This window comes from Pectobacterium brasiliense, assembly GCF_013449685.1.
Classification (GTDB): Bacteria; Pseudomonadota; Gammaproteobacteria; order Enterobacterales; family Enterobacteriaceae; genus Pectobacterium; species Pectobacterium brasiliense_A.
This window is the reverse complement of record NZ_JACDSF010000066.1, coordinates 1-57341: the sequence shown is the minus strand read 5'-3', so window position 1 is coordinate 57341 and position 57341 is coordinate 1. Positions and strand designations below refer to the sequence as shown.

Below are 57341 nucleotides of genomic sequence, written 5' to 3'. Positions count from 1 at the left end.
AGAGGTGAACTCGCCAGTGATTTCACTCAGGGACTGCTGCGCCAGCCGCAGTTCTTCTGCCAGCAATTCGCCCGCGTAGGCGCTCACCAGCTGTTCTTTCCCCTGAATCAGATGCTGTGCAGCCAGTTCCAGTGCTTGCAGGTGGCGACGTCGAGCCAGAAAACCGCCTTCCGTGTTGCTGGTGAATCCCATGCTTTGCTTGAGATGGTCGCGAAGCGTATCGATGCCTTCACCTGTACGGGCGGACAGTCGGATAAGTGAGTGAGTATTCACCTCTTCGATACCAAGCATTTCGCCAGTCACGTCGGCTTTGTTGCGTACCACGGTAATCGGCAGCGTTTTTGGCAGGCGTGCCATAAATTCCGGCCAGATTTGCTCAGGCTCAGTCGCCTGCGTGGTGGTGCCGTCTACCATGAACAGCACGCGATCGGCCTGTTCGATTTCCTGCCAGGCGCGCTCAATACCAATGCGTTCGACTTCATCGCTGGCATCGCGTAACCCGGCGGTGTCGATGACATGTAGCGGCATGCCGTCGATATGGATGTGTTCACGTAGTACGTCGCGTGTCGTTCCGGCGATATCCGTCACAATGGCGGCTTCGCGACCGGCTAACGCATTGAGTAAGCTGGATTTACCGGCATTAGGACGACCTGCAATTACGACCTTCATCCCTTCACGCAGCAGACTCCCCTGATGCGCTTCGGCTCTGACGGCATCCAGATCGGCCATCACACCATTTAACTGTGCTTCAATTTTGCCATCGGAGAGAAAGTCGATCTCTTCATCTGGGAAGTCGATGGCAGCTTCGACGTAGATTCGCAGGTGAGTGAGTGCTTCCACTAACTGATTTATACGGGTGGAAAATACGCCTTGCAGAGAGTTCAGCGCTGAGCGGGCGGCCTGTTCTGAACTGGCGTCAATCAGATCGGCGATGGCTTCCGCCTGCGCGAGATCGAGTTTGTCATTCAGGAAGGCGCGTTCAGAGAATTCGCCAGGGCGTGCAATGCGCACGGTAGATAGCGTCAGGATACGTTGCAGGAGCAAATCAAGAATAACTGGGCCACCGTGACCCTGAAGCTCCAATACGTCTTCACCGGTAAAGGAGTTCGGGCCGGGAAACCAGAGTGCGATACCCTGATCGAGCGTGGTGCCGTTGGCATCACGGAACGGCAGATAATCGGCGTGGCGTGGCTTGGGAAGTTTACCCAGAACGGCATGCGCCACGTCTGCGGCCGCCTGTCCTGAAATGCGTAAAATACCCACGCCTCCGCGTCCCGGTGGAGTGGCTTGGGCGACGATGGTGTCGGTATTACTCATGATGTTCTCTCTGCATTGATGCCTGTCTGGCAGGCTATTTTACGTATCGTTGGCTGATAAAACAGCCATTAAAAAAATAAGGCGGTCAATGACCGCCTTACGCTTTCTATCGGTTAGCCATCAACCGGATTATTTTTTCTCGCGGCTATGTAAGCCACGTTTTTCCAGACCGCGGTAGATCAACTGCTGCTGGAGAATGGTAACCAGGTTGCTGACGATGTAGTACATAACCAGACCTGACGGGAACCACAGGAAGAAGACCGTAAAGATGACCGGCATGTAGGTCATGATCTTCTGCTGCATTGGGTCGGTCACGGTGGTTGGTGACATCTTCTGGATGAAGAACATCGTCACGCCCATCAGGATCGGCAGAATGTAGTACGGGTCTTGTGCAGACAGGTCATGAATCCACAGCGCGAACGGCGCGTGACGCAGTTCAACGGAGCCCATCAGCATGTAATACAGCGCCAAGAAGATTGGCATCTGAATCAGCAGTGGGAAGCAGCCGCCCAGCGGGTTCACTTTCTCTGATTTGTACAGCGCCATCATTTCCTGACTCATGCGCTGTTTGTCATCACCAATACGCTCACGCATAGCCTGCAGCTTAGGCTGCAGCAAGCGCATTTTCGCCATAGAGGTGTATTGCGCTTTCGTCAGCGGGTACATGATACCGCGCACGATAAAGGTAATGGCAATGATGGAGAAGCCCCAGTTGCCGATAAAGCTGTGCAGGAATTTCAGCAGCTTAAACAGCGGCTGAGAAATAAACCACAGCCAGCCGTAATCGACAGTCAGATCCAGATGCGGTGCGACAGCAGCCATCTTGTCCTGAATTTCTGGGCCGACCCACAGAGTGGTCTTCAGATCCTGCTGGCTACCTGCGGCAACTACAACCGGAGCGGATTTGAAACCAATAGCGGCCTGACCGTTCCCCAGCTTGCTGGTATAGAAGGTGTTAGCGCCTGCCGTAGTTGGGATCCACGCGGTTGCGAAGTACTGTTGCAGAATCGCTACCCAGCCACCATTGGTGGTGATGTTCAGGTTTTCGTCCATGTCGCTGAAGCTGTACTTTTTGTACTTGTCTTCACTGGAAGAGAACGCCGCGCCACGATAAGTGTGCAGTGCAAAGTTGCTGCTGCCGGTATCGCGGTGCTTAGGTAATTCGATAGATTGCTTTAACTGACCGAACAACGTAAGTTCCAGAGGCTGAGCGCTGGTGTTGTTGACGCTATAGTCAACGTTCAGTGCATAGTCGCCACGTTTCAGAACGAACGTTTTGGTGTAGGTTACGCCGTCAGCCGCAGTGTATGTCATCGGGATACGCAGTTCGCTCTGACCATCCGCCAGCTCGAAGCTATCTTGCGTGGTGGTAAACAGCGGACGTGGGCCGTTAGCCGGGTTGTCTGGGCCGTTTTTGCCAGTCAAACCGCTCTGAGCCTGATAGACAAACTCGGATGTGGTTTCCAGCAGGTGGAAAGGTTTATCTGAACCCAATGTGTCCGGGTAAGCCAGCAGATGCGCTTGCTCGATGTCACCGCCACGCGTGTTGATTGTCAGCGACAGCACATCGGTTTTCACCGTGATCAGTTTGCCTTGACCGCTGGCGGGTACGCCCTGGTTGGTAGCATCACCGGTCACTGCGTTCGTCGCCTGCTGTATGGTCTGCGTGGTTGCTGGCGGATTTTTATCCGTCTCCCAAGCCTGCCAAAGCATAAAGGTTACGAATAGCAGAGCGATGAGAAGAAGATTGCGTTGCGAATCCATCGTTAATGTTCTCTGTTATTGTCGGTTTTTGGCGGTACGGGATCATCACCACCAGGGTTCAAAGGATGGCATTTTAATACGCGTTTAAGCGTCAACCAACAGCCTTTTATCATGCCGAACCTGCGTATTGCTTCAATACCGTATTGCGAGCACGTTGGCCGGAACCGACAATGCGGTCCGAGCAACGGGCTGATAACGAGTTGATAACCGCGTATCAACCCGATCAGGAGTCGGGAGCCAAACGACAATGCCGACGCCATAGTTTTTCCAATGCTTCCGTCAAAGTACGGTTATCCAGTTCAGACACCCCTTTTTTCACGAGTACCACAAAGTCCATTGAAGGCAATGAATGTTGGTGCAGGCGAAAGCTTTCGCGCGTCAGGCGTTTAATCCGATTGCGTTCATGAGCACGTTTTACATGCTTTTTGGCGACGGTAAGACCGATGCGGGGATGCCCCAGCGAGTTCAGGCGGCCGAGAATGGTGATGTGCGGCGTGCCAGCCCGTTGCGGTTGCTGGAAGACGAAAGTGAAATGACTGGGAGTTAACAAACGTAACTCCCTGGGAAATGCTAGCTTAACCACTCGGTGGGTTAGCTTTTATTACTTAGAAACAGACAGACGAGTACGGCCTTTCGCACGACGGCGGGCCAGAACTTGACGACCATTTTTGGTGGCCATACGAGCACGGAAACCATGGCTACGGTTACGCTTCAATACGGACGGTTGGAAAGTGCGTTTCATGGCGATTTCTACCTAAACTTGGAAAATTATAACTTCACAGTAAACGCGTTTGGCTGTTCGGCGTGAAAAAATGACCGACGCCTCAATCGCATATCACAGCTATATAACGGAAAGAGGCAGGATTGTAATAATTGTACAGTCCTGAGTCAATTAACATCACACTTAACACGCCAGCCATTCCGATTATTTTTGGAATTTCTGCCTGCCAGAGCACAGAAAAGGCGTAGACGCGCGGGCAGGGAATTATACGGACTCTGCTGCAAAGCGCAAGGATCCTCCAACGATCTGTCCGACAAGATCATGATCGATGTCACCGCAACGATCTTGCCTCCGAAGGTATGCTTGGGGTGCGCTTCATCGCAGGCGGATAAAATGTGTGCTAGCCGCTCCTCTGCCGTGTTGTGGGGTGTTGCGATAAGAATAGCCTGTGGATAAAAAGGATCGAAACTGTGCAGAAGGGGAAGATCTCTTCGGCAGATTAGGTTATGATCCGCGGTTCCGTTAGCGATCCTTTTGACGGGATCGTCGGAGTAAACCGCCGCGCTACGCGGTGTGTCTGCTGTCTGTATTGTGAATGAAACAATCGTGGATGACGCAGGCGCCAAAAAATCATGAGTCACATAAATAACGTCTTATTCTTTTCTTTTTGATCGTTCTTGTTCGAGTGGAGTCCGCCGTGTCACTTTCGCTTTGGCAGCAGTGTCTTGCCCGTTTGCAGGATGAGTTACCTGCCACAGAATTCAGTATGTGGATACGCCCGTTGCAGGCGGAGTTGAGTGATAACACTCTGGCGCTCTATGCCCCCAATCGCTTTGTGCTGGATTGGGTTCGTGATAAATATTTAAATAATATCAATGTCCTGCTGAATGATTTCTGCGGGATGGATGCCCCTTTACTGCGTTTCGAGGTGGGGAGCAAACCGTTGGTTCAGGCAGTAAGCCAGCCGGCGCAGCCGCACCACAATCCTGTCAGCGTTGCGCGGCAACAGCCGGTGCGTTCAGCTCCGGTACGACCAAGTTGGGATAACTCGCCGGTACAGGCAGAGCATACCTACCGTTCGAATGTGAACCCCAAGCATACGTTTGATAACTTCGTTGAGGGTAAATCGAACCAATTGGCCCGCGCAGCGGCACGTCAGGTGGCTGATAACCCCGGTGGTGCCTATAACCCGCTGTTTCTGTATGGCGGCACCGGCTTAGGTAAAACGCACTTATTGCATGCGGTGGGGAATGGCATCATTGCCCGCAAACCCAATGCGAAAGTGGTTTACATGCACTCCGAGCGTTTCGTGCAGGATATGGTTAAAGCGTTGCAGAACAATGCGATTGAGGAATTCAAACGCTACTACCGTTCTGTTGATGCGCTGCTGATCGATGATATCCAATTCTTTGCTAATAAAGAACGTTCGCAAGAAGAGTTCTTTCATACCTTTAATGCGTTGCTGGAAGGCAACCAGCAAATCATCCTGACGTCTGACCGCTATCCGAAAGAGATCAATGGCGTGGAAGATCGCCTGAAATCCCGCTTTGGTTGGGGGTTAACCGTTGCGATTGAACCGCCAGAGCTGGAAACCCGCGTGGCGATTCTGATGAAGAAAGCGGATGAAAATGACATCCGTCTGCCTGGTGAAGTGGCGTTCTTTATTGCCAAACGCCTGCGTTCTAATGTGCGCGAGCTGGAAGGCGCACTGAACCGCGTTATCGCGAATGCCAATTTTACCGGCCGCTCGATCACCATTGATTTTGTGCGTGAGGCGCTGCGCGATCTGCTGGCGTTGCAGGAAAAACTGGTTACTATCGACAATATTCAAAAGACCGTGGCGGAATACTATAAAATCAAGGTAGCCGACCTGCTGTCTAAACGTCGTTCCCGCTCGGTGGCGCGTCCGCGCCAGATGGCGATGGCGTTGGCGAAAGAACTGACGAATCACAGCCTGCCGGAAATCGGCGATGCCTTTGGCGGGCGTGACCATACGACGGTGTTGCATGCCTGCCGTAAGATTGAGCAGTTGCGTGAAGAAAGCCACGACATCAAAGAAGATTTTTCCAATTTAATCAGAACTCTATCGTCATAACACTATGAAATTTATTGTTGAACGCGAACGTCTGTTAAAGCCATTACAACAGGTCAGCAGCCCGCTGGGTGGCCGGCCGACTTTACCGATTCTGGGCAACCTGCTGATTCAGGTGACGGAAGGCGCGCTGTCGCTGACCGGTACCGATCTGGAAATGGAAATGGTGGCGAAGGTTGCGCTGACGCAGCCGCATGAACCGGGCGCCACGACCGTCCCTGCTCGCAAACTGTTTGATATTTGTCGGGGTCTGCCAGAAGGCGCGGAAATCACGATTATGCTGGATGGCGATCGCATGCTGGTGCGCTCTGGCCGCAGCCGTTTCTCGCTGTCCACGCTGCCTGCAGCGGATTTCCCTAATCTGGATGACTGGCAGAGTGAGGTTGAATTCTCGCTGCCGCAGGCGACGATGAAGCGTTTGATCGAAGCGACACAGTTTTCGATGGCGCATCAGGACGTTCGTTACTACCTCAATGGTATGCTGTTTGAAACCGAAGGCGAAGAGCTGCGCACGGTCGCAACCGATGGTCACCGTTTGGCGGTTTGCTCCATGCCGGTTGGGCAATCTTTACCGTCACATTCGGTGATCGTGCCGCGTAAAGGCGTGATGGAGTTGGTGCGTCTGCTGGATGGCGGTGATACCCCGCTGCAACTGCAAATCGGCAGCAACAATATTCGCGCGCATGTCGGCGACTTCATTTTCACGTCGAAGCTGGTCGATGGTCGTTTCCCAGATTATCGCCGCGTATTGCCGAAGAACCCGGATAAAACGCTGGAAGCCAGCTGCGATCTGCTCAAGCAGGCCTTCTCCCGTGCAGCGATTTTATCGAATGAAAAATTCCGCGGTGTGCGTCTGCATCTGATTCAGAATCAGCTCAAAATTACGGCTAACAACCCAGAGCAGGAAGAAGCGGAAGAGATTCTGGATGTACAGTACGACGGCACCGAGATGGAAATTGGCTTTAACGTGAGCTACGTGCTGGATGTGCTGAACGCGCTGAAGTGCGAAGGGGTGCGTTTACTGCTGACCGATTCCGTTTCCAGCGTGCAAATCGAAGATAGCGCCAGCCGGGCGGCGGCCTATGTCGTCATGCCAATGCGGTTGTAGAATTATCGGGCAAGGTTGCTTGCCCTTTCATCATTAAGATAACTGCAACATGGCTCTTACTCGTCTTCTCATCAAAGATTTCCGTAACATCGAGGCGGCCGATCTGGCGCTGGTTCCCGGCTTTAATTTTTTAGTGGGTGCCAATGGCAGCGGTAAAACCAGCGTGCTGGAAGCGATTTATACGCTAGGGCACGGGCGGGCGTTTCGTAGCATTCAGGCAGGGCGCGTGATTCGTCACGATCAGCCAGAATTTGTACTGCATGGTCGTATTGATGGTACGGAAACGGAGCGATCCGTTGGGTTAAGCAAAAACCGTCAGGGCGACAGCAAGGTACGGATTGACGGCAGCGACGGCCATAAAGTCGCGGAACTGGCGCAATTGCTACCGATACAGCTGATTACCCCGGAAGGATTTACCCTGCTCAACGGCGGCCCGAAATTTCGTCGTGCCTTTCTCGACTGGGGCTGTTTCCATAATGAGCCCGGCTTTTTTGCGGTCTGGAGCAACATGAAGCGTTTGTTGCGCCAGCGTAATGCGGCGCTGCGTCAAGTGAGTCACTATGGGCAGCTTAGAGCCTGGGATCAGGAACTGGTGCCGCTGGCGGAACGTATCAGCGAATGGCGTGCGCAATACGCTGAGGCGATTGCCAATGATATCGCCACGACCTGTACGCAATTTTTGCCTGAATTTTCTCTCAGTTTCTCTTTCCAGCGCGGCTGGGATAAAGAAAGTGAGTATGCAGAACTGCTGGAACGGCAGTTCGAACGCGACCGTATGTTAGGTTATACGGCGCTGGGGCCGCATAAAGCCGACTTCCGCATCCGCGCCAGCGGCGTGGCCGTCGAGGACATGCTGTCCCGTGGTCAGCTCAAGCTGCTGATGTGTGCGCTGAGGCTGGCTCAGGGTGAATTTCTCACCCGTCAGAACGGACTGCGCTGTCTGTATCTGATCGATGATTTTGCTTCCGAACTGGATAGTACCCGCCGCCGTTTGCTAGCCGAACGGTTAAAAGCCACCCATGCACAGGTTTTTGTTAGCGCCGTCAGCGCTGAACAGATAGAGGACATGGTTGGTGAAAAGGGCAAGATGTTCCGCGTAGAACAGGGTAAAATAACGGTTCAATCACAGGACTAAAATGAGCGAGAAACGTTGATGTCGAATTCTTATGACTCCTCAAGTATCAAGGTATTGAAAGGGCTGGATGCGGTACGTAAACGCCCAGGTATGTATATCGGCGATACGGACGACGGTACCGGCCTGCATCACATGGTATTCGAGGTTGTGGACAACGCTATCGACGAGGCACTCGCTGGCTATTGTAAAGACATTATCATCACCATCCATGCTGATAATTCGGTATCGGTGCAGGATGATGGCCGTGGTATTCCGACCGGCATTCACGAAGAAGAAGGTATCTCCGCGGCTGAAGTCATCATGACCGTGCTGCACGCAGGAGGTAAGTTCGATGATAACTCGTATAAAGTTTCTGGCGGCCTGCACGGCGTAGGCGTTTCCGTGGTTAACGCCCTGTCGGAAAAACTGAAACTGGTTATCCACCGCGACGGGAAACTTCACGAGCAGACCTATAAACACGGCGTGGCACAGGCACCGCTGGCTGTTACGGGTGAAACCAACAGGACGGGTACGACGGTGCGCTTCTGGCCGAGCCATGAGACGTTCACCAACGTGGTGGAATTCGAATATGAGATTCTGGCTAAGCGTCTGCGCGAGCTGTCGTTCCTGAACTCTGGTGTCTCCATCCGCTTGATCGACGAGCGTGAGAAAGATAAAGCCGATCATTACCATTATGACGGCGGCATCAAGGCGTTTGTTGATTACCTGAACCGTAACAAGACGCCAATTCACCCGAATGTGTTTTATTTCTCGACGGTGAAAGATGACATCGGCGTGGAAGTGGCATTGCAGTGGAACGACGGTTTCCAGGAAAACATTTACTGCTTTACCAACAACATTCCACAGCGCGACGGGGGTACGCACCTGGCCGGTTTCCGTGCTGCCATGACCCGCACGCTGAATACCTACATGGATAAAGAAGGCTACAGTAAGAAATCCAAAATCAGCGCGACCGGTGATGATGCCCGTGAAGGGCTGATTGCCGTCGTTTCCGTGAAAGTGCCTGATCCGAAGTTCTCCTCGCAGACCAAAGACAAGTTGGTTTCTTCTGAAGTGAAAACCGCTGTCGAATCGCTGGTGAACGAAAAGCTGGTGGATTATCTGATGGAAAATCCGTCAGACGCCAAAATCGTGGTCGGTAAAATTATTGATGCCGCACGTGCCCGTGAAGCGGCGCGTAAAGCGCGTGACATGACGCGCCGTAAAGGTGCGCTCGATCTGGCTGGCCTGCCGGGCAAACTGGCTGACTGTCAGGAACGTGACCCCGCGCTGTCTGAACTGTACCTGGTGGAAGGGGACTCAGCGGGCGGCTCTGCCAAGCAGGGGCGTAACCGTAAGAACCAGGCGATTCTGCCGCTGAAGGGTAAAATCCTGAACGTTGAGAAAGCCCGTTTTGACAAGATGCTTTCCTCACAGGAAGTCGCGACGCTGATCACCGCGCTGGGCTGCGGCATTGGCCGTGACGAATATAACCCGGATAAACTGCGCTATCACAGCATCATCATCATGACTGATGCTGACGTCGATGGTTCGCACATCCGTACTCTGTTGTTGACCTTCTTCTATCGTCAACTGCCTGAAATCGTTGAGCGTGGTCACGTATATATTGCGCAGCCGCCGCTGTACAAGGTGAAAAAAGGCAAGCAAGAACAGTACATCAAAGATGATGAAGCGATGGATCAGTACCAGATCGCACTGGCGCTAGACGGCGCGACGCTGCACACCAATGCACAGGCTCCTGCGCTGGCGGGTGAACCGCTGGAGAAACTGGTTTCTGAACATTACGCCGTACAGAAGATGATTGGCCGTATGGAGCGTCGCTTCCCGCGTGCGTTCTTGAACCGCTTGATCTATCAACCAACGTTGGCTGAAGCCGATTTAGGCGAGCGTGAAAAAGTACAGGCGTGGGCGGAATCGCTGGTTAGCAGCCTGAACGAAAACGAGATTCACGGCAGCACATATAGCTTTGTCATTCATCATGATGAAGAGCGCAGCGTATTTGAACCGGCGCTGCGCGTGCGTACGCACGGTGTGGATACCGATTATCCGCTGGGCGCAGGCTTCGTTGCGGGTAGCGAATACCGCAAGTTGAATCAGCTGGGTGAAAAACTGCGCGGCCTGATTGAAGAAGATGCGTACATCGAACGTGGCGAACGTCGTCAGCCCGTTGCCAGCTTTGAACAGGCGCTGGAGTGGTTGGTGAAAGAATCCCGCCGTGGTCTGACCATACAGCGTTATAAAGGTCTGGGTGAAATGAACCCAGATCAGCTGTGGGAAACCACGATGGATCCGACCAGCCGCCGCATGCTGCGTGTAACAGTGAAAGATGCCATTGCTGCCGATGAGCTGTTCACGACCCTGATGGGTGATGCGGTTGAACCGCGTCGTGCGTTTATCGAAGAGAACGCCTTGAAGGCAATGAATATCGATATCTGATTTAGATAGATTCTGACCGCTCGATCGGTTTATCAGCAACCTGAGCCAGTTCCCTACGGAGCTGGCTTTTTTATATCTTTTTATCAGGCTAGCGCACGTCGTTTAGCGCTGCGCATTTCCTGTAGCAGGGTGATGAAAGACGTGATCAGCATAAAGATAACGGCAGACCAGAAAATGGCGTGAGGATGGCCGTGATCCAGCAGCCAGCCGAACAGAACCGGTCCTGCGGCACCGCCAATGTTGAAACCGGTGGAGACAATCCCAAATACTCGTCCTTCCGCGCCCGGCGGAGAGGCGGCGCGCACCAGCATATCCCGAGAAGGGGCGATCATGCCGGAGAGGAAACCAGCGGCGGCCAACAACGGCACGAGCACAACGGTGGATAAAGAATACATGGCAACGATACTGACCAGCACGGCGGTGACGGCTAACGCCGCCGTCGCCACCAGCCCGTGGCGTTTAGTTTTATCTGCCAATGATCCGCCAGCCAATACGCCAAAGGCGCTGGCGAACAGGAATGCGGTCAGCGCCACGTTAGCCTGTGACAGCGACAAATCGTAGCCCGTGACTAACGCCGTCACCGAGAAGTTCTGGATTGAACCCGTACTTAAATTCAGCAGCAGGAACAGAATGAGCAGCGCCAGAATCGGCAGCGTGAAAACGGGTGCGCGCGATTTGCTCGGCTGGGTGCCTGTTGCTGCCGCAGGTTTCACTCGGATGGGCTCATCGCGATCGGTCAGAAGCAGCGGTATCGTCAGCAAGCCGAGAACGCCGGAAACGATGAATGCGCTACTGATGCCGGAAAAGGCGGCAACGGACAGCAAAATACCGGGCGCAATGGCCGTGCCCAGAAAGCCGGAAAACGTATGCACCGAGAACGCGCGGCCCATGCGTTTCTCATCAATCCCGCGCGACAGCAAGGCGTAATCCGCCGGATGGTAAACTGCGTTCGCTATCCCAGCGAGTCCCATCGCGGCGACCAGCCAAACGTAGCTGCCTGAAAAACCGAGCGAGAGAAAACAGAGGCTTCCGAGCGTGATCCCGGCGGTTAACGTACGGCGTGCGCCGATACGGTCCACCATAAAACCAATCGGTGTCTGCACGCAGGCGGAGACAATGTTGAATACGCTGAGCGCAAAACCGAGCTCGACAAAGCTAATATCACGCTGGGCTGACAGCAGCGGAATGAGCGCGGGCAGCACCATCATATGGAAGTGACTCACCAGATGCGCTGATGAGATTTGCGCTAGTAGCGGTAGTTTTATGAATTTCATGTTGTTTTTGCAGCTTACAGGTCTGTAGATTTTATTATCGTGAGAGCTGGCGCAGGAACAGGGCGTCACTCCCTGGCAAATGGATCATAAGGTTAGCCTATTACTTATATCATCTATGGCGAATATTGATACCCGCCTTTTCGGCAGAATAGGGAGAGAATGGCATTGACGAGTAAATCGTATTTGGGGGGTATTTGGTCAGATTCGTTCGAGGATTGCTGTCCACGCTGGGAATAACGCACAGGCCGTTTCCGGCCCGTGCGGGTGAGTTGGTGAAGGAAGAAATGGTGATTACGAGAGCTTAAATACCAGCACCGTTTGCGCGAGCTGTCTGGCCTGTTCTTCCAGTGACGCTGCCGCCGCCGTGGCTTCCTGCACCAGCGCGGCGTTCTGTTGGGTGACACCATCCATCTCGTGAACGGCCTGTGTCACCTGACTGATCCCGCGCGATTGTTCATCCGACGCTGAGACGATCTCATCCATGATGTCTTTTACCGACGTGACGGCACTCAGCATTTCTTGCATGGTCTCACCGGCGTTCTGCACCAGCGTGACACCACTGTCGACGCGGCTGGCGGATTCTGTAATCAGCGCGGTGATATCTTTTACGGCACTGGCGCTGCGCTGCGCGAGATTACGTACCTCGTTGGCAACAACGGCAAAACCGCGCCCTTGTTCGCCCGCTCTGGCCGCTTCCACCGCCGCGTTGAGTGCCAGAATATTGGTCTGGAACGCGATGCCGTTGATGATACTGGTAATGTCGGCAATTTTCTTCGAACTGTCGTCGATCTCATTCATTATATGAACAACCTGACCGACAATCTTGTCGCCTTTCTGGGCAATGTGGGCCGCGTTCTGCGCCAGAGTTGTGGCGTTATGGGCGTTATCCGCATTCTGTTTCACCGTCGCCGTAATCTGTTCCATGCTGGCGGCGGTTTCTTCCAACGCCGCTGCCTGCTGCTCGGTGCGCGAAGCAAGATCGATGTTGCCTGCCGCAATTTCCGTCGCACCGTGGCTGACGGATTCGCTGGTGCTAATTAGCTGCTCGGCGATATCTCTCAACTGTGCCTGCATGGTGTGCATTGCGTAAAAAATACTGCCGTCGTCCTTTGGCTGCACGGGGATAATTTGCGTTAAATCCCCTTGTGCCACGGATAGCGCGATCTGCGCGGCCTGAGCGGGTTCCCCGCCGATAGGACGGGCAACCTTGTGGTTAAAGATGATGCCCAGTACGCCGGAAACGACCACGATACTCAGCACCATAAGCAGTAGCGCCATGTTGCGCTGCTGCACCGTTTCCGCCATCACCACATTAACGGGAGCAGACAGGCCGAGCATCCAAGGCGTACCGGTATCGCCGATTTTTACTGGCACATACACGTTAAACGCCGGCGTGTTCAGCACGGCACTGTTACGTTCGATCTGATAAGGCTGACCGGTGGTGGCATGTTCAAGCAGCGTTGGGTCATTTTCAATTTTTTTGGTCACCCGAGCGTTGTCGGGATGAGAAATATAGGCACCCGTGTGGGACAGCAGCTGTGCATAGCCTGAGCCTTTATAGGGTTTGATGTCATTAGCGAGCCGTTGCAGTGTATCCAGCGAAAAGTCTGCGGTGACGGAGCCGTAAAATTTGTTGTTGATGATAATAGGCACGGCAATGGAGGTCAGCAGGACATCGACGCCGTTGTAGGGGTAGCTATACGGTTCCAGAATCACTTCTTTCTGGAGCTTTTTCGGTAGCAGATAGTAGTCGCCGCTGCCGGGCGTTTCATAATCCACCAGATTATGCAGAGCAACGTTGCCTGCGGTATCGCGATCGACATAGCGGACGAAGCGGCCTTGCGGGTCCTGATCGGGTTGACTGGCGAACTCCCGATCTTTGCCGTCAAACGCATCGGGTTCCCACGCCAGCGACATCGAAAGGAAGTCGGGATGACTCTTCAGCGCATTCTTCAGCAGTGTCTCCGCAGTTTTTCGATCGGCGTTACCTGCTTCTTGCAGGCTGACCACGCTCTGCACCAAATTACGTGCCGCATGGAGTGCGACATCCAGTTTTTGCTGAATCAGGTAGCTGTTGGTATACGCCGTTTGCTCAAGATACTGCTGTGCGATGGTCTTTTGCTGCTGGCCAGATTGCCAAATCAGCAGGCCGATGGTGAGAATAAAACCGAGTGCGATGGTGGTGACGCCCGCCAGGAGCATCAGCATCCGTGTGCTGAGTTTTCTTCTTAACGCGGTTGGCGAGGAATGAATGGGTAGATTGCTGTGATTAACCGGTAACAGTGTTGTAGACATATGCGTAATATCCTCGAGGATATAAGCGCCTGTAGGCACCTTGTTTCATAAAAGAATCAATCGATTGTCTTCCTTTCTGTTTTGGCGTCATTCCCTTGCGCGACTCGTCATTATTTGTGATGTAAGTCACAAATAAATTATCGGCGAGAAACACTATGTCTTTAGATTATTCACGAAAATGTCACAAATCAGGTGGTACTTAAATCAAGATAGCAGTGAGGCAGGACGCCTCACTGCGTGAGCGAGGATTAGGCGGCAGGGCCTTTGTTGACGGAATCGCGGATAATCAATTCGCCTTTGAAGGCTGGCGTAGGCGCGATGGTTTCACCTTCCAGTCGGCACAGCAGTTTCTCAAGGGTATAGCTGATCATCTCGGCGACGGGCACATGCACGGTAGTGAGGGGCGGGTAGAACCATGATGCCATCGGTAAATCATCGAACCCCAGTAGCGAGACATCCTGCGGAATCGCGAGGCCGTGTTCGCGTAGCGCTTTGGCCGCGCCAATCGCCATATCGTCATTGCTGGCGACGAGCGCACTGAAGGTGGCAGACCGCTGAAGCAGGATTTGTGCCGCCGTATAGCCGCTGTCATGGGTCCAGTCACCTGGTGCAACCAGCCCGTCATTATAGGGAATCCCGTTTTCCTCCAGCGCCTGCCGGTAGCCCGCCAGTCGGCTTGTACCCGTGGGGGAGTTCGCCGATCCACAGACAAAGGCGATATCACGGTGGCCCTGTGCTATCAGGTAATTGACGGCATCATGGCAGTGCTGCTGGTGATTGGCGCAGATGCCATTATCGCCGTGCTGATGCAGTGTGCGGTTCACCACCATGATCGGCTGATCGTGCTGTTCGATAATCTCTTCCAGTTCATTCGTAGAGAGAAAACGCGGATAGATAATGACGGCATCGCAGCGTAAATCGAGCAGGAACTGGATCGCTTCGCGCTCTTCTTCCGCGCTGTGCTTGCCATCTGCCATGATGAGCTGCCGCCCGTATTTCTCCGTCATGGTTGCCGTTTGGAACAGCAATTCGCTGAAATAGGGGCCGCTGTACAGCGTGTTGGTCACAACCAAACCAATAATTTGCGATTTGCTCGTGGCGAGCTGGCGCGCCAGCAGGTTGGGCCGGTAGCCAATCTCTTCAATCGCCTGGAATACCCGATCCCGCGTGGTTTTACTGACGTAGTTATTCCCTGTCAGCACGCGTGATACGGTGGCTTTGGATACACCGGCTTTTTTCGCTACATCGAGCATGGTTACCATCGTACTTTCTCGTTCTCCTGTACTGCCTGATGTCGTCATTATAGGGAAAAATCCTCCTTTTTTATCACCAATAACAAGTGTAGGGATAAAAATATTCCCCGATTGCGCTATTTATGATCGCCTTCAAAAAATAGTAAAAACAATATGAAACCGGTTGCATATTATTTTGTGTCTTGCTTGAATAATAAAAAAACGGACGGTGAGGTGCAGTATGAATAAGATTTTACTCTGTTGCGCAGCAGGAATGTCTACCAGCATGCTGGTACAGCGGATGGAAAAGGTCGCCGAGAAAAATGCGATCGCTGTTGAGATAAAAGCCGTGGGTTTTGAAGAGTTTAATGAGCTAATTGATGAATATGATTGCTGCCTTCTGGGGCCGCAGATTAAGTATAAATTTCCTGAATTCAAGGCGATAGCTGACGAGAAAGCGAAGCCGATCGCGGTCATTAATATGGTCGATTACGGCATGATGAATGGGGAAAAAGTCCTTAACGATGCCCTGGCGATGATCGCGTAATATAACGGGAGGAATAATGAGTAAATTAAGCGAGTCATTATTCAGCGTTATCGAAAACCGTATTAGCCCCATTGCGGCTAAACTTTCCAGCCAGCGCCATGTTGTAGCAATTAAAGATGGCTTCATTGCCTCGATGCCGTTTTTAATTGTTGGCTCTTTTATGATGTTATTCGCTCATCCACCTTTTAGCCCGAATAGTGAATGGGCTTTTGCGCAGTGGTGGCTGGGGATGGTGGAACGCCACGGCGAACAAATCATGATGCCCTATAACATGACGATGGGCATTATGGCGGTGTATATCACCAGCGCCATCGCTTATAACCTGGCACAGAGCTATAAAATGAACGGCTTTATGGCGGCCAGTCTGGCGCTGATGTCGTTTATGGTCGTTGCGGCGCCGCAAATCGACAAAAGCCTGCCGGTCGGGTCGCTGGGCGGCGAGGGAATTTTCACCGCGATTATCGTGGCGATCTATTCGACGGAACTGATGCACTTTTTGCAGAAGCACAATATTGGTATCCGCCTGCCTGAACAGGTACCGCCGAAAATCCGCCAGTCTTTCGATCTGCTGATCCCGATTCTTGCTATCTTCCTGACGCTTTTCCCGCTTAGCCTGTTTATGCAGAGCCAGTTCGGCATGTTGTTACCGCAGGCGATTATGGCCGTCTTCGCGCCGATTATCTCGGCATCCGACTCGCTCCCCGCCATCCTGATCGCGGTGCTGCTCTGCCATCTGCTGTGGTTTGCTGGGATTCACGGGGCGGTTATCGTCGGCGGCATTTTGCAGGCGTTCTGGCTGACTAACTTAGGGATCAATCAGGAAGCGTTTAACACGGGCGCACCGATCACCAAAATTTTTATTGAGCCCTTCTGGCAGTTCTTCATTACGGTGGGCGGCTCGGGAGCGACCATGGGGCTGGTCTTTCTCTACTTGCGTAGCCGTTCTGCTCACCTGCGCTCCATCGGCAAGTTGGCCGTGGTGCCAAGCATGTTCAACATCAACGAACCGGTGATTTTTGGTTCACCTATCGTGATGAACCCGCTGTTGTTCATCCCATTTATTACCGCGCCGCTGGTGAACGCCATCCTTGCTTATATCGCATTAAAAACCGATTTGGTACACCGCGTCATTTCTCTTGCACCCTGGACAACGCCGGGCCCGATTGGCGCAGCCTGGTCTACGGGGTGGGACTGGCGTGCGGTGGTGCTGGTGGGGGTACTGATTGTCGTTTCGTCCTTAATCTATTACCCCTTCTTCAAAATGTATGAACGTCAGCTGGTCGCACAAGAAGTGGGGACGGCAGAGGAGGCAGTGAGTGATGCGCGATGAAACCATTCTTGATGAAACGACAGTAATGGAACTGATTATCTATGCGGGAGAGGCACGTTCCAGCTCGATGGAAGCGCTGATCGCCGCCAGAAAATACGACTGGGACAGGGCTGAGGAACTGCTGAACACGGCTTCTGTGGCGGCGCGTAAAGCCCATCAAATCCAGACTGCCCTGATTGGTGCCGATGAGGGCAGCGGAAAAATCCCGGTCAACCTGATTCTGGTTCACGCGCAAGATCACCTGATGAACGCGATGCTATGCCGTGAGCTGGTGGAGGAGCTGATTCAACTGCATCGGGAAATCTCCACCCTGAAACAATCTATCCATTAAACCGATTGTAAATGAACAACATGTAAATCTGAACTAACGAAAAGGAAACAAGATGTCTGCTGAACAATTACCGAAAGACTTTCTGTGGGGCGGCGCGGTAGCGGCGCATCAAGTTGAAGGTGGTTGGGATCAAGGCGGCAAAGGCGTCAGCATCTGCGATGTCCTGTCCGGCGGTGCTCACGGCGTTGACCGTGTGATTACCGATGGCGTACAGCCTGGTGTCAGTTATCCAAACCATCAGGCGGTGGAGTTTTATTCCCACTATAAGCAGGATGTTGCCCTGTTCGCCGAAATGGGCTTCAAATGCTTCCGCACCTCGATTGCCTGGACGCGTATTTTCCCCAATGGCGATGAGCTGGAGCCGAATGAAGCCGGTCTGCAATTCTATGACGACCTGTTTGATGAGCTGTTGAAATACAACATCGAGCCAGTGATTACGCTGTCTCACTTCGAGATGCCACATCATCTGGTTAAGCAATACGGCGGCTGGCTGAACCGTAAAGTGGTGGATTTCTTTGTCCGCTACAGCGAAGTGGTTATGAAGCGTTATCAGTCTAAAGTGAAATACTGGATGACCTTCAATGAGATCAATAACCAGCGTAACTGGCAGTATCCGCTGTTTGGCTACTGCTGTTCCGGCGTGATTTTTACCGATCACGACAAGCCAGAGCAGGCGATGTACCAAACGCTGCACCACCAGTTTGTCGCCAGTGCGAAAGTGGTGAAGCTGGGTCATGAAATTAACCCGAATTTCAAAATTGGCTGCATGCTGGCGCTGGTGCCGATCTATCCGTGGTCATGCCATCCAGATGACGTGATGTTTGCCCAGGAAGCGATGCGCGAACGCCACCTGTTCGGTGATGTGCAACTGCGTGGTTACTACCCGTCTTACATCCTGAAAGAGTGGGCGCGCAAAGGCTATCAGATTGATATGCAGCCGGAAGACGAACAGACGCTGCGCGAAGGTTGCACGGACTATCTGGGCTTCAGCTACTACATGAGCAGCGCGGTGCAGTTGGCGGCAAAAGGCCAGAAAAAGGAAGATGCGATTACGGGCTTTGACGGCGGCGTGAAGAACCCGCATGTGAAGGCATCGGAGTGGGGCTGGCAGATCGACCCGGTTGGCCTGCGCTATACGCTGAACAGCTTCTACGAGCGTTATCAGAAACCGATGTTCATCGTCGAAAACGGCTTTGGCGCGGTAGACAAGGTGGAAACCGACGGCAGCATTAGCGACGATTACCGCATCGAATACCTCAAGGCGCATATCGATCAGATGAAGAAAGCGGTTGTGGAAGACGGCGTGGAACTCATGGGCTATACCCCGTGGGGCTGCATCGACTGCGTGTCGTTCACCACGGGCCAGTACAACAAACGCTACGGTTTCATCCACGTGGATAAACACGATGATGGCACTGGCACGTTCAAGCGCTCGAAGAAAAAGAGCTTCGACTGGTATAAGAAGGTGATCGCCAGCAACGGCACTGAATTATAACGGCGATTACAGGAAAACGTTGGTCACAGAGCCGAGATTACGGATAAAGTCCGGGGAGCGTAGAGCGTAAAGGCACTGTAAATATCCCTGTGCGTTGGCTTACGCACATCGATACTCCCCTTAACCCGCTTCTTAATACTCAGATCCCCAGTTCATTGGGGATTTGTACTGTTGCCAGCTATCACCCTGGCATCACATCGAACCCACCATGTGAGTACAGGCGAAATTAGCCCTCTGAGATATCTACACGGTTAGGTAGTATGTTATTTTAATAACAATAATTACCATTATAATCAATTGGTTTTCTTATTTTTAGCCCTTTCCTTGTGCTATTGATTCCCTGCTCACCTTGCTATCCTTTACATGCACTGTCTTTCTCACAAGGAATATCGTTAAGGATGTCACATGGAGCGTTTTCATCATTTTGTCTACCTTCCCAGCCTTGCACCCCACCGACCGTCTACGGCATGAGCACATCACGGTTAACTTAATGCCAGCGCCCTGACCAACCGATGTTTTCCGCATTTTTATCAGCACGGCATTTTAGCCAACATGGATTGTGGTGTGAGCAGACTCAGACCCCAATCCGGGACATTTCATTTTTCATCAGAGTTGACAGGAGTTAACTAATGGCAGCCGATCCCTACTGTATCCCCTGCGAACATTACGATTGCTGGATAGAGATTGATGTTCGTGATGAACACAACCGTTCGTTTAAAGGGCTAAAAGCGACCCTCACCGACGATACCGGCAAGTCCGAAACGATCACCCTCAAAGAAGGGCCTGTCATCGTACAGGGTTTTGCGGTGGGCCCCATCACCGTGAAGCTGGAGACGCAGCCCTGGCTCAAGGCGGCGCAATCACGTGAAGTATTGAAGGACGGGCAAAGTGCCGTCCCTGCCTATGTGGCAGAAAAGGCAGGATACGATGACACGCCACGTGAACATATTAAGGCGACCACCGGTGACCTGTGCCTGACCGCACCTGAGCAACCCTTGCCAGAGGCACATCAGGAAGGCAAAGCCGGCAGCGTCCGTTTCTTTACCAACCATTCCTACGTTATCGAAGTCAAAGGCTACCAGATCAACGTGCTGCGCATCGGCGTGTTCTTCGATGGCACGGGGAATAACACCTATAACGCCGAGTCTGGCCTTAAAAAGGTAGAACAATGGCTGGCTGAAACCTGCGCCGATCCGGCACAGCGGGAGAAAGAGTTGCGTGGCTGCCAGATGGGGCGGCTTCCGGTGAGTGACAGTGCGGCGAACGATATTACTAATGTGGGCAAGCTATTTAACCAATACGATCTGACGGCTGGCCCGCTGGTCGCCCATAGCTATATCAGCGGCATTGGTACGCGCGATCCGGTTGCAGGGAAGGAGGGCACGGAATACCAAACGGACGATATGCTGACAAAAGGGCTGGATCTGGATTTTGGTGGCGAAAATACCTCCACCGTTGGCAAGGTGAATCAGGCCTGCGAACAGGGCATTGTTACCGCTGTCATGCGGGATTTAGAAAATACATTACCTAACATCGACTACATCCACCGTATTGTCTTCGATGTGTTTGGCTTTAGCCGTGGGGCGGCGGCGGCACGCCATTTTGTCAATGTCATCGACCAGAAAGCCGATCATCCGCTGGTGCAGGCGATCGCCAATACACCCACAATCCGGCTGAAAGCGGGGTTTGACTGGGCCAGTCGGGACGATGTGCGTATCACCTTTGTCGGGATTTTTGATACGGTGGCTTCATCGTATCATCCCAGTCTCAACATCCGCTTGCAGGATGACTGCGCCGAGCGGGTGGTACATTTAACCGCACTGGATGAAGTTCGCAAGCACTTCCCCTTAACACGCATCACGCCCACGGCGATTGGTACCAGCATCCCCGCGCACTTTACCGAGCTGGCCCTGCCGGGCGCACACTCAGATATCGGCGGCGGGTATTACAGCCGCTGGAGCCTGCGTAACCCAAACAGTGACCCGGCGCTAACCGAGTGCCTTGAACTGGAGCGCTTTATGAGCGAAGAAGCAACGACTACGCCGGATATGGAAAGTCGCGCCTACCGTCAGGCGAAAGCCTATGCCGAGGAAAAGATCGCGCAGGGCTGGGTGGATCGGCTTCACCCGCATTTACCGCGTGCGGCCACGCCACCCGTGGGGGCAATCAGTTTGATCCCCTATTTGTTTATCCGCAAGCGCGGTAAGGATGATTCATGGCCGAAAAAGGCCGTGTATGTGGAGGTGGTGATGAACCGCGTGGTAGAAGGGGAATACTCGCGTATCCCGTTACATATGATGGTGGAGGCCGGGCGGGCTGCTGGGGTGCCGTTTAAGGTGTGGCGTGCAGAAGATAAGATGCTTCAACTTGAACCGCTCTCGGTCAAGCAACCCTCGGTCAATCTGACTAAATTGGATGAACTCTGGTCGTTGGCAGCAATCGAACAGGGCGTGATAAAGAACCTGAGTCAGCAACTTTCTGCGGAGGTTTATCGGGCGCTGCGTCGTGACTATGTGCACCGCAGCGCCAGCAATCAGGGCATATCCAGTCCGGCGGGAACTCACAAACAGGAAACCACCGTCAGCAAGGAACGGCGGCATATCATCGGCAATCAGGAGGCATGATGTTCAGGTATTTGATTATGGTTGTGGGGCTATGCATTTCGCTGACCGCTTGCTCAAGTCCACATGTCAGAACTCCGGTTAACTGGAGTTATGGTACGGGCAGCAATATTGATATCACTAACAATACGCGAACGGAATTTTATCGTGGTGGAAAACTTATTTACGCCGATCGTGAGGCGGGCGGTGGAGCGGGTGGGCTGCTGAGTGATCGGATCACAGACAAACGTTACTATTGGGCAGGAGGGGGCGGGTTACCTACCGAGGGTGTTCCCGTCCCTGATAAGGCTTCGATAGAGATGGTTTCTTTCTATGATCGTAAGCGGTACCGTATTACGGTGAGTTTACCCACAGACCTAGCCCAGCAAATGCAACAGCGTTATCAGGTTGGCGAACGCACTGACCAACGTAGCTGGCTCTATTTTGGTCTGGCCCCCGGCGGTTATTATGAGGTGCTATTGAAAGCCGATAGGCTACTTGTCAAACCAGACCTCTTGCTTGCCCGTGGCATTGCCGAAGAGGTCACCGATGATTGGTATGATAAAAAGGTACCTGTAGCAAGACAATACGGCATTGATGATTTCGACAAAGAGTACGGCGAGCTGTTTAAACAGCACCCTGTCCCATTAGGTATGGACTGGGCACCGATCATGGATGCCTACCGCGCCAACCAGCCTAAAACAGACCAACAGCCTGTGAGGTAATGTGCTCTGGTGGTGTAGATGGGCTCCGGCAGTTCCGTAAGCTGACGAAAACCAAAGGAGCCTTCTCGAACGAAAATAACCTGCTAAAACAGCTTTATCTGTGGCTGATGGATGTGCAGGAGAAGTGGACAATGCTGCTTCAGGACTGTAATTCGACATTGTCGCAGTTAGCCATTTACTTTGGTGGGCGAGTGAATAACGTGATTGTGTTGTAATGATTTTACCGTGACACAGAATTCTGAACGCTCCCTGTAAGCGGCGTTCAAAAACGTTTCTGATGTTTTTTCCCCTGGCGCGGACGCTTTACTCTTCTATCCCATGACCACCGTTTTCGCTCGATAAGTAGATTTGTTAATGATCTAAGCCGTGCTTAACTGCACGGCTTTTTACGTTGCATGTCATACGCCTGTCACCCTGCTGTATTTCACTAACGACTTCATCGCTGAATCGCGTTAGCATGAAAACAGATAACTTGATGCTGGAAAAACTATGTCTGTAAAACTGATCGCGATTGATATGGACGGGACGTTGCTGACGCCCCAAAATCAAATTTCACCTGCGGTAAAAGCCGCGATTACCGCTGCCAGAGAGAAAGGCGTGCAAGTTGTGCTGGCTACCGGTCGCCCCTACATCGGCGTGGAACGCTACCTGATGGAGTTGGATTTGCAGCAGGAAGGCTGTTACTGCATCACCAATAACGGTGCGCTGGTACAGCGTACGGTCAATGGCGACTGTGTGGCGCAAACGGCGCTGAGCTTCGATGATTATCTCTATTTCGAAGCACTGGCCTGCAAACTGGGCGTCCATTTCCACGCGCTGGACTTCAATTTCGTCTATACCGCCAATAAAGACATCAGCCCTTACACCATCCACGAATCTCACCTGACCGGGATGCCATTGAAGTATCGTGCGGTAGAGGAAATGGATCGCAGCCTGACGTTCCCGAAAGTGATGATGATTGATGAGCCTGAGATCTTGGATCGCGCCATCAGCCAGTTGCCACCGGAAGCCTTTGAACGCTATACCATCATGAAGAGCGCCGAATACTATCTGGAAATTCTGGATAAGCGCGTTAACAAAGGTGAAGGCGTGAAGATGCTGGCGGAGCACCTCGGCATTCCACGCGAAAGCGTCATGACGCTGGGCGACCAGCAGAACGATCTGGCGATGATTCGCTATGCGGGTATTGGCGTCGCGATGGGCAATGCCATCGACGAAGTGAAAGAAGCCAGCCAGTTCGTCACCAAAACCAACATGGAAGACGGCGTCGCTTATGCGATTGAGAAATTTGTGCTGAATGCCTGATTAGAAATATATAACGCCGAATAGCCATCAATGATGGCTATTTTTACTTAAAATAATAACTCCGCTTTTTATTTTTATAAATCCACTCCCCAGCAGTCATTATTCAATAAATACATTAATAAAAATAACGGCTTTGGCTGGAAATTATTTTAATTCCAGACTGCTCGCTATTTTTTCTTTCATAACCTGAGTGATGTGATTCACCACCTGGCTGCGGGGAATTTGCGGGGGATAAACCGCGCAATACGCCATTTTTATATCAGGATTGAAAGGCTTAACGATAACCGGCGAAGGGCTGTTCAGGGCGGTAATAAAGTCCACCACGCCGATGCCAACGTTTCTTGATGCCAGCACGCAGCAGTTAGCCATTGAGGTTTCGATGGGGTTATGCAGATAGATCTGCTCTTTTCTGGAGGAGATATCAAGCTGCGCCCGCAGTGGTGTGGTTCTTCCCGGCAGAATAGCGCGCGTACTGGCCAGGTCGGCAAGCGTAATTTCATCCGCCGTGGCAAGAGGGTGATCCACCGCTAACACCGCGACAGCACTGGCGTCCGCCAGTGGTTCAGCTTCCAGCCCTTTGATGCCCGGCTGGCCAAAAATAAAGCCGACGTCATACTGATTTTCAGAAATGGCGCTCGTAATATGGCTACTGCTTTCTATGTCTAAAAACAGGGAAAGATCGGGGTATTTCTTGAGTAAGGTAGGGAGAACCTGATCTGAACAAAGAAACGAGAGCGCCTGAACGGCGGCGATGCGCAGCACGCTGCCCTTGGCATGGCGAATTTCATCCGCAATCATCCCGATGTGATCCAACCCCAGATAAAGACGCTCGACTTCGCGATACAGCTTCATCGCCTCCGCGCGTGGAACCAGGCCGCGCCCGTCCCTATCGAACAGCTTAAGGTTCAGTGCGTCTTCAAAGTCCTTAATGAGTCGGCTGACCGCGGGCTGGGTGATGTACATCATGTTTGCGGCAGCGGTGATGCCTCCAGTGAGGATGACTTTATGAAAGGCTTCAACCTGGCGGGGATTGATACGCATGCTCGTCACCTTAAAACATAACATTTAGTTATCAATTTAACACAAAATGCAATTTTTCATTATCCAATCTCGCGCATAGACTGACAATCATAAGATTTAATACACTTCACTAGTAATCAATCATGGAATAGAGGGTTAGTGAATGAAGAAATCAACGCTGGCGTTATTGTTTACCGTTTTATTTTCATCTTCACCTTTGGTTTATAGCGCGGACCTGAATATCGGTTTGGCTTCCTCCACCACATCAATGGATCCACAGTTTTATGTGAGTGGGGCGAATAGCGCAATGGCGCGCAATATTTTTGACGGTTTGGTTGTACAGGATGAAAAACAGCAGATTGCATCTGCCCTGGCAACCAGTTGGAAAGTGATTGACGACAAGACGTGGGAATTTGCATTGCGTCCTGGCGTTAAGTTTCACGACGGCAGTGATTTTACGGCTAAAGATGTGATTGCCAGCATCAAGCGTGTTGCGCTGGCATCGAAAAACAGCCCTAGCTCTTATGCACCTTACGTCAGCGACATTGCTGAGGTAATAGAAGTAAATCCACTAACGGTGCGGATTAAGACAAAAGAGGCTTCGCCGCTGCTGCTGAATAATTTAAGTCGAGTTTCCATTTTGCCTGCTCGACTTGAGAACGTCCCAACGGAAACGTTGAATTCAGGAAAAGATGTGATTGGTACAGGGCCATTCAAATTTGTTTCCTGGGTGCCGGACGACCGGGTAGTCCTTGTTCGAAATGACGATTACTGGGGAGGAAAAGCAGAGTGGGACAACGTTACTGTCCGTGTATTTAAAAACAGTAGTGCACGTGTAGCAGCCGTATTATCCGGTGATGTGGACATGATTGAAAACGTTCCAACAGCCGATAGCAGTAATATTGAAAAAAATCCGCAGTTAAAAACGATTTCAACACCAGGGAATCGTGTTATTTACCTTCACATGGACCAGCAGCGAGAGGAATCACCGTTCGCCAAAGGTCCTGATGGTAAAAACCCATTACTAAAAAAAGAAGTACGCCAGGCGATGTCTTTAGCTATTAATCGCCAGGCAATCGTTGACCGTGTGATGGAGGGGCAGGCTGTTGTTGCCTCTCAGCTTGTACCGAAGGGGTACCTAGGCTATTCCGCTTCCATTCCTGCGCCGGTTTATAATCCGGATAAAGCCAAACAGGAACTGGCGGCGGCGGGTTACCCCGACGGCTTCACGCTGACCTTCCACGCGTCGAACGATCGTTATCCTAATGATTCTAAAATTGCTCAGGCCATTGGCCAAATGTTCACACGGGCTGGTATCAAAACCGAGGTGGTTACGATGCCCGGCAGTGTGTACTTCTCACGTGCGTCCCGTCTCGAATTCAGTTTGATTATGGGCGGGGCCGCGATTGAAACCGGGGAAGCTTCTGGCGTATTGGGGCCATTGTTAGAAACCTTTGGCCCCAATGCAGGACAGGGTAATCGTGGTCGCTATTCCAATCCTGTCTTTGATAAAACGCTGAACGAAGCACGTGTCACGCTGGATGAAACCAAACGTGGTGCGCTGCTGGCTGAGGCGATGAACATTGGCATGAACGATCTGGGTGTGATTCCGGTGATGTTCCTGTCCAACACCTGGGCGATGAAAAAGCAGTATACCTACGTGGGCCGTTCCGATGCCTACACGCTGCCGTACTTCGTCCGTTCTGCGAAATAGTCACCTGTCATTTATGATTCAAATAAGGGGTGAGTATTCACCCCTTATCTATCCGTAACAAGGAGAGCGGAGTGAATACATTTAGCGGTGTTTTTCCCTATCTGGTGTCACCCGATTCTCTTTAACACCTAATAGCTTTGTTATTTTTCACGCTATATAGAGGTGTGGGGTTTTCTGCACCTTGATGTTCGGCAGTACCTATTAAAAAGAGAAAAGGAATCATCGAAGGATGAGCGCTTTACCTATTATTATTGATTGTGATCCGGGGATAGATGACGCGATTGCGTTATTAAGTGCATTTGTGGCACCAGAGTTGGATATTCGCGGTATCTGCACGGTGTGCGGTAACCAGTCGCTGGACAAGACGGTGCATAATGCGCTGCAAATTGTTGAACTGGGTCAGCGTACGGATATCCCCGTTTTCGCCGGCTGCCATCGGCCGCTGTTGCGTGACCCTATTCATGGCCAGTTTCACGGCGAAAGCGGACTGGGTCAGACGGTGCTGCCTGCGCCACAAAAACAGGCCGACGCGAAACATGCGGTGAATTTTATCATTGAGCAGTGTCGTCAGGCGATCGCTGACGGCACGCCGATCACGCTCTGTACGTTAGGGCCGTTAACCAACGTGGCGATGGCGCTGCGTATGGCACCCGAGATTGCCGACGGAATTGCTCGCATCGTGATGATGGGCGGCGCGTACCGCGAAGCGGGCAACCGCAGCCTGACGTCTGAATTCAATATGATTGCCGATCCGCAGGCCGCCAAGGTGGTGTTTGATTCGCCGATTGCTATCGTCGCGCTACCGCTGGATGTCACGCATCAGGTGATTTTAACGCCGGAATTAGTGGCGCGTTTCATTGCGTTATCTGGACGCATCTCCGCGCCGTTGGGTGAAATGATGGCGTTTTGGGATCGCAATGATATCCGTCGCTACGGCTCACGCGGCGGCCCGCTGCACGATCCGCTGGTCATCGCCTGGGTGCTGGCGCCGCACTGCTTCACGACGGAAAAAGCCAGCGTTTACATTGAGCAGGAAAGCGAGCTGTGCATGGGGCAGACCGTTGCCGACTGGTACGGAAAAACCGATCGTCAGCCGAATGTCGATGTGGTTACGGGGGTGGATGCTAAACAGGTTGTCGAGCTGTTTGCCGACCTATTGAGCCGCTACAGAGAAGGTGTCTGACATGGTTCGAGAACGCATTATTATTGATACCGATCCCGGCGTCGACGATGCGATAGCCATCTGGCTGGCACTGGCGTCGCCCGAGCTGGACGTGCTTGGGATTACCGTGGTGGCAGGCAATGTGCCGCTTGCCGCCACGCTGCCGAACGCCTGCAATGTGGTAGGGGTGACGGGCAGAACCGATGTGCCGATTTTTGCGGGTGCTTCGCGCCCGCTCATCCGCGATCAGGTTTTCGGTAAATACGCGCACATCGGCAAGTTTTCCTCTGACTGGGTGCCAGAAAGCGCGCTGTCGCCGGAAGAGGAACACGCCGTTGATTTTCTGGTGCGGATGACGCGTCAGGCGGCGGCCGATAATAACCCGATCACCATTTGTTCACTTGGCCCGCTGACGAATCTGGCGTTGGCGCTGTGCTTCCATCCTGATGTCGCTCGCGGCATCAAACAGATTGTGTCCATGAGCTGCGCCTTTACCGCGATGGGGAATCGCGTGCCGTGGGCGGATTTTAACGTTTATGCCGATCCCCATGCGGCGGAAATCGTTTTTTCTTCCGGTGTTCCCATTGTCATCATGCCGCTGGATGTAACCTTTCAGGCGCTGATTCAGACAGAACAGGTTGATGCCATCGCACGTAGCGGCGGTGCGCCGGGTAAGGCGATGGCCGCGCTGCTGCGCATGTTTGACCGTAGCGAAGTCGAGCGTTTTGGTCGTGAAGGTGGACCGATTCATGATGCAACCGTCATTGCGTGGCTGTTGAAGCCCGAGCTGTTCAAGTCAAAACACGTTCGCGTCGGGGTGGAAATTTCCGGTAAGAACATGGGTTACGTGTTTGCCGATTTTTATAACAAGCTGGGTGAGCCAGCGAATGCGCTGGTCATGCGGGAAATCGACGAACAAGGATTCCTCGGGCTGATTGCCGATCGCCTGCGCCGCTATGGCTCTGAAGCAATAAATGATGTTGAAGCAATCAATGGATCTGAGGAGCGCTGATGGTCGCCTACCTGCTGAGCCGAATCGGACAAACGCTGCTGACGCTGGCTGTGATGTCGGTGCTGGTGTTTGTGGGGGTTTATCTGGTCGGTAATCCGGTCGATATGCTGTTGAGTGCGACGGCCACGCCAGCGGAACGGCTGGCGGTGATTCAGTCCTTTGGTCTGGATAAACCCGTCTGGGAACAGTACGGGCTGTTTGTCTGGAATGCCTTGCAGGGCGACATGGGCAACTCGTTTATCTTCAACCAACCCGCGCTGACGCTCATTTTTCAGCGCATGCCCGCCACGCTCGAACTGGCGATGGTGGCGTTCGTGATGGCGCTGGTTGTCGGTATTCCGCTGGGGATATACGCTGGCCTGAAGCCGGACAGCGCGGTGTCCAAATCCATCATGACTTTCTCTATCCTCGGCTTTAGCCTACCCACGTTCTGGATTGGGCTGGTGATGATTATGCTGTTCAGCGTGAAGCTGGGCTGGCTGCCGTCCTCTGGCCGGGGCGATACGCATGAGTTATTCGGTATTCCATTCAGCTTTCTGACCCGCGATGGTCTCGAACATCTTCTCTTGCCTGCGTTTAACCTCGCGTTGTTTAAAATCTCGCTGGTTATCCGCCTGATGCGCGCGGGGGTGATGGAGTGTCTGCAACAGGACTATGTACAGTTTGCTCGTGCGAAAGGGCTGTCAGAAACCCGCATCGTGCTGGTGCATGTGCTGCGCAACACGCTGATTCCACTGATTACCGTGCTGGGGCTGGAGCTGGGATCGCTGATTGCATTCGCCGTCGTCACGGAAACCATTTATGCCTGGCCGGGCATGGGCAAGCTGATTATCGACTCGATCGCCGTGCTCGACCGCCCTGTCATCCTGGCTTATCTGATGATTACCGTCGTGATGTTCAGCGTGATTAACCTGCTGGTCGATTTGCTGTATGTGCTGGTCGATCCGCGTGTGCGGCTGGGAGGAGACAAGGGATGACGGGAAATACGATACACCAGCCCGCTGCCGTGCAAAAAAACGCTCATCCGGTGATGCGCGTGATGATGGCGCTGATTAACGATAGGCTGGCGCTGTGCGGGCTGATCATGCTGGCAATTTTTGTGCTGCTGGCGCTGTTTGCCCCGCTGCTGTCGCCGCAGAATCCCTACGATCTGATGCAGCTCGACATCATGGATGGCCGACTCGCGCCGGGTGCGCAGAGCATGGCGGGCATGACGTATTGGCTGGGGACGGACGATCAAGGGCGCGACCTGTTCAGCGCCATTCTGTATGGCACCCGCATCAGCCTGATAGTGGGTTTCTCCAGTGCGGTGCTTGCGTTGCTGATTGGTGCCTCGTTGGGGCTGATTAGCGCCTACGTCGGTGGAAAAACGGATGCCACGATCATGCGTATCGTCGATATCCAGCTCAGCTTCCCGCCGATCCTGATTGCACTGATCCTACTGGCGGTGCTGGGGCAAGGGGTCGACAAGATCATCATGGCGCTGGTGGTAACGCAGTGGGCTTACTACGCACGCACGATTCGCGGTTCGGCGCTGGTGGAACGTCGCCGCAGCTACGTGGACGCGGCGCGCAGCATGGCACTGTCCAACCGCCGCATCCTGTTTCGCCATATTTTACCGAACTGTCTGGCACCGCTGATCGTGGTAGCGACGATGCGCATCGCCTACGCCATCATGCTGGAAGCCACGCTCTCGTTTTTGGGGATCGGGCTGCCAGTGACGGAACCGTCGCTGGGGCTGCTGATCTCAAACGGTTTTGAATACCTGATGTCGGGCGACTACTGGATCAGCTTCTTTCCGGGGCTGACGCTGCTGCTGCTGATTGTGGCGATCAATCTGGTCGGGGATGCGCTGCGCGACATCCTCAATCCGCGGAATTAATCTGTGGGAACGCCCATAGGAATAAGGGGTAACGCACACATGACAGCGCCGATTATGTCCGTTTCGCATTTGACCACTGCCTTTCAGGTGAACGGGGAGTGGATGAACGTGGTGCGGGATTTGTCCTTCACGATTGGCGAGAAAGAAACGGTCGCCGTGGTGGGGGAATCCGGTTCAGGGAAAAGCGTGATGGCGAAATCCATCATGCGCTTGCTGCCACCCGGCCAAAGCCGGGTTGAGGGTCAGATTCATTTCGGCGACACCGAGCTGCTGTCGCTCCCTAATAAAGCGATGCAGGACGTGCGCGGGAACCGCATCGGCATGATTTTCCAGGAGCCGATGACCAGCCTGAATCCGGTCTTGCCGATTGGCTACCAGATTACGGAAGTGCTGCGACGCCATCGCGGCATGGGGAAAGCCGAAGCGCGTGCCGAGGCGGTGCGCCTGCTGGAAAAAGTCCGTATTCCGGCGGCTAAATCACGGCTGAACGAATATCCGCAGAGCTTCTCCGGCGGGATGCGCCAGCGCGTGGTAATTGCGATTGCGCTGGCCTGCCACCCGAAGCTGCTGATTGCCGATGAACCGACGACGGCACTGGACGTTACGATTCAGGCACAAATCCTGACGCTGATAAAAACTCTTCAGGAAGAAGAAGGGATGTCAGTGCTGTTTATTACCCACGACATGGGCGTGGTGGCGGAAGTGTCCGACCGCACGCTGGTGATGTATCAGGGTGAAATGGTGGAAAACGCCGTCACGCGGGAGATCTTTCATCATCCGCAACAGCCCTATACTCGTATGCTGCTATCCGCGGTGCCCAAACTCGGTTCGATGTCCGGCAGCGCATGGCCACAGCGTTTTCCGCTGATCGATCTCAAAACGGGCGAACGCCAGCCGGTGCCGGAGGCGGTGAATACCGTGTCGGGTGAGGAGCCGGTGCTGACGGTAAAAAATCTGGTCACTCGATTTGATATCCGATCAGGATTTTTCCGTCGGCTGTCTGGGCGAGTTCATGCGGTGGAAAATGTCTCGTTCGATCTCTGGCCGGGCGAAACGCTCGCGCTGGTTGGCGAGTCGGGCTGCGGTAAATCCACCACCGGACGGTCGATTATTCGCCTCAACGACGCCGTTAGCGGCGACATTCAACTGCTGGGAAAAAATATCCTGACGGCGGATAAGCGTGAGCTGACCGAGTCGCGGCGGCAGATTCAAATGGTGTTTCAGGATCCATATGAAAGCCTGAATCCGCGTATGCGGATAGGGGAAGCTATCGCCGAGCCGATGCTGCTGCACGGTCTGGCGACCCGACAGAATGTGAATGCGCGAGTGAGCGAACTGCTGGAACAGGTGGGATTATCCGGCGATATGGCTTCGCGTTTCCCGCATCAGTTCTCCGGCGGGCAGCGGCAACGAGTGTGTATTGCGCGTGCGCTGGCGCTGGAGCCGAAAGTGATTATTGCCGATGAATCGGTGTCGGCGCTGGATGTGTCCGTCAAGGCGCAGGTGATCAACCTGATGCTGGATCTCCAGCAGAAGCTGGGGCTGTCATTCCTGTTTATCTCGCACGATATGGCCGTTGTCGAGCGTATCAGCCACCGCGTGGCGGTGATGTATCTCGGCGAAATTGTGGAGATCGGGCCACGTTCGGCGATCTTCGACAATCCGCAGCATGATTACACCCAGCGTCTGATTGCTGCGGTGCCCGTGCCTGACCCAGATACTCGTCCGGTGCGTAATATCACCAATGATGAACTGCGCAGTCCGGTACGTGCACCTGATTTCCACCCTCCCGCACGCCGCTATAAGCAAGTCGGAGAGGGGCATTTTGTTCTGGAGTGAACGAATCGCGTTTACTGAAAATCCAGAACGACTGAATTACAAAGTAAGCGCGATACGCTTACCATCAGGCAAGGTCACATCTAGCGTAAGCTTGCCGCCTAGAGCAGTGACATAGCGTTTCAGCGTTGACAGTTTTGGGTCATTTTCGACCTTCTCCATCTTAACAATAGATGGCTGCTTGACGCCCAGTGCTAACGCAAGCTGAGTCTGCGACATGTTCAGCTCTTCGCGTAATTTCGCTAAAGTGATTTCCTGACGGATCTCAGCCGTGCGCGCTTCAATGCGGGCGCGGCTCTCCGGTGAACGTTTAGCCATCATTTCTTTAAGCGTCGCCATCTTCTTTTACCTCCGGTGATATCAGATGCGATGCAAACTCAGCGTCTGCGATCTTAATCATACGTTCGTAGAACAACTTTTCATCTTCGCCTTTCTTATCTCCTGCACATAAAACAATCGCTTTACGTGTCCGGTCAAAGGCGAAGAATGTTCGGAATGGGTGGCCGCTAACCTGAACTCGAAGCTCCTTCATGTTTTTGTATTTTGAGCCTTTAATCTGATCAACCTGTGGTCGCCCTAGCTGTGGGCCATCCTCTTCGAGTATAGAGAGGTGTGCCAAAATTTCTTCCTGTACCGTTTCAGTTTGCTCATCAAACCACGTATCGAATAGTGCCCGTGTGACTATTTCCCATGCCAATCTGTAAACCTCCATGTCCTACACGCCGTAAATACATTATAACCTACAGGCTATATTAGCAAGCAATCCTTGTTAGGAATAATGGAGCCGCCTTCCACCTTCGCTCAACTCAATTCCTCTGGATGTTGAAATCTGGTAACACGCGATGTTGCCAAATTGTATTTATTGTCCGTTTTGTGATCCAGATTGTAGTACAACATATAATAATGGTACTACAATAAAACCAAGAAAAGAGGGAAGGGTACGGTTATTGTGCAACAGTTCGACGACGTCAGGCGGCATGGCGGGTAAAGTAAGTGCAGTGATATCAATCCGTTTTGTCTCGTTGAGGTGATGATGAATAAGCAAGAATTAAGCAAAACCGACCGCATCATTCTGGATATTGGCCAACAGATCGTTGGCGGGAAATACGCGCCGGGCACGCCGTTACCCGCAGAAGCTGAGCTGTGTGAAGAATTTCAGACCTCGCGCAACATCATTCGTGAAGTGTTCAGAGCGTTGATGGCGAAAAGGCTAGTGGAAGTGAAACGGTATCGCGGCGCGTTTGTGGCCGCGCGTAACCAGTGGAATTACCTGGATACCGACGTTCTGCAATGGGTTCTGGCCAGCGATTACGACCCGCGGCTGATCAGCGCGATGAGCGAAGTACGTAATCTGGTGGAGCCGACGATTGCCCGCTGGGCTGCCGAACGGGCGACCTCAAGCGAGCTGGCGGTGATTGAAGCGGCGCTGAACGACATGATTTCTAACCATCAGAATCGCGACGCATTTAATGAAGCGGATATTCGCTTCCATGAGGCGGTATTGGCGGCGGTGCATAACCCGGTGCTCCAGCAGTTGAGCGTCGCGATCAGTTCCTTGCAGCGTGCGGTGTTTGAGCGCACCTATATGCCGGACGAAGACAACATGCCACGGACATTGCGTGAGCATCAGGATCTCTACGATGCCATTCGGCATCAGGATATTGAAGCAGCAGAGCGGGCGGCGTTGACCATGATCGCCAGCTCGACCAAACGGTTAAAGGACATTACATGAGTGAAAGCTATATCGCCATTGACTGGGGCTCGACCAACCTGCGGGCGTGGCTGTATCTGGACGGCGTCTGTATCGACAGCGTGAAGTCTGAAGCGGGCGTCACGCGTTTGAACGGTCAGACACCGCAGCAGGTTTTTCAGCAGATCGTTGCGCCGTGGCAGCAGCACAACGTGCCTGTCGTGATGGCGGGCATGATTGGCAGCAATGCGGGCTGGCTTTCCGTGCCGTATCTGTCATGCCCGACTCGCCTGACGGATGTCTCTCATCGCCTGACGCGCGTGGAAGAAGCCCAGCCGCTGGCCGCCTGGATCGTGCCGGGGTTGAGTATTGCGCAGGACGATAACTGCAATGTGATTCGCGGTGAAGAAACCCAACTGATTGGCGCATATAGCGAATGTCCTTCCTCTCTTTATGTAATGCCGGGAACCCACTCGAAATGGGTGCGAACCGATGACAGCAACGTGCTGGATTTCCGCACGGTGATGACCGGTGAACTGCATCACCTGCTGATGACACAGTCGCTCATTGGCGTGGGGCTGACTGAGCAGCAGCCGTCCTCTGCCGCTTTCCAGCAAGGGCTGGAACTGGGCTTTGCCGACGACAATATCATCCGCTGCCTGTTTGAAACCCGCGCGGCGCATGTGCTGGGGCGTCTGGAGAAAAGTGCCGTGAGCGACTGGTTATCCGGGCTGCTGATTGGCAACGAAGTCTCACAAATGCAGCGCCATTATCAGATGGCAGTCGGAGACAGCATCACACTCATCGGCTCTCCTGCGCTGACCGCGCGCTACGAAAAAGCATTACAACAAGCTGGATTGCGCTGGCAGCCGCTGGATGGCGATCGGGCTTTTCAGGCAGGAATAAGGAGCATTGTTAATGAGCTGGAATACTAATCTTCCCTTGATTGCGATTCTGCGCGGTATCACGCCGGACGAGGTGCTGGAACACGTCGCGGCGCTGCTGGATGCCGGATTCGATGCGGTAGAGATCCCGCTGAATTCGCCGAACCCGTATGAAAGTATTCAACTGGCGGTAGAGCATTTTGGCGATCGTGCCCTGATTGGCGCAGGCACAGTACTAAAAGCCGACTATGTCGATAAATTACAGGAAATTGGCAGCAAGTTAGTCGTTACGCCTAACATTTCTCCCGAGGTGATTCGTCGGGCGGTGGGCTACGGCATGATGGTGTGCCCTGGCTGTGCTACTGCGACGGAGGCCTTCACGGCGCTGGATGCAGGCGCGCAATCGCTGAAAATTTTCCCGTCGTCCGCGTTTGGACCTGACTACATCAAGGCACTGAAAGCGGTATTGCCAAAAGACGTTCCCGTCTTTGCTGTCGGTGGCGTCACACCCGAAAACCTGAAGGATTACCTTAGTGCGGGCTGCATCGGTGCCGGGTTAGGCAGCGATCTGTATCGAGCCGGTCAGTCGGTTGACGTCACCGCGCAAAAAGCACATGCATTTGTTAACGCCTATAAGGACGCTGTTCAATGAAAATTACCAAAATCACCACGTACCGGCTGCCGCCACGCTGGATGTTCCTGAAGATTGAAACCGATGAAGGCATTGTCGGCTGGGGCGAGCCGGTTATCGAAGGCCGTGCACGCACCGTTGAAGCTGCCGTTCACGAGCTGTCTGACTATCTGATCGGGCAAGACCCGGCGCGCATCAACGATATCTGGCAGGTGCTTTACCGCGCGGGCTTCTACCGCGGCGGCCCGATCCTGATGAGCGCCATCGCGGGTATCGATCAGGCATTGTGGGACATCAAAGGCAAAGCGCTGGGTGTACCGGTCTATCAGTTACTGGGCGGGCTGGTGCGCGATAAGATCAAAGCGTACAGCTGGGTGGGCGGCGATCGTCCTTCCGAAGTGATCGCAGGCATCAAGAAGCTGACCGACATTGGCTTCGATACCTTCAAGCTGAACGGCTGTGAAGAGATGGGCATCATTGATAACTCACGCAAAGTGGATGCGGCGGTGGCCGTGGTCGCGGAAATTCGCGAAGCCTTTGGCAACAGCATCGAGTTCGGTCTGGATTTCCACGGTCGTGTGGATGCGCCGATGGCGAAAATCCTGATCAAAGAGCTGGAGCCGTACCGTCCGCTGTTTATTGAAGAACCTGTGCTGGCTGAACAGGCGGAATACTATCCTCGTCTGGCGGCGCAAACCCACCTGCCGATTGCGGCGGGCGAGCGGATGTTCTCACGCTTTGATTTCAAACGCGTGCTGGCAGACGGCGGACTGGCCATTATTCAGCCTGACCTGTCTCACGCAGGCGGTATTACCGAGTGCTTTAAAATTGCCGCCATGGCGGAAGCCTATGATGTCGCGCTGGCACCGCACTGTCCATTAGGCCCAATTGCACTGGCTTCCTGTTTACATCTCGACTTTGTGGCACGTAATGCCGTATTCCAGGAGCAAAGTATGGGCATCCATTATAATAAAGGTGCCGAGCTGTTGGATTATGTTATCAATAAAGAAGACTTCGCGATGACCGATGGCCATTTCTATCCGCTGAATAAGCCTGGCCTCGGTGTGGAAATTAATGAAGAGCTGGTTATTGAACGTAGTAAAAATGCGCCAGACTGGCGTAACCCAGTGTGGCGTTATCCTGACGGTGCCGTTGCCGAGTGGTAATATATTGCCATAAGAAACGTACCCTATGTAACAGAGATAAGATCTATGCCGTATAAATTAAGAAAAAGATCGACGATCCGAGATGAAATAAAACAAACGCATGTACCTTATGGCGTATTGGCAATTTGGAGCCTTGGTCAAGCTGGGTTTGTTTTAAAAAATAGTCACAATAATATATTGGTGATCGATCCTTATTTAACGCGTTCTATCGAGGTTAATCATCCTGGGACTGAGTTTGTCCGAGCATTTGACCCCGTTATCGATCCAGAAGATATTTCGTGTGCAGATGCGGTACTGATTACCCATCATCATGATGACCACATGGACCTATCAACACTGGAAGGTATCGCTGCGGTACGAAGGGATATGTCATTTTATATTCCCTCCGTCGATGCGGATGCGTTAATACGTAGTAATGCCAACATTCAGGGAAATATTTATCCAGCGCTTACCGGCATCGAGTTTAGTATTGGTAGTTACCGTATTAAACCTATTCCTTCGGCGCATAGTAACTATGAAAAAAACGAGCAGGGACACGATCGTTATTTAGGGTACCTTATCACCACAGATAATTTGTCGTTCTATCATTGCGGAGATTCACTGTTAACCCCAGAGCTGGAGGAGGAAGTAACGTCGCTGGAGCCTGATATCATTGCACTACCAATTAATGGCGGTGATTATAGCCGGGGAAAAAGAGGCATCATCCCTAATATGAATTTTAGGGATGCAGCGGATCTTTATAACCAATCTAAGGCTGATATGATGCTGCCTTTTCATTTCGATATGTTTGAATGTAATACGGATAACCCGAGCTATTTTGTGGATTATATGCTATCAGCGTATCCAGGGAATAAATTCCACTTAATGGTACCAGGGGAGCGTTTTATTTACATGAAATAGGCGGTGTCATGAGTAATTCAAAATCATTTTTGTCCGATGATGTTCCGGTAGCTACACTCATTAGACGGGAGTTATTTTTTATGATAATTTCCGGTTTGATGGTAAGTGTATTAATTGCATGGGCGACAGTGGGTCTATTTGACGCTGATTTTTTAGTACGATTTTTTATTGCGAGTGCAGGTATTCTCTCATTAAATTTATTTGCCTATATAGTTAAAAAATTACGGCAATTAAAATAATAACGTCAGGGGGTTATATGTCTGGTTTAAAATTTCCAAAGGGTGCCCGTGCCAGCTGGATTATGCTTTTCCTTACCTGGCTTTTATGGGTGATGAATGCGAATGATCGAGAAATTATGTTTCGCGTTCAACCCTCTATAATTAATGAGTTTAATCTAACCGGGGTGGAATGGGGATATATTGTCAGCTTATTTTTCTTAGCCTATGCATTAGTTGCTCTACCCGCAGGGATTATCGCTGATAAGATAGGGCGAGGCTGGAAAAGAAAGAAAAGCCAAGTATGGTATATGGTATTTTTTACCACTTTCTCCATTTTAATTGGCATTAAAGCGACTTGTTTGAACTTGTGGCAGTTTATTTTATGGCGCGTATTGGGTATGGGGGCTGCCGGTGGTGCTGAGGTTACCAATATTGCTCAGTGTTCCGAATATTGGCCTAAGGAACATCGTGGTTTTGCCCTTGGATTACACCATACTGGGTATCCCGTAGGGGCATTGTTGGGCGGTTTGGCAGCAAGTTGGATCTTGGCGACTTTCGGCAGTGAAAACTGGCGTCTGGTGTTTCTGCTGACACCAATCATTGGTTATGTGCTTGCCGTTATGTTATGGATGTTCGCCACGCCTAAAAGCTATCAGGAAGTGAACGATTATGCCCATGCACATGGGTTAACCGCGCCGTCAGATGAGCCGGAAGAGGTGTTAACCTTCAGAGAGCAACTAGCTGAAACTAAAAGTGTGTTGGCGAATCGCAACATTTTGCTGACCGTCATTGGTGCTGGCTTAATCAATTTTTCGCAGACGGTGGGGCTGTGGTTCCTGGCACCTTATGTTGTATTTACCATGAACCAGCAAGATACCTTTGGCGCGATTATTGGTGTTGTACCTTATATCACGGGTTGGTTTGGTCAACTATTCTTCGGCTATATTTCTGACCATATTGGCCGCAGAAAAACGCTGATCTTCTTGTCTGCTTGGTATGCTATCTGCGTGTTCTCACTGATCTTTATTTCTGGCATCAGTATGCTGTGGGTGGTGTTGCTAATGTGGGGATTGGGGCTGAATGCGGTGTTTCCAGTTTATTATGCGATGATGGCAGACCATGCGCCTAAAGCATCAGGTTCTGCAATGGGCCTGCTTCTGATGCTGACGTTCTTGGGTACGCTCCCAGCTTCCCCATTGGCCGGCTGGTTGATTGATCACTTTGGTGGTTGGGGTAACGCTCAAGGCTACTTGGTTGGGTTTGTTGTTGGTTCAGTCGCTGCTTTACTCGCTGCAATTCTGCAATATTTCACGCGGGATAGCGTTAGCACGGAAGCACATCATTAGTCCCTGATATGTTAGGTCGCTATAAAAGATAAGATTGTCATACTATAGTTTAATAAAAAACGGACTTTCCTCTTTGTTGAGGAAAGTCCGTTTAATTTTTTGATTGTTTATCAGCAGCCATTATTTGTAGATAACGGCGACGCCGTGCAGTTGGTTGTCACCGGTGGCAGACGTGATAGTGAAGGCGCTGGCACCGGCTTTTTCTGCTTTCTGAGCCAGCTGTGCTTGCAGTGAATCCAGGCTGTGCGCGGTAGCACTAACGACCCCCACTTTTTCCAGGTTCTGAGCCTGTTGTGAAGACACCTGATCGGCAGCGAAAGTACCGAAAGACAGGGCGGACAGTACGGCAGCAGTGGCGAAGAGTTTTGCGTTTTTCATGTGATGTATCCTATTCAATGTTGTTTGGAGTGAAAGGTCATTGCCTTTCGATGAAGAGGATATTACGCCGAGGCAGGTAGAAGGGAAAACGGAGCGTTTTGAGAATATCTATCAATATTTTTGATGTTAAATCTGGCGATAAGATGCACAGTCTCGATCGCCAGAATGAAGGCTATATTGCCGCCTGCTGAGGCAACGGTGGTGAGGAGGGTGCCAGCACGCGCTCCAGCACGCGGGCTTCCAGTTCCGCCAGTTTTACCGATCCGCGACGCCGTGGTCGGGGCAAATCAACGGTGATGTCCAGCCCTACGCGGCCTTCTTCGATCAGAATAACCCGGTCGGCCAGCGCAATAGCTTCGGAGACATCGTGCGTCACCAGCAGTACGGTGAACCCGTGCTGGAGCCAGATATTTTCGATCAGGCTTTGCATCTCGATACGGGTCAAGGCATCCAGCGCCCCCAGCGGTTCATCCAACAGCAGCAAACGTGGATGGTGAATGAGCGCGCGTGCCAGCGCGACGCGCTGTTTCTGACCACCGGACAGTGCGGCTGGCCAGTCATTCGCGCGATCTGCCAGCCCGACGGAGGCCAGCGCTTCCTGCGCTTTTTCACGCCAGTTGCCGCGCAGCCCCAGCCCGACATTATCGATCACCTTTTTCCACGGCAGCAGCCGCGCTTCCTGAAACATCAGTCGTGTGTCGTCTTTTGCGCTGCTGAGCGGCGCGGTGCCAGTCAGCAGTTCGCCGCTGCTGGCCGTTTCCAAACCCGCGAGCAGGCGCAGCAGGGTGCTTTTACCGCAGCCGCTGCGACCGACAATGGCAACAAATTGCCCGGACGGAATGCGCAGTTGCACATCATTCAGTACGGTGCGGTGGCCGTAGTGCTTGGTGATAGCATTCAGCGCCAGCGGCGTCCCCTTGGTGAGCGGCGACGGTGAATGCGCGTGCGTTGCAGAATCGGTAAAAGCGGTCATGATGCGTCCCCTGATGAGGTTTGATAAGCCGGATTCCAGCGCAGCCACATGCGCTCCAGCCCCTGAGCGCTGACATCGGCCAGCTTGCCGAGCAGGGCGTAAAGAATGATGGCGACCACCACCACGTCCGTTTGCAGGAACTCACGGGCGTTCATGGCGAGGTAGCCGATGCCGGAGTTGGCAGAGATAGTTTCCGCGACGATGAGCGTCAGCCACATAAAGCCCAGCGCAAAACGAATGCCGACCATGATGGACGGCAGCGCGCCGGGCAGCACCACCTGAGAAAACAGGCTCAGGCCTGATAGCCCGTAGCTGCGCGCCATTTCCAGCAGGCCGCGATCGATGTTTTTAATGCCGTGATAAGTGTTGAGATAAACTGGGAACAGCGTGCCCAGCGCCACCAGAAAGATCTTGGCCGCTTCATCAATACCGAACCATAGAATGACCAGCGGAATCAGCGCCAGATGTGGAACGTTGCGGATCATCTGCACGGAACTGTCCAGCAGACGCTCGCCCCAGCGCGACAGCCCGGTGATAAAGCCAAGCACCAATCCGATGCTGCCGCCGATAGCAAACCCGATCAGGGCGCGCCAACCGCTGATCGCCAGATGCTGCCACAGTTCGCCGCTAGAGATGAGCGACCAGCCTGCGGTAATCACCGAACTGGGCGCAGGCAGAATCCGGTTGGATAGCCAACCGAACTCGACGGATACCTGCCACGCAACCAGCAGCGTTACGGGGAGCAGGAAAGGTGCAAAGCGCTGTGCCAGTGAAGAGAACGTTCTTGCCATGATCGATTCCTCAGCTTTGCGAGACTTTACGCGGCACATAGCGGTTAGCAATCAACTCTCCCGCAGTGTTCACCGTATGCAGCGGCGTAGGTTGCTGCGCCAGATCGAGGTGCGGGAACAGCAGCTCACCCACGCGATACGCCTCTTCCAGATGTGGATAGCCGGACAGAATAAAGGTATCAATGCCAAGATCGGCGTATTCCTGAATGCGCTCGGCCACCGTCGGGCCATCGCCAACCAGCGCCGTGCCCGCACCGCCGCGTACCAGACCAATGCCTGCCCACAGATTCGGGCTGATCTCCAGTTTGTCCTTTTTGCCGCCGTGCAGGGCGGCCATGCGCTGCTGGCCGACGGAATCGAAACGCGCCAGCGCCGCCTGTGCATCGGCGATGGTTTTTTCATCCAGATGGGAAATCAGCCGATCGGCGGCCTGCCAGGCTTCCTCGGTGGTTTCCCGCACGATGACGTGCAGGCGAATACCGAAGCGAACCTCACGCCCCTGCGCCGCCGCTTTGGCGCGGACTTCCGCCAGCTTTTCTTTAACCTGCTCAGGCGGTTCGCCCCACGTCAGGTAGAGATCGACCTGTTCTGCCGCCAGATTCTGTGCCGCCTCGGAAGAACCGCCAAAATAGAGCGGTGGACGCGGCTGCTGCACGGGCGGGTAAAGCAGTTTGGCGTCTTTGACCTGAATGTGTTTCCCAGCGAAATCAACGGTTTCACCTTCCAGCAGCCTGCGCCAGATGTGGGTAAATTCCGCCGAGGCTTCGTAGCGCTCTTCGTGGCTGAGGAACAGCCCTTCGGCGGCTAGCTCTTCCGGGTCGCCGCCGGTCACCAGATTGAACAGCGCGCGTCCGTTAGACAGCCTGTCCAGCGTGGCGGCCTGACGGGCGGCGATGGTAGGGGAAATCACGCCGGGGCGTAGGGCGACGAGAAACTTCAGCCGCTGCGTCACCGGAATGAGCGATGCCGCAACCAGCCAGGAATCCTCGCAGGAGCGGCCTGTCGGCAGCAGCACGCCGCCAAATCCTTGCCGCTCGGCGGCTTGCGCCACCTGTTGCAGATAGCTGTGGTCAACATGACGTGCGCCCTCGGTGCTACCAAGATAGCGACCGTCTCCGTGGGTGGGCAGAAACCAGAATACGTTAAGACTCATGGTGTGAACTCCTTGAACAGTCTTGTTTGGGGTAAACAAAAGGGGGTGTGACAGGCAAATTAGTTCGCCTGAGGACGCCAGACGCGCTCTGCGATATTGACCTTCACCGGTACCAGACGATTTTCATAAAACAGGTCGGCCGTGGATTGCTGGGCCTTGATCGTGGCGGCATCCAGCGGTTCGACGGTAGTCGGTGGACGGTGGTCGAGCGCCGTTTCAATCACTTTTTCCGGCAGCCCTACCGCGTTTGCCAGCAGCGTGACGCTTTGCGCCCTATCGCTGATCGTTAAAGCATCCGCTTTGGTCAGCACGTCCAGAACCTGACGAATAAAGGTGCCGTGCGCCTCGGCGTAAGGGCGGCCAGCCAGATAGAAGGAGCCGGTTTTCTCCAGCCCGCTGCTGTCGACCAACACGCGAACGCCGCCTTCCAGCAGTGCGGCGGAATAGTAGGGATCCCAGATTGCCCATGCATCGACATTGCCTTGCTGGAAGGCCGCGCGGGCGTCAGCCGGAGTCAGGTAGATCGGTTTGATATCGGTGAATTTCAGCCCGTCACGTTGCAGCGCCCTCAGTAGCGTGTTGTGCGCGCTGGAGCCTTTCTGGAAGGCGACTTTGCGGCCTTTTAAGTCAGCAACGGTCTTCACTGGGCTGTCTTCCCGCACCAGAATCACTTCTGCCTGAGGCTTAGGCGGTTCCACGCCGACATACAGCAGGTCAGCGCCAGCGGCCTGCGCAAAAATAGGGGGGATATCACCGGTGCCGCCCAGATCGATGCTGCCCACATTGAGCGCTTCCAGCATCTGCGGGCCGGCGGGGAATTCAACCCAGCTGATTTTGGTGTTGGGGAACTGTTTTTCCAGCAGTTGGTGTGATTTTGCCAGTACCAGACTGACCGAACCTTTCTGATAGCCGACGCGCAGCTGCGTTGGCACGTTGTCCTGTGCATCGGCGGCGGATACGAGCAGCAGGGCGCTGGCGGCCAGAATAGCGGGGAGCCGGCGTAGCCGCGCTGTCAGGTTACTCCACAATGGCGCGTTTTCTCCACGTCCTTCCGTGACCGATTTTTTCATCATCAATGACATGCTTATGACCCCTCACTTATAACTAAAAATTAAAATACAGCGAGAAAATGCAACATCAGGTGATAAACATAGCAGGGGGAGGACGGGCTTTTTAAATCTCAATTTGTCGTTTTTATAGTCAAAAGTAGAAAATGCCTGAAATCAGCACACTTAGCGTAATAAGCGCGGCAATAGTGGGTTTTACCCGTCCTTCACGTCTGAAACACGTTTTCCATGACCTGCCTCACATTGTTTCCCGCAATGTCTATTATTTCGTGAACCTATTCTCATATATTGTTTTTTTTCATGGAAAACGGTTTCCGTTGTGTTTCCATGATGGTGTTTCCATGATGGTGTTTCCAATGGACGTGTTTATTCACGATGCTTTTATTGATGACGTTTTTTTATTCGTAACGCTTTTTATTCATAACGTATGACGACGGGGTACTGAAAATGAAAAGGATCATGCTTTGTTGTTCCGCTGGGATGTCTACCAGCCTTTTGATGAGAAAGATGAAGGAGGCGGCCAGCGCACGTAGTCTGGACGTCGAGATTGCCGCCTACGCCGCTCATGAATTTGATGAGCAGGTCGGGAAATATGACGTTGTGCTGCTGGGGCCACAGGTGAAATATATGCTGGCGTCCTTTCAGGAGAAAGCCGAGGGGAAAGGCGTGCCCGTGGCAGCGATAGATATGATGGATTACGGTATGCAGCGCGGTGACAACGTGCTGGATTTTGCCTTTTCACTGATCGAAAAATCAGGACAACCGCTATGAGTGGCCTCTATCAGTCGATGGTGAATATCATCGAGCAAAAAATTACCCCGCTGGCAGGTGTGGTGGGACAACAGCGCCACATCATCGCGATTCGTGATGGGTTTATCGCCGCGCTGCCTTTCATGATCATCGGTTCATTTATGCTGGTGTTCATCTTCCCGCCGTTTGCACCGGATACTACGCTGGGATTTGCCCGCGCGTGGCTCGATTTCTCCGTTGCCTACCGTGAACAACTGATGCTGCCGTACTACCTCAGTATGGGGGTCATGACCTTCTTTATCTCGGTGGGGATTGGGGCCAGCCTTGGCAAGCACTACAAGCTGGATCCGATTATGACCGGTCTGCTGGCGCTGATGGCATTCTTGCTGGTGGCTGCGCCTTATCAGGATAAGCAAATTTCCACCCAGTACTTCTCTGGGGAAGGGATTTTTACCGCGATTCTGACCGCGATTTATGCGGGTGAAGTGTATGCCTGGCTGAAGAAACGCAACATTACGATTCGCCTGCCAAAAGAGGTGCCGACCGGCGTGGCGCGTTCGTTTGAAATTCTTATTCCCGTGCTGGTCATCGTCGCGACGCTGCATCCGTTTAACCTATTCATCCAGTCTGCGACCGGCATGATTATCCCGGAAGCCATCATGCACCTGCTGGCACCGCTGATTTCGGCGTCGGATTCGCTGCCTGCGATTCTGATTTCGGTATTTATTTGCCAGATTCTGTGGTTTGCCGGGATTCACGGCGCGCTGATCGTCACCGGGATTATGAACCCGTTCTGGATGACCAATCTGGCGCTTAACCAGGCTGCGCTTTCGGCCGGTGCGCCGCTGCCGCATATTTATTTGCAGGGATTCTGGGATCACTATCTGCTGATCGGCGGGGTCGGTTCCACGTTGCCGCTGGCCTTTTTGTTACTGCGTAGCCGCGCGATTCACCTGCGCACCATTGGCCGCATGGGCGTCGTGCCGAGCTTCTTCAACATCAACGAACCGATTCTGTTTGGCGCACCGATCATCATGAATCCGCTGCTGTTCCTGCCGTTTATTTTCGTGCCGATGGTTAATGCCGTCATTGCCTATACGGCGACGAAGCTCGGCTGGATTGCGCAGGTCGTTTCCCTGACGCCGTGGACGACGCCTGCACCGATTGGGGCATCATGGGCGGCGAACTGGGCGTTCAGCCCGGTGATCATGTGTCTGCTCTGCATGGTGATGTCGGCCGCGATGTATTACCCGTTCCTGAAAGTCTATGAGCGCACGCTGCTTAAACAGGAGCAGGAGAAACAACAGCAGGCCACGGGCGAAGCCAGCGCCAGCGCATAAACACGAGTGAAGCAGAGAGGAACGTATGCACGATCATCTTCAGAACGATTTTCGCTTTCCCGCGAATTTTTGGTGGGGTAGCGCCAGTTCGGCACCGCAAACGGAAGGCGAAAGCCTCAACTATGGTAAAAGCGCCACCGTGTGGGACGAATGGTTTGCCACGCAGCCCGGTCGTTTTCACCAGCAGGTTGGGCCGGCAGAGACTTCCACGTTTTATCAGCACTGGCGTGAAGATATCGCGCTGCTGAAGACGCTGAATCACAACACGTTCCGAACGTCGATCTCGTGGGCGCGGCTGATTCCCGATGGCGTCGGTGAACCGAATCCGCAGGCAGTCGCGTTTTATAATCAGGTCATTGACGAAATGCTGGCGCAGGGCATCACGCCGTTTATCAACCTGTTCCATTTTGATATGCCGATGGTGATGCAGCGGCTGGGCGGCTGGGAAAATCGGGCGGTGGTCGTGGCCTATGCGGGCTATGCGGCGACCTGCTTCCGCCTGTTTGGCGACAGGGTAAAACACTGGTTTACGTTTAATGAGCCGGTGGTGCCAGTGGAAGGCGGGTATCTGTATGATTTCCACTACCCGAACGTGGTGGATTTCAAGCGTGCTGCGACGGTGGCATACCACACGATGCTGGCGCATTCGCTGGCGGTCAGGGCGTATCGCGAGCAGTCTCAGGGCGGGGAAATTGGCATTATCCTCAACCTGACGCCCTCCTACCCGCGTTCTCAGCATCCGGCCGATGTTAAAGCCGCCAACATCGCCGATCTGATGTTTAACCGCAGCTTCCTCGATCCCGCATTGAGGGGCGAATACCCGCAGGAACTGGTCGATCTGCTGCATCGATACGGCCAACTGCCGCATTGCCAGCCTGACGATCGTGCGTTGCTGGCCGATGGGATTGTCGATCTGCTGGGGATTAACTATTACCAGCCGCGCCGTATTCAGTGTCGCGACAGTCTGGTTAACCCTGATAGTCCGTTTATGCCCGAGTGGTTCTTCTCCAGCTATGAAATGCCAGGGCGAAAAATGAATCCCTATCGTGGCTGGGAAATTTACGAACCGGGCATCTATGACATTCTGACCAATCTACGAGTGAATTACGCTAATCCGCGCTGCTTTATTTCGGAAAACGGCATGGGTGTCGAGAACGAACAGCGTTTCGACGCTAACGGCCAGATTCAGGATGATTACCGCATCGATTTTGTCCGTGAACACCTGAAGTATGTACACAAAGGGATCGCCGAAGGCAGCAACTGCCTCGGCTACCATATGTGGACGTTTATCGATAACTGGTCGTGGTCGAATGCCTACAAAAATCGCTATGGCTTTGTGCAGCTGGATTTGGCGACGCAAAAACGCACGGTGAAGAAAAGCGGAGAATGGTTTGCGGCGACAGCGGCTGAGAATGGTTTTCAAGGTTCAACGTTGTAAGTCTATCCACGTCGGTGTGGCACTCTGCCACACCACATTCACCGCCCTTCTTGCTTTCCCACGAACCCCTTTCGCATAAATAAAAAAACCGGCTTGCCCTGATGAGGAGGCAAGCCGGAAAGAGGGTAATACGTGATGCTTACAGGATGGCTAACTGGGATAAAAACTCAGGGTAAACAACGATTAGTTGAAGATTACCGCAGAGCCACGCAGCTGATCGTTACCGGTCGCAGACGTGATGGTATAAGCTTTAGCGCCTGCTTTTTCTGCTTTCGCCGCGAGCTGAGCCTGTAGTGAGCTGAGGTCTTGAGCGGTAGCGGTAACGACGCCCGCTTTTTCCAGATTTTGGGCCTGTGCAGGAGATACGTATTCAGCAGCAGAAGCACCGAAAGTCATAGTAGCGAGAACAACAGCAGCGGCGATGGTTTTTACGTTTTTCATGGTGTCTTATCCTTTTCTGATTTGATAGGTGAAAGGGGGCTGCCCTTTCGATATGAAGAATGTTACGCCGATGCTAATAAATTAAAAAACGGATGTTATTGAGGTAGTCTTTCTATTTTTTTGAATGACATTTATCGATGCTGTTTGTTTTTTTTAAATTAAAAACAATAAGTTATACATAAAACTGAAATTTATTTACAAAAAATTGACTGATATTGAATAAGTGGGGTGATGTCTTGTCTGTTGAGGTTAAACTAACGTTTAATGCTGCTGGTCATCAACTTACCAATATTAATTGCTGGTCATGTGATGGGGATTGGCTGGTTTATGACATAAGACCCTATGGATCTTCATTCACAGGGCTGACCATTGAGCGCATACACCTGAAAAGCCGGGAAACCGAGGTGATTTATCGGGCGACTGCGGGGGCGCACGTGGGCGTGGTGACCTGTAGCCCGCAGGAACCGCTGCGCTATGTCTTTATCCACGGGCCAGAAAACCCAGATGGCGAGTGGCAGTATGATTTTCACCATCGGCGTGGAACGATAGTGGCGGATCGCCAGCGTGATGAGGCCATCACGCTCGATGCTTTCTCCATTACGCCGCCTTATCAGGCCGGTGCGCTGCGCGGCGGTACGCATGTCCATGTCTTCAGCCCGGATGCCAGCCGCCTGAGCTTTACCTATAACGACCATGTGCTGCATGAGCGCGATCCGGCATTGAACTTGCGCAACGTGGGCGTGGCTGTGCCGCTACAGGTCGTCACCGTTGAAAAACACCATCCGCGTGAATATGACGGTAGCCACTATTGTGTGTTGGTTAGCAGAACGACGCCGCAGCCGCAGCCCGGCAGCGATGAGATCAATCGCGCCTATGAAGAAGGTTGGGTAGGAACGGCGGGCTATATCAGACAGGATGGTTCGCGGCAGCGCTGGGCGCTGGCGTTTATCGGCGATACACGTGCGGCGGACGGGGCAACGGTGCCGGAGATTTTTATCGTCGACTTGCCGGATGCGCTGGAAGAGTACGCCAAAGTGGGTGATGCGCCACTGGCGGGGACGGCAATCTCAATGCCTGCGCCGCCAGCGGGCGTGCAGCAGCGGCGTTTAACGTTTACGCACTCGCGTCGTTATCCTGGTCTGGTGAACCAGCCGCGCCACTGGCTGCGAGCCTCGCCCGACGGCCGTGAGATTGCTTTCCTGATGCGGGATGAGGCTGGTGTGGTGCAACTGTGGACGCTTTCCCCGAACGGCGGTGAGCCAAGGCAGGTAACGCGCACGGAACACGGCGTACAGTCAGCCTTTAACTGGCACCCGGATGGACGTTCTCTGGCGTTTGTGTGTGACAACAGCATCATGCTGTGTGAGGCGAAAAGCGGTGAGCTTGTTCGACTAACGGCGCGGACGGACAGCGCACCGAGTGCGGATGCCGTGGTCTTTTCCCCTGACGGGAAACACATTGCGTATATGCGGGAGATTGACGGCTTTAATCAGTTATTTGTTGTGGCGACGGCATAACCTGCATGCGCTGATTCAAGGTGAATGAAGGGCTATCAAAGCTGATTATTAGGCATGGTGTTGTTATTAGGCATAGTGTTGTTATTAGGCATAGTGGCAAGCTGTGAGCTGGCGGTTTGGTTTTGTTCTTCGCTGTGTGAAATGCGTTCGCGCGTCGACAGTTTGTTCTTATCGCTGCCTGCACGATAGTAGTCGTAGGGCAGCAACAGGGTGTCGGCTACTGCCGAGAACGGCAAGTCGATAGCGACCAGCGGCATCATCGCCCAACTGGTGTCGTCGTCGCGCAGCATATCCACACCGGCGCGCGTGCCGGAATAGTATCCCTGATCGCCTCCGGTATGCGTCATCACGCTGGAGCAACCGCTGGTTGCCACCGCGCCGCTGCCGGTGATGATGAAAGAGAACAACGCACTTTTCAGTAAGGTCATATTATCTGTCCATTAAGAACCTGCTGCCAGAGTGGGTTCCAGAGCCTGCCTATCTTGAGTGTATGTGATAACGCTTACAGCGTAAGTGAATATTGCATGAAACCCAGCGATTTTTCCTTTTTGCCTCTTGAAAGTCTGAGGGGGGTCACCATATTGATAATAAGCTGGAGGAAAACGATACGCCGTCAGGGTATCCGTCCCAGCTGTAAGCCTGTCCCCTAGGGAAGGTAAAAAATAAATCCTCGCTGCATGTTTAGGAGGCTGTTTTATGCGTAACCCCGATTTTTCCCCACTGTACCGTTCCGCTATTGGTTTTGATCGCCTGTTTAATCTCTTAGAAACCGGGCAGACCCAGAGTAACGGCGGCTACCCTCCCTACAACGTCGAACTGGTTGACGAGAACCAATACCGCATTGCGATTGCCGTAGCGGGCTTCGCGGAGCAGGAACTGGACATCACCGCGCACGACAACGTATTGATTGTAAAAGGTGCCCACGCCGGTGAACAGGTTGCTCGTAACTACCTGTATCAGGGGATTGCCGAGCGCAACTTCGAGCGTAAATTCCAGCTGGCCGAACATATTCAGGTAAAAGGCGCCAATCTGGAAAACGGGCTGCTGTACGTCGATCTCGAACGTATCGTGCCGGAAGCGATGAAGCCGCGTCGGATTGAAATCAAGTAAACCAACATCACGTTATTTGCACGAATCGCGCATTGCCTGAAACGGCAGTGCGGTGAATGAACGCTTCGTCTGCCGAATGGGGACGACGCCAGCTATAGAATAGAACTGTGGCTGGCATAGGGTATGCCCGTATGGGCACCATTAATCTCGCTTCTTAGAAGGAGTCATATTATGCGTAACTACGATTTATCACCTTTACTGCGTCAGTGGATCGGTTTTGACAAATTAGCCAGCTCAATGCAGGGCGGTCAGGAACCGATTGATTTTCCTCCGTATAATATCGAGAAGAAAGACGACAACCACTATCGCATCACGCTCGCGCTGGCAGGGTTCCGGCAGAGCGATCTGGATATCGAAGTAGAAGGCCCGCGCCTGACCGTGAAAGGCAGCCCGGCACCGTCCCAGAAAGCCGTGGAATATCTGCATCAGGGGCTGGTGTTTAAGCCTTTCACGCTAAGCTTCACGCTGGCCGAGCATCTGCATGTGTCCGATGCTCATTTTGAAAATGGCCTGCTGCATATCGATCTGGTACGTGACGTGCCGGAAGCCTTGCAGCCTCAGCGTATCGCCATCAATAGTGACCGTCCGGCATTGAACCAGCAGCCTGCTGAAGATGCCTCATAACGCGATATCCGCATTATTTGTTTGATGATTTCCCGCGCTCGTATTATTACGGGCGCGGTTTTGTGTTGCCCGCCACGTTTCCTTTTCCAGCACTCTGCCAGAATCAAAATATACTCATTATAGAGTATAGCGTCAGTGGCATTTCCCAATAAAAACGTCCGCAAAGGATACGGGTATGAGTGATATCGCACTTACCGTGAGTATGCTGGCGCTGGTTGCGGTTCTGGGGTTATGGATCGGCAACTGGCGGATTTATGGCGTCGGTTTAGGGATTGGCGGGGTCCTGTTCGGTGGGATCATCGTCGGGCATGTTGCCCATCAGTACCAGATTCAACTGAATGATGACATGTTGCACGTCATTCAGGAGTTCGGGCTGATCTTGTTTGTCTATACCATTGGCATTCAGGTCGGGCCGGGTTTCTTTTCCTCTCTGCGGGTATCTGGCCTGCGCCTCAATGCGTTTGCGCTGCTGACGGTGTTCCTCGGCTGCGTGGTGACCGTCCTGCTGCACAAACTGCTTAATATTCCTTTGCCCATTATCCTCGGTATTTTCTCCGGTGCGGTGACCAACACGCCGTCGCTGGGTGCGGGTCAGCAGATTCTGACCGATCTCGGGTCGAGTTCCGCATTGGTGAACCAGATGGGGACGGGCTACGCAATGGCCTATCCGCTGGGGATCTGCGGCATTTTGCTGGTGATGTGGCTGATGCGCGTTCTGTTCCGTGTCGCGGTGGAGAACGAGGCAAAGCAGTTTGAAGTCAGCAACGGTCTGCATCATGAGCAACTGCACACCATGAATGTGTCGGTGACGAATAGCAATCTGCAAGGGTTGGCGATTCAGGCTGTGCCGATTCTGAACCGCGACACCATCGTCTGCTCCCGCCTGAAACGCGGTGATGAACTGATGGTGCCGTCGCCGCAGACGCTTATCCAACTGGGCGATTATCTGCATCTGGTTGGGGCGAAAAACGATCTGGAGCAGGCGCGTCTGGTTATCGGCAATGAAGTGGAGGCATCGCTCTCAACGCGTGGCACGGATCTGCACGTTGAGCGCGTGGTGGTGACGAATGAGAAGGTGTTGGGACGCAAGATTCGCGAGCTCAATCTGAAGCAAAACTACGATGTCGTGATTTCGCGCCTGAACCGTGCGGGCGTCGAGCTGGTTGCCAGCAATCAGGCTAGCCTGCAATTTGGCGACATTCTGAATCTGGTCGGGCGAAAAGCGGCGATCGATGCCGTCGCGGATATCGTGGGAAACGCGCAGCAAAAACTCCAGCAGGTACAGATGCTGCCCGTCTTTATCGGAATTGGGCTGGGCGTATTGCTGGGCTCGGTACCGCTGATGATTCCCGGCTTTCCCGTCGCGCTGCGGCTTGGGCTGGCGGGGGGGCCGCTGGTGGTAGCGCTAGTGCTGGGGCGCATCGGCAGTATCGGTAAACTTCACTGGTTTATGCCGCCCAGCGCGAACCTAGCGCTGCGTGAACTCGGCATTGTGCTGTTCTTATCGGTAGTGGGGCTAAAATCTGGCGGCGACTTCGTCGAGACGTTATTGAACGGCGACGGAGTGTGGTGGATTGGCTATGGCGCGCTGATTACCATTGTGCCGCTGCTGCTTGTCGGCATATTGGCGCGAACGTTGGGTAAGATGAACTACCTGACGCTGTGCGGCATGCTGGCGGGCTCCATGACCGATCCACCTGCGCTGGCGTTTGCCAATGGTCTACACTCGACCAGCGGTGCGGCGGCGCTGTCTTATGCGACGGTTTACCCGTTGGCGATGTTTCTGCGCATTATGTCGCCGCAGCTGTTAGCCGTACTTTTTCTTACCCTCTAAATGTTATCAGTTGGATAAAAAATAATATTTTCTCGCCGAATAATGGGGATTTATTTTTTTATTTTTTAATAGAAGAATACCTGAGTGAATAAATAAGGAATGGATAACTGACTGTCTGGAAAAGAATTATATTACCACTGTTAGATATAAGGTTTTTTTATCATTGCGTTGTCGTTAACTTCGTTAATTTTATGTTCTTTAAATGTCAATTATTATTGAATTTTAAAGGTTTTTATCAGGAAATTAAAACCACGATGGTTTCTTAAATAAATTAATGAACCGCTTTAGTAACTAAAGTTACGCTATTTTGTAGGCGCATTATAATACTATCTCTTCATTAATCACTTGATTTGATAAGACGAGAGAAGCACCCTGAACCCTTGTTTTCTCGTCTTTTTTTTCCGCAGATGATTCCTGTTGCGTTGTTTTCAGCAGGGTGACGAAGGAAGAATAACGAAATACCCACTCCTCCGCACGGGACATCCGTCGTGAATATCTCCTGAATAATTTGAGTGTGACTCGAAGTATGACGGGGAATACAGAATCCGTTTTAATGAAGAGTGGTGTTCTTATGTCTGCGAATAACAGCAGGTTGATAAAGCTTCTAGTTATCCTTTGTATTGCCGGTGGCTTATGGTTATTGCCGGTTCCTGATGGGGTAAAACCCGATGCCTGGCATCTGATGGCGATTTTCATTGCCACCGTTGTCGGTCTGATTCTCTCTCCTTACCCGCTTGGCGCGATGGCGATGTTCAGCCTGACCTCGGTCGCCATATTAGGGTTATTACCCATTAAAGATGTGCTGACGGGCTTTAGCGATCCCACTATTTGGATGATCGCCTGCGCCTTCTTTATTTCTCGCGGCTTTATCAAAACCGGCTTTGGCCGACGCATTGGTCTGCTGTTCATCAGCAAGCTGGGGAATAGCTCACTCGGTCTGGCGTATGGTCTGGTGTTCACCGACCTGATGTTCGCTCCGGCCATGCCTTCCACGTCTGCACGCTGCGGCGGGATCATCACTCCGCTGTTCCGGTCCATTGCCGAAGCCTATGACTCCACGCCGGAAAAAGGCACGCAGCGTCGCATTGGTGCGTTTCTGGTGCAGTCCATTTTCCAGTGTAACGCCGTGACTTCCGCGATGTTCATGACCTCCATGGCGGGTAACCCGATGGTGGCGAAGCTGGCTTCTCAGTTTGGTATTCACATCAGTTGGACGGATTGGGCGTTGGCGACACTGCTGCCGGGCTTCCTGTCTTTGGCGCTGATTCCTTACCTGATCTACCGTTTCTATCCGCCTGAACTGAAGAAAACCTCAGAAATGCGTGCGATCGCCGTCGAAAGACTGCGTGAAATGGGCAAAATGACCCGCGACGAGTGGGTGGTGCTGGGCGTGTTCCTGGGTCTGGTGATCTTCTGGGTACTGGGTTCCACGCTGAATATCGATGCAACCCTGACCGCGCTGGCGGGCCTGAGCGTGCTGTTGCTCAGCCGTGCGCTGACCTGGGACGATGTGGTCAGTGAGAAAGAAGCCTGGCACACCGTGGTGTGGTTTGCCGTACTGATGACGCTGGCGGGTCAGCTCAACAAGATGGGGCTGATTGCCTGGCTGGGCGGATTGGCCGGTAATGCCGTGAGTGGGATGCACTGGCTGCCGATGCTGGGTCTGCTGCTGCTGGTGTACTACTACAGCCACTACCTGATGGCGAGTGCGATTGCCCACATCAGCGCCATGTATGCGATTTTTGTCTCTATCGCGCTGGCAGCCGGTGCGCCGCCGATGCTGACCGTACTGGTATTCGGTATCTTCAGTAACCTGTTTATGTCCACAACCCACTACTCCAGTGGCCCAGCACCAATTTTGTTCGGCACTGGCTACGTGCCGCTAGGAACCTGGTGGAAGATCGGTTTCCTGGTCAGTCTGGTCATCATCCCTATCTGGTTGGGTGTTGGCGGAATGTGGTGGAAACTGCTCGGTTTCTGGTAAAAACGCAGATACCCACAGGCTTTCGATGCGAAACATTCCTGACACAAAAAATGTACCGCAACGTTAAGCCTGATTTCCTTTCTTCACGCCTACGCCCTGTCCTTGTGACGGGGCGTAGGCATCACGGCACGCGAAACGCGACGAAACAGTATAAGATAACGGTGTGATGATGGTGGTTTCGGAGAGTGACATGGGCAAGAAAAAGGCACCGCTAAAGCTGGGAACATCGGTGTTTCTGATGGTGTCGGTTGTGCTTGGTGCGGTGTTGCTGGTGGTCTATTCCTTGCTGTTTTTTCGCATTAATCAGCTTTCAGAAGATCATCTGCGAGAAAAAGCCTTTGCCATTGCCCGCACTTTTGCCGCCTCTCCCGTGGTGATTGATGAACTTAAAGGGATTGGTCGGCCTGAGGAAGTGCAGATCGCGGCGGAGACGATCCGACTGCGTAATCAACTGCTCTTCGTCACCGTCACGGACATGGATACGGTGCGCCATAGCCACCCTGAACCGGAAAGAATTGGTGAACATTTTGCCGGTCGGGATATCTACCCAGCGCTGTTGGGTATGGAAAATACCGCCATCAACCGGGGGACGCTCGATCCCGCGCTGCGGGTCTTTACACCGGTTTTCGACAGCAACCATAAGCAGGTTGGCGTCGTCGCGCTGGGAATTGCCTTAACCAGCGTGCAGAAGGTGATCAGCGATAACCGCTGGATGATTCCCTGGACGCTATTGGCGGGGGCGCTGGTCGGCTGGCTGGGCACGCTGATTCTGGTGAAGGTGCTCAAGCGCATTATGCTGGGATTCGAGCCGTTTGAGATCTCAAACCTGTTTGAACAGCGTAACGCGATGCTCAAACATATCAAAGAAGGCGTTATCGCGGTCGATCAGCATGGCCGGATTACGGTCATCAATGATGAGGCGCGACGGCTTTTCCGGCAGAATAAGCCGCAGGGCAGTGAAACGCCGGCTCCGAAGCCAGCCGAACGCGTCAGCGACCAGTGGCTTGAGCATTTGCACCTGAAACAAGTGCTGGAGAGCGGTACGCCGCGGCGTGATGAAGAGATTAACTTTAACGGCCACCTGCTGCTGACTAACACCGTTCCGGTTTTTGTGAAGGGCGACATTATCGGCGCGATTGCGACATTCCGTGATAAAACGGAGATCAGCCAACTGCTACAACGGTTGAGTGGGATGTCCTACTATGCGGATGCGCTGCGTGCGCAGTCGCACGAGTTTATGAACAAGCTGCACGTTATCTTGGGGATGCTGCACTTAAAGTATTACTCGCAGCTAGAAGACTATATCCTGAAGACCGCCAATAATTATCAGGCGGAAATTGGCTCGATTATTCGTAAAGTGAAATCGCCAGTGATTGCTGGGTTTCTGTTGGGTAAAATCAACCGCGCACGCGATCTCGGCATTACGCTCTCCATCAGCGAGGAGAGTCTGCTGCCGGATACTGATGATGTCGATGCCACAAATGAATTGATTACCGTATTGGGTAATCTGATTGAGAATGCGATGGACGCGATTGATCGGCAGGAAAACTGTGAAATCAGCGTGAGCTTTCATCATCAGAGCGGGCGCCTTCACTGTACCGTGGGGGATGACGGCCCCGGCATTTCACCGGAGAGTCAGGCGCGCATTTATGAACAGGGATTCTCTACCAAAGGCAGCGGGCGCGGTATCGGCCTGTACCTGACCAAGCAGAGTCTGGAGAAGATTGGCGGCACTATCGAGTTTGAATCAGAACCTGAGGTGTACACCCAGTTTTTCGTTACTATTCCTTATCAAGCAAGGCTGTTTGACCATGATTAATGTACTGATTGTTGATGACGATGCCATGGTTGCAGAGCTTAACAAATCTTATCTGAACCAGGTTTCTGGATTTAGCTGCTATGCGACGGTTCCCACGTTGCAACAGGCGCGAAACCTGCTGATGCAACCTGACTCGGAAATCGATTTGGTACTGCTGGATATTTACATGCAGCAGGATAATGGACTGGATCTGCTGCCGACTATCCGTGAATTCAGCGAAAAGACGGACGTCATCATCATCTCGTCTGCCAGCGATGTGTACACCATCAAGAAAGCGCTGCATTACGGTGTGGTGGACTATCTGATTAAGCCTTTCCAGTTCTCGCGTTTCGAACAGGCGTTGACCGCCTATCGTGAAGAGGCGAACTTGTTCAAACACCGCGATTTTGTTGGGCAGTCGGATATTGATAACCTGATTCGTCGTACCAGCGGTAGCACGGTTAGCGAACGTAAGAAATTACCGAAAGGGCTGACCAGCCTGACGTTACGTACCGTCTGCGAGTGGATTGAAGGCAATCAGGGTATTGAGTTCTCTACCGAAATGCTGGCGAATGCGATTGGTATCTCCCGCGTCTCCTGCCGTAAGTATCTGATCTATCTGTCTGATACTGGCATCCTGACCACCAATATCCTGTACGGCTCTACCGGCCGACCGGTTTATCTGTATCGCCTGCTGCCAGAAAAACAGGACTCGCTGCGCCAATACTGTGAATTGTGAATAAAAGGCTGTGAATAAAAAGCGGTAAGTAAATCGCGCTGAATAAGGTAAACAGAGACAAGGCGGGAGCAATCCCGCCTTGTGCTATCACAATTCAGTGACGATGAAACCAAATGGAGTTGGTTAAGTGGAACACGATAAATTTATGCAGTACGGCCGTGGGTTAGGGTTATGGCGGAATCCACGGGAAAATATTAAGCCTGACCCAATAAATTACTTCAGGGATGACCCGATTT

53 protein-coding genes and 1 pseudogene (1 of these 54 running past the window's edge) are annotated in these 57341 nt (G+C 52.9%); 35 read left to right on the top strand and 19 right to left on the bottom strand.

From position 1 onward, the window contains the following. From mnmE to rpmH, 5 genes are all read right to left on the bottom strand, one after another. On the bottom strand, nucleotides 1–1317 hold the 5' portion of the coding sequence (gene mnmE / locus H0248_RS20170; RefSeq protein ID WP_180787248.1) for a tRNA uridine-5-carboxymethylaminomethyl(34) synthesis GTPase MnmE. 48 nt of this gene lie to the left of the window's left edge; 1317 of the gene's 1365 nt are visible here — the first part of the coding sequence; the start codon lies at nucleotides 1315–1317; its stop codon lies off the left edge, out of view. A gap of 129 nt (nucleotides 1318–1446) precedes the next feature. Then, complete coding sequence (gene yidC, locus H0248_RS20165) at nucleotides 1447–3081, bottom strand: membrane protein insertase YidC (protein WP_180787247.1); 1635 nt, start codon at nucleotides 3079–3081, stop codon at nucleotides 1447–1449. A 2-nt stretch (nucleotides 3082–3083) separates the two neighbouring features. Then, nucleotides 3084–3341 (bottom strand): membrane protein insertion efficiency factor YidD, encoded by a 258-nt coding sequence (gene yidD / locus H0248_RS20160; protein ID WP_010281237.1) that lies wholly within the window; start codon nucleotides 3339–3341, stop codon nucleotides 3084–3086. Then, nucleotides 3305–3664, bottom strand: coding sequence for a ribonuclease P protein component (rnpA, locus tag H0248_RS20155; RefSeq protein ID WP_010281235.1), 360 nt, complete (start codon nucleotides 3662–3664; stop codon nucleotides 3305–3307). The genes yidD and rnpA overlap by 37 nt, the downstream gene beginning before the upstream one ends. 18 nt (nucleotides 3665–3682) lie before the next feature. Next, nucleotides 3683–3823 (bottom strand): 50S ribosomal protein L34, encoded by a 141-nt coding sequence (rpmH, locus tag H0248_RS20150; protein WP_005976668.1) that lies wholly within the window; start codon nucleotides 3821–3823, stop codon nucleotides 3683–3685. Nucleotides 3824–4499: 676 nt separating this feature from the next. On the opposite strand from rpmH, the gene dnaA reads away from it, so the two are divergent. Genes dnaA through gyrB form a run of 4 tightly spaced genes read left to right on the top strand, consistent with a single transcriptional unit; the run spans nucleotide 4500 to nucleotide 10573 of the window. After that, nucleotides 4500–5897 carry a chromosomal replication initiator protein DnaA gene (gene dnaA / locus H0248_RS20145; RefSeq protein ID WP_180787246.1) on the top strand — a complete coding sequence of 466 codons (1398 nt, stop codon included), beginning with the start codon at nucleotides 4500–4502 and terminating at the stop codon, nucleotides 5895–5897. Nucleotides 5898–5901: 4 nt separating this feature from the next. Further along, nucleotides 5902–7002: a DNA polymerase III subunit beta gene (dnaN, locus tag H0248_RS20140; protein ID WP_005976672.1), complete on the top strand. Its 1101-nt coding sequence runs from the start codon at nucleotides 5902–5904 to the stop codon at nucleotides 7000–7002. A gap of 49 nt (nucleotides 7003–7051) precedes the next feature. After that, nucleotides 7052–8137, top strand: a complete 1086-nt coding sequence (recF, locus tag H0248_RS20135; RefSeq protein ID WP_180787245.1) for a DNA replication/repair protein RecF — start codon at nucleotides 7052–7054, stop codon at nucleotides 8135–8137. An 18-nt stretch (nucleotides 8138–8155) separates the two neighbouring features. Next, nucleotides 8156–10573 carry a DNA topoisomerase (ATP-hydrolyzing) subunit B gene (gene gyrB / locus H0248_RS20130; protein ID WP_180787244.1) on the top strand — a complete coding sequence of 806 codons (2418 nt, stop codon included), beginning with the start codon at nucleotides 8156–8158 and terminating at the stop codon, nucleotides 10571–10573. A gap of 83 nt (nucleotides 10574–10656) precedes the next feature. Here gyrB and H0248_RS20125 read toward each other — a convergent pair whose 3' ends face one another. The 3 genes from H0248_RS20125 to H0248_RS20115 form a co-directional block, all read right to left on the bottom strand. Beyond that, nucleotides 10657–11847, bottom strand: coding sequence for an MFS transporter (locus H0248_RS20125; RefSeq protein ID WP_180787243.1), 1191 nt, complete (start codon nucleotides 11845–11847; stop codon nucleotides 10657–10659). Nucleotides 11848–12138: 291 nt separating this feature from the next. Next, nucleotides 12139–14142, bottom strand: a complete 2004-nt coding sequence (locus H0248_RS20120) for a methyl-accepting chemotaxis protein (RefSeq protein WP_430694607.1) — start codon at nucleotides 14140–14142, stop codon at nucleotides 12139–12141. A gap of 248 nt (nucleotides 14143–14390) precedes the next feature. Next, nucleotides 14391–15404: a LacI family DNA-binding transcriptional regulator gene (locus H0248_RS20115; protein ID WP_180787271.1), complete on the bottom strand. Its 1014-nt coding sequence runs from the start codon at nucleotides 15402–15404 to the stop codon at nucleotides 14391–14393. Between the two features lie 211 nt (nucleotides 15405–15615). Between H0248_RS20115 and H0248_RS20110 the strand changes: the two genes are divergently transcribed. The 8 genes and pseudogenes from H0248_RS20110 (at nucleotide 15616) to yidA (ending at nucleotide 23707) form a co-directional block, all read left to right on the top strand. Beyond that, a complete protein-coding gene (locus H0248_RS20110) occupies nucleotides 15616–15921 on the top strand; it encodes a PTS sugar transporter subunit IIB (protein ID WP_180787242.1) in 306 nt (101 codons plus the stop codon). A 16-nt stretch (nucleotides 15922–15937) separates the two neighbouring features. Continuing rightward, nucleotides 15938–17251, top strand: coding sequence for a PTS sugar transporter subunit IIC (locus tag H0248_RS20105; RefSeq protein WP_180787241.1), 1314 nt, complete (start codon nucleotides 15938–15940; stop codon nucleotides 17249–17251). Continuing rightward, the gene (locus H0248_RS20100) at nucleotides 17241–17582 is read left to right on the top strand and encodes a PTS lactose/cellobiose transporter subunit IIA (RefSeq protein ID WP_180787240.1); all 342 of its coding nucleotides are present in this window, start codon (nucleotides 17241–17243) and stop codon (nucleotides 17580–17582) included. The genes H0248_RS20105 and H0248_RS20100 overlap by 11 nt, the downstream gene beginning before the upstream one ends. Before the next feature lie 52 nt (nucleotides 17583–17634). Beyond that, nucleotides 17635–19077 carry a 6-phospho-beta-glucosidase gene (locus tag H0248_RS20095; protein WP_180787239.1) on the top strand — a complete coding sequence of 481 codons (1443 nt, stop codon included), beginning with the start codon at nucleotides 17635–17637 and terminating at the stop codon, nucleotides 19075–19077. A 629-nt stretch (nucleotides 19078–19706) separates the two neighbouring features. Further along, nucleotides 19707–21701, top strand: coding sequence for a T6SS phospholipase effector Tle1-like catalytic domain-containing protein (locus H0248_RS20090; protein WP_180787238.1), 1995 nt, complete (start codon nucleotides 19707–19709; stop codon nucleotides 21699–21701). Continuing rightward, on the top strand, nucleotides 21698–22402 hold the full coding sequence (locus tag H0248_RS20085) for a DUF2931 family protein (RefSeq protein WP_257981568.1): 705 nt from the start codon (nucleotides 21698–21700) through the stop codon (nucleotides 22400–22402). Before H0248_RS20090 ends, H0248_RS20085 begins: the two co-directional genes overlap by 4 nt. A 26-nt stretch (nucleotides 22403–22428) precedes the next feature. After that, nucleotides 22429–22617 (top strand): annotated as a pseudogene (locus tag H0248_RS20080) (IS256 family transposase); the annotation flags it as partial. A gap of 274 nt (nucleotides 22618–22891) precedes the next feature. Continuing rightward, nucleotides 22892–23707 carry a sugar-phosphatase gene (yidA, locus tag H0248_RS20075; protein WP_174866774.1) on the top strand — a complete coding sequence of 272 codons (816 nt, stop codon included), beginning with the start codon at nucleotides 22892–22894 and terminating at the stop codon, nucleotides 23705–23707. 144 nt (nucleotides 23708–23851) lie between these two features. Here the strand turns inward: yidA and H0248_RS20070 are convergent, their stop codons facing one another. Next, nucleotides 23852–24748 carry a LysR family transcriptional regulator gene (locus tag H0248_RS20070; RefSeq protein WP_180787237.1) on the bottom strand — a complete coding sequence of 299 codons (897 nt, stop codon included), beginning with the start codon at nucleotides 24746–24748 and terminating at the stop codon, nucleotides 23852–23854. A 142-nt stretch (nucleotides 24749–24890) separates the two neighbouring features. On the opposite strand from H0248_RS20070, the gene H0248_RS20065 reads away from it, so the two are divergent. The 6 genes from H0248_RS20065 to H0248_RS20040 all read left to right on the top strand — a co-directional run bounded on the left by H0248_RS20065 (nucleotide 24891) and on the right by H0248_RS20040 (nucleotide 32336). Continuing rightward, nucleotides 24891–26441, top strand: coding sequence for an ABC transporter substrate-binding protein (locus tag H0248_RS20065; protein WP_180787236.1), 1551 nt, complete (start codon nucleotides 24891–24893; stop codon nucleotides 26439–26441). Nucleotides 26442–26670: 229 nt separating this feature from the next. Then, entirely contained in the window at nucleotides 26671–27624 is a 954-nt protein-coding gene (locus H0248_RS20060; protein WP_180787235.1) for a nucleoside hydrolase, read from the top strand. Nucleotide 27625: 1 nt separating this feature from the next. Then, nucleotides 27626–28615 (top strand): nucleoside hydrolase, encoded by a 990-nt coding sequence (locus tag H0248_RS20055; RefSeq protein ID WP_180787234.1) that lies wholly within the window; start codon nucleotides 27626–27628, stop codon nucleotides 28613–28615. Then, complete coding sequence (locus tag H0248_RS20050) at nucleotides 28615–29592, top strand: ABC transporter permease (RefSeq protein WP_010296900.1); 978 nt, start codon at nucleotides 28615–28617, stop codon at nucleotides 29590–29592. Before H0248_RS20055 ends, H0248_RS20050 begins: the two co-directional genes overlap by 1 nt. Continuing rightward, nucleotides 29589–30497 (top strand): ABC transporter permease, encoded by a 909-nt coding sequence (locus tag H0248_RS20045; protein WP_180787233.1) that lies wholly within the window; start codon nucleotides 29589–29591, stop codon nucleotides 30495–30497. Before H0248_RS20050 ends, H0248_RS20045 begins: the two co-directional genes overlap by 4 nt. Before the next feature lie 39 nt (nucleotides 30498–30536). Beyond that, a complete protein-coding gene (locus H0248_RS20040) occupies nucleotides 30537–32336 on the top strand; it encodes an ABC transporter ATP-binding protein (protein WP_180787232.1) in 1800 nt (599 codons plus the stop codon). Nucleotides 32337–32372: 36 nt separating this feature from the next. On the opposite strand, the gene H0248_RS20035 is transcribed toward H0248_RS20040, so the two are convergent. Both H0248_RS20035 and H0248_RS20030 read right to left on the bottom strand, forming a co-directional pair. After that, nucleotides 32373–32672, bottom strand: a complete 300-nt coding sequence (locus H0248_RS20035; RefSeq protein ID WP_010281167.1) for a helix-turn-helix domain-containing protein — start codon at nucleotides 32670–32672, stop codon at nucleotides 32373–32375. Next, nucleotides 32659–33045, bottom strand: coding sequence for a type II toxin-antitoxin system RelE/ParE family toxin (locus tag H0248_RS20030; protein ID WP_102117949.1), 387 nt, complete (start codon nucleotides 33043–33045; stop codon nucleotides 32659–32661). Before H0248_RS20030 ends, H0248_RS20035 begins: the two co-directional genes overlap by 14 nt. 321 nt (nucleotides 33046–33366) lie before the next feature. On the opposite strand from H0248_RS20030, the gene dgoR reads away from it, so the two are divergent. The 7 genes from dgoR to H0248_RS19995 are packed head-to-tail and all read left to right on the top strand — an operon-like array spanning nucleotide 33367 to nucleotide 39168. Continuing rightward, nucleotides 33367–34065 carry a D-galactonate utilization transcriptional regulator DgoR gene (gene dgoR, locus H0248_RS20025; protein ID WP_005976717.1) on the top strand — a complete coding sequence of 233 codons (699 nt, stop codon included), beginning with the start codon at nucleotides 33367–33369 and terminating at the stop codon, nucleotides 34063–34065. Next, complete coding sequence (locus H0248_RS20020; RefSeq protein ID WP_180787231.1) at nucleotides 34062–34958, top strand: 2-dehydro-3-deoxygalactonokinase; 897 nt, start codon at nucleotides 34062–34064, stop codon at nucleotides 34956–34958. Before dgoR ends, H0248_RS20020 begins: the two co-directional genes overlap by 4 nt. Further along, nucleotides 34942–35559 carry a 2-dehydro-3-deoxy-6-phosphogalactonate aldolase gene (locus H0248_RS20015; RefSeq protein ID WP_010281152.1) on the top strand — a complete coding sequence of 206 codons (618 nt, stop codon included), beginning with the start codon at nucleotides 34942–34944 and terminating at the stop codon, nucleotides 35557–35559. Before H0248_RS20020 ends, H0248_RS20015 begins: the two co-directional genes overlap by 17 nt. Next, the gene (dgoD, locus tag H0248_RS20010; RefSeq protein WP_180787230.1) at nucleotides 35556–36704 is read left to right on the top strand and encodes a galactonate dehydratase; all 1149 of its coding nucleotides are present in this window, start codon (nucleotides 35556–35558) and stop codon (nucleotides 36702–36704) included. Before H0248_RS20015 ends, dgoD begins: the two co-directional genes overlap by 4 nt. 45 nt (nucleotides 36705–36749) lie before the next feature. Beyond that, complete coding sequence (locus H0248_RS20005; RefSeq protein WP_180787229.1) at nucleotides 36750–37604, top strand: MBL fold metallo-hydrolase; 855 nt, start codon at nucleotides 36750–36752, stop codon at nucleotides 37602–37604. A gap of 8 nt (nucleotides 37605–37612) precedes the next feature. Further along, the gene (locus H0248_RS20000; RefSeq protein ID WP_180787228.1) at nucleotides 37613–37843 is read left to right on the top strand and encodes a hypothetical protein; all 231 of its coding nucleotides are present in this window, start codon (nucleotides 37613–37615) and stop codon (nucleotides 37841–37843) included. Between the two features lie 17 nt (nucleotides 37844–37860). After that, nucleotides 37861–39168 carry an MFS transporter gene (locus H0248_RS19995; RefSeq protein WP_180787227.1) on the top strand — a complete coding sequence of 436 codons (1308 nt, stop codon included), beginning with the start codon at nucleotides 37861–37863 and terminating at the stop codon, nucleotides 39166–39168. Between the two features lie 120 nt (nucleotides 39169–39288). Here H0248_RS19995 and bhsA (H0248_RS19990) read toward each other — a convergent pair whose 3' ends face one another. The 5 genes from bhsA (H0248_RS19990) to H0248_RS19970 form a co-directional block, all read right to left on the bottom strand. Then, complete coding sequence (gene bhsA / locus H0248_RS19990; RefSeq protein ID WP_180787226.1) at nucleotides 39289–39546, bottom strand: multiple stress resistance protein BhsA; 258 nt, start codon at nucleotides 39544–39546, stop codon at nucleotides 39289–39291. A gap of 172 nt (nucleotides 39547–39718) precedes the next feature. Further along, nucleotides 39719–40519 (bottom strand): aliphatic sulfonates ABC transporter ATP-binding protein, encoded by an 801-nt coding sequence (gene ssuB / locus H0248_RS19985; protein WP_180787225.1) that lies wholly within the window; start codon nucleotides 40517–40519, stop codon nucleotides 39719–39721. Continuing rightward, nucleotides 40516–41310: an aliphatic sulfonate ABC transporter permease SsuC gene (ssuC, locus tag H0248_RS19980; protein WP_180787224.1), complete on the bottom strand. Its 795-nt coding sequence runs from the start codon at nucleotides 41308–41310 to the stop codon at nucleotides 40516–40518. The genes ssuB and ssuC overlap by 4 nt, the downstream gene beginning before the upstream one ends. A gap of 10 nt (nucleotides 41311–41320) precedes the next feature. Then, on the bottom strand, nucleotides 41321–42463 hold the full coding sequence (ssuD, locus tag H0248_RS19975) for an FMNH2-dependent alkanesulfonate monooxygenase (RefSeq protein WP_039281463.1): 1143 nt from the start codon (nucleotides 42461–42463) through the stop codon (nucleotides 41321–41323). Nucleotides 42464–42522: 59 nt separating this feature from the next. Beyond that, nucleotides 42523–43545 carry a sulfonate ABC transporter substrate-binding protein gene (locus tag H0248_RS19970; RefSeq protein ID WP_233990893.1) on the bottom strand — a complete coding sequence of 341 codons (1023 nt, stop codon included), beginning with the start codon at nucleotides 43543–43545 and terminating at the stop codon, nucleotides 42523–42525. Nucleotides 43546–43977: 432 nt separating this feature from the next. On the opposite strand from H0248_RS19970, the gene H0248_RS19965 reads away from it, so the two are divergent. Genes H0248_RS19965 through H0248_RS19955 form a run of 3 tightly spaced genes read left to right on the top strand, consistent with a single transcriptional unit; the run spans nucleotide 43978 to nucleotide 47058 of the window. Continuing rightward, on the top strand, nucleotides 43978–44301 hold the full coding sequence (locus tag H0248_RS19965) for a PTS sugar transporter subunit IIB (RefSeq protein WP_039320155.1): 324 nt from the start codon (nucleotides 43978–43980) through the stop codon (nucleotides 44299–44301). After that, a complete protein-coding gene (locus tag H0248_RS19960) occupies nucleotides 44298–45620 on the top strand; it encodes a PTS sugar transporter subunit IIC (protein WP_180787223.1) in 1323 nt (440 codons plus the stop codon). The genes H0248_RS19965 and H0248_RS19960 overlap by 4 nt, the downstream gene beginning before the upstream one ends. Nucleotides 45621–45645: 25 nt before the next feature. Then, nucleotides 45646–47058 carry a glycoside hydrolase family 1 protein gene (locus tag H0248_RS19955; protein WP_110164066.1) on the top strand — a complete coding sequence of 471 codons (1413 nt, stop codon included), beginning with the start codon at nucleotides 45646–45648 and terminating at the stop codon, nucleotides 47056–47058. 183 nt (nucleotides 47059–47241) lie between these two features. On the opposite strand, the gene bhsA (H0248_RS19950) is transcribed toward H0248_RS19955, so the two are convergent. Further along, a complete protein-coding gene (gene bhsA, locus H0248_RS19950; protein WP_010281124.1) occupies nucleotides 47242–47499 on the bottom strand; it encodes a multiple stress resistance protein BhsA in 258 nt (85 codons plus the stop codon). A 236-nt stretch (nucleotides 47500–47735) separates the two neighbouring features. Between bhsA (H0248_RS19950) and H0248_RS19945 the strand changes: the two genes are divergently transcribed. Beyond that, nucleotides 47736–49016, top strand: a complete 1281-nt coding sequence (locus H0248_RS19945) for a DUF3748 domain-containing protein (RefSeq protein WP_180787222.1) — start codon at nucleotides 47736–47738, stop codon at nucleotides 49014–49016. 35 nt (nucleotides 49017–49051) lie between these two features. Here H0248_RS19945 and H0248_RS19940 read toward each other — a convergent pair whose 3' ends face one another. Further along, on the bottom strand, nucleotides 49052–49444 hold the full coding sequence (locus H0248_RS19940; protein ID WP_180787221.1) for a YceK/YidQ family lipoprotein: 393 nt from the start codon (nucleotides 49442–49444) through the stop codon (nucleotides 49052–49054). A 268-nt stretch (nucleotides 49445–49712) separates the two neighbouring features. Between H0248_RS19940 and ibpA the strand changes: the two genes are divergently transcribed. The 3 genes from ibpA (at nucleotide 49713) to H0248_RS19925 (ending at nucleotide 52584) form a co-directional block, all read left to right on the top strand. Next, the gene (ibpA, locus tag H0248_RS19935; protein ID WP_014917097.1) at nucleotides 49713–50126 is read left to right on the top strand and encodes a small heat shock chaperone IbpA; all 414 of its coding nucleotides are present in this window, start codon (nucleotides 49713–49715) and stop codon (nucleotides 50124–50126) included. Between the two features lie 171 nt (nucleotides 50127–50297). Next, entirely contained in the window at nucleotides 50298–50750 is a 453-nt protein-coding gene (gene ibpB, locus H0248_RS19930) for a small heat shock chaperone IbpB (RefSeq protein WP_010281114.1), read from the top strand. A gap of 175 nt (nucleotides 50751–50925) precedes the next feature. Further along, complete coding sequence (locus H0248_RS19925) at nucleotides 50926–52584, top strand: putative transporter (RefSeq protein ID WP_180787220.1); 1659 nt, start codon at nucleotides 50926–50928, stop codon at nucleotides 52582–52584. 318 nt (nucleotides 52585–52902) lie between these two features. Here the strand turns inward: H0248_RS19925 and H0248_RS21955 are convergent, their stop codons facing one another. Then, nucleotides 52903–53067, bottom strand: a complete 165-nt coding sequence (locus H0248_RS21955) for a hypothetical protein (RefSeq protein ID WP_014917094.1) — start codon at nucleotides 53065–53067, stop codon at nucleotides 52903–52905. A gap of 88 nt (nucleotides 53068–53155) precedes the next feature. On the opposite strand from H0248_RS21955, the gene H0248_RS19920 reads away from it, so the two are divergent. From H0248_RS19920 to dcuR, 3 genes are all read left to right on the top strand, one after another. Next, nucleotides 53156–54568 (top strand): anion permease, encoded by a 1413-nt coding sequence (locus H0248_RS19920; protein WP_180787219.1) that lies wholly within the window; start codon nucleotides 53156–53158, stop codon nucleotides 54566–54568. 190 nt (nucleotides 54569–54758) lie between these two features. Next, nucleotides 54759–56387, top strand: coding sequence for a sensor histidine kinase (locus H0248_RS19915; RefSeq protein ID WP_180787218.1), 1629 nt, complete (start codon nucleotides 54759–54761; stop codon nucleotides 56385–56387). Next, nucleotides 56380–57105 carry a two-component system response regulator DcuR gene (dcuR, locus tag H0248_RS19910; RefSeq protein ID WP_180787217.1) on the top strand — a complete coding sequence of 242 codons (726 nt, stop codon included), beginning with the start codon at nucleotides 56380–56382 and terminating at the stop codon, nucleotides 57103–57105. Before H0248_RS19915 ends, dcuR begins: the two co-directional genes overlap by 8 nt. Nucleotides 57106–57341: the final 236 nt, after the last annotated feature.

Bases quoted from the DNA above. Each gene is read 5' to 3' on its own strand.
- H0248_RS20090 (WP_180787238.1), top strand. From the start codon at position 19,707: ATGGCAGCCGATCCCTACTGTATCCCCTGCGAACATTACGATTGCTGG.
- H0248_RS20005 (WP_180787229.1), top strand. From the start codon at position 36,750: ATGCCGTATAAATTAAGAAAAAGATCGACGATCCGAGATGAAATAAAA.
- ssuD (WP_039281463.1), bottom strand. From the start codon at position 42,463: ATGAGTCTTAACGTATTCTGGTTTCTGCCCACCCACGGAGACGGTCGC.
- H0248_RS19925 (WP_180787220.1), top strand. From the start codon at position 50,926: ATGAGTGATATCGCACTTACCGTGAGTATGCTGGCGCTGGTTGCGGTT.
- H0248_RS20050 (WP_010296900.1), top strand. From the start codon at position 28,615: ATGGTCGCCTACCTGCTGAGCCGAATCGGACAAACGCTGCTGACGCTG.
- H0248_RS19940 (WP_180787221.1), bottom strand. From the start codon at position 49,444: ATGACCTTACTGAAAAGTGCGTTGTTCTCTTTCATCATCACCGGCAGC.
- H0248_RS20100 (WP_180787240.1), top strand. From the start codon at position 17,241: ATGCGCGATGAAACCATTCTTGATGAAACGACAGTAATGGAACTGATT.
- H0248_RS19955 (WP_110164066.1), top strand. From the start codon at position 45,646: ATGCACGATCATCTTCAGAACGATTTTCGCTTTCCCGCGAATTTTTGG.
- bhsA (WP_010281124.1), bottom strand. From the start codon at position 47,499: ATGAAAAACGTAAAAACCATCGCCGCTGCTGTTGTTCTCGCTACTATG.
- H0248_RS21955 (WP_014917094.1), bottom strand. From the start codon at position 53,067: ATGTCCCGTGCGGAGGAGTGGGTATTTCGTTATTCTTCCTTCGTCACC.
- H0248_RS20125 (WP_180787243.1), bottom strand. From the start codon at position 11,847: ATGAAATTCATAAAACTACCGCTACTAGCGCAAATCTCATCAGCGCAT.
- H0248_RS20115 (WP_180787271.1), bottom strand. From the start codon at position 15,404: ATGGTAACCATGCTCGATGTAGCGAAAAAAGCCGGTGTATCCAAAGCC.
- H0248_RS20040 (WP_180787232.1), top strand. From the start codon at position 30,537: ATGACAGCGCCGATTATGTCCGTTTCGCATTTGACCACTGCCTTTCAG.
- ibpA (WP_014917097.1), top strand. From the start codon at position 49,713: ATGCGTAACCCCGATTTTTCCCCACTGTACCGTTCCGCTATTGGTTTT.
- dcuR (WP_180787217.1), top strand. From the start codon at position 56,380: ATGATTAATGTACTGATTGTTGATGACGATGCCATGGTTGCAGAGCTT.
- H0248_RS20120 (WP_430694607.1), bottom strand. From the start codon at position 14,142: ATGTCTACAACACTGTTACCGGTTAATCACAGCAATCTACCCATTCAT.
- H0248_RS20015 (WP_010281152.1), top strand. From the start codon at position 34,942: ATGAGCTGGAATACTAATCTTCCCTTGATTGCGATTCTGCGCGGTATC.
- ssuB (WP_180787225.1), bottom strand. From the start codon at position 40,519: ATGACCGCTTTTACCGATTCTGCAACGCACGCGCATTCACCGTCGCCG.
- H0248_RS20020 (WP_180787231.1), top strand. From the start codon at position 34,062: ATGAGTGAAAGCTATATCGCCATTGACTGGGGCTCGACCAACCTGCGG.
- H0248_RS20065 (WP_180787236.1), top strand. From the start codon at position 24,891: ATGAAGAAATCAACGCTGGCGTTATTGTTTACCGTTTTATTTTCATCT.
- ibpB (WP_010281114.1), top strand. From the start codon at position 50,298: ATGCGTAACTACGATTTATCACCTTTACTGCGTCAGTGGATCGGTTTT.
- H0248_RS20070 (WP_180787237.1), bottom strand. From the start codon at position 24,748: ATGCGTATCAATCCCCGCCAGGTTGAAGCCTTTCATAAAGTCATCCTC.
- H0248_RS20000 (WP_180787228.1), top strand. From the start codon at position 37,613: ATGAGTAATTCAAAATCATTTTTGTCCGATGATGTTCCGGTAGCTACA.
- H0248_RS19960 (WP_180787223.1), top strand. From the start codon at position 44,298: ATGAGTGGCCTCTATCAGTCGATGGTGAATATCATCGAGCAAAAAATT.
- H0248_RS19970 (WP_233990893.1), bottom strand. From the start codon at position 43,545: ATGTCATTGATGATGAAAAAATCGGTCACGGAAGGACGTGGAGAAAAC.
- yidA (WP_174866774.1), top strand. From the start codon at position 22,892: ATGTCTGTAAAACTGATCGCGATTGATATGGACGGGACGTTGCTGACG.
- H0248_RS19915 (WP_180787218.1), top strand. From the start codon at position 54,759: ATGGGCAAGAAAAAGGCACCGCTAAAGCTGGGAACATCGGTGTTTCTG.
- rpmH (WP_005976668.1), bottom strand. From the start codon at position 3,823: ATGAAACGCACTTTCCAACCGTCCGTATTGAAGCGTAACCGTAGCCAT.
- yidC (WP_180787247.1), bottom strand. From the start codon at position 3,081: ATGGATTCGCAACGCAATCTTCTTCTCATCGCTCTGCTATTCGTAACC.
- bhsA (WP_180787226.1), bottom strand. From the start codon at position 39,546: ATGAAAAACGCAAAACTCTTCGCCACTGCTGCCGTACTGTCCGCCCTG.
- H0248_RS20045 (WP_180787233.1), top strand. From the start codon at position 29,589: ATGACGGGAAATACGATACACCAGCCCGCTGCCGTGCAAAAAAACGCT.
- H0248_RS19920 (WP_180787219.1), top strand. From the start codon at position 53,156: ATGTCTGCGAATAACAGCAGGTTGATAAAGCTTCTAGTTATCCTTTGT.
- H0248_RS20095 (WP_180787239.1), top strand. From the start codon at position 17,635: ATGTCTGCTGAACAATTACCGAAAGACTTTCTGTGGGGCGGCGCGGTA.
- gyrB (WP_180787244.1), top strand. From the start codon at position 8,156: ATGTCGAATTCTTATGACTCCTCAAGTATCAAGGTATTGAAAGGGCTG.
- H0248_RS20105 (WP_180787241.1), top strand. From the start codon at position 15,938: ATGAGTAAATTAAGCGAGTCATTATTCAGCGTTATCGAAAACCGTATT.
- yidD (WP_010281237.1), bottom strand. From the start codon at position 3,341: ATGGCGTCGGCATTGTCGTTTGGCTCCCGACTCCTGATCGGGTTGATA.
- H0248_RS20110 (WP_180787242.1), top strand. From the start codon at position 15,616: ATGAATAAGATTTTACTCTGTTGCGCAGCAGGAATGTCTACCAGCATG.
- dnaN (WP_005976672.1), top strand. From the start codon at position 5,902: ATGAAATTTATTGTTGAACGCGAACGTCTGTTAAAGCCATTACAACAG.
- H0248_RS20055 (WP_180787234.1), top strand. From the start codon at position 27,626: ATGGTTCGAGAACGCATTATTATTGATACCGATCCCGGCGTCGACGAT.
- H0248_RS20060 (WP_180787235.1), top strand. From the start codon at position 26,671: ATGAGCGCTTTACCTATTATTATTGATTGTGATCCGGGGATAGATGAC.
- dgoR (WP_005976717.1), top strand. From the start codon at position 33,367: ATGAATAAGCAAGAATTAAGCAAAACCGACCGCATCATTCTGGATATT.
- H0248_RS19995 (WP_180787227.1), top strand. From the start codon at position 37,861: ATGTCTGGTTTAAAATTTCCAAAGGGTGCCCGTGCCAGCTGGATTATG.
- H0248_RS20030 (WP_102117949.1), bottom strand. From the start codon at position 33,045: ATGGAGGTTTACAGATTGGCATGGGAAATAGTCACACGGGCACTATTC.
- dgoD (WP_180787230.1), top strand. From the start codon at position 35,556: ATGAAAATTACCAAAATCACCACGTACCGGCTGCCGCCACGCTGGATG.
- H0248_RS19965 (WP_039320155.1), top strand. From the start codon at position 43,978: ATGAAAAGGATCATGCTTTGTTGTTCCGCTGGGATGTCTACCAGCCTT.
- ssuC (WP_180787224.1), bottom strand. From the start codon at position 41,310: ATGGCAAGAACGTTCTCTTCACTGGCACAGCGCTTTGCACCTTTCCTG.
- recF (WP_180787245.1), top strand. From the start codon at position 7,052: ATGGCTCTTACTCGTCTTCTCATCAAAGATTTCCGTAACATCGAGGCG.
- H0248_RS20035 (WP_010281167.1), bottom strand. From the start codon at position 32,672: ATGGCGACGCTTAAAGAAATGATGGCTAAACGTTCACCGGAGAGCCGC.
- H0248_RS20085 (WP_257981568.1), top strand. From the start codon at position 21,698: ATGATGTTCAGGTATTTGATTATGGTTGTGGGGCTATGCATTTCGCTG.